Origin of the sequence: Ostreiculturibacter nitratireducens (assembly GCF_032670585.1) — a bacterium.
GTDB classification, from domain to species: Bacteria; Pseudomonadota; Alphaproteobacteria; order Rhodobacterales; family Rhodobacteraceae; genus Ostreiculturibacter; species Ostreiculturibacter nitratireducens.
In genome coordinates this window covers 333,080-388,293 of record NZ_JAVQHL010000002.1, presented here as the reverse complement: position 1 = coordinate 388,293, position 55,214 = coordinate 333,080, and the positions used below count along the sequence as shown (strand labels likewise).

At 65.7% G+C, this 55,214-nt stretch carries 58 protein-coding genes and 1 tRNA gene (2 of these 59 running past the window's edge); 27 read left to right on the top strand and 32 right to left on the bottom strand.

What is annotated here, in order from left to right:
• The 8 genes in view from flgC to ABCN56_RS09150 are tightly spaced (at most 16 nt apart) and all read left to right on the top strand, a layout consistent with a single transcriptional unit that may run on beyond the window.
• On the top strand, positions 1-96 hold the 3' portion of the coding sequence (gene flgC, locus ABCN56_RS09185) for a flagellar basal body rod protein FlgC (RefSeq protein WP_343080507.1). The gene continues 297 nt to the left of window position 1, outside the view; only the last 96 of its 393 coding nucleotides appear in the window; the start codon falls outside the window, past its left edge; its stop codon occupies positions 94-96.
• Between the two features lie 16 nt (positions 97-112).
• A complete protein-coding gene (fliE, locus tag ABCN56_RS09180; RefSeq protein WP_343080506.1) occupies positions 113-406 on the top strand; it encodes a flagellar hook-basal body complex protein FliE in 294 nt (97 codons plus the stop codon).
• A 2-nt stretch (positions 407-408) separates the two neighbouring features.
• On the top strand, positions 409-675 hold the full coding sequence (locus ABCN56_RS09175) for a flagellar biosynthetic protein FliQ (RefSeq protein ID WP_343081461.1): 267 nt from the start codon (positions 409-411) through the stop codon (positions 673-675).
• Positions 676-678: 3 nt separating this feature from the next.
• Positions 679-1,398: a flagellar hook-basal body complex protein gene (locus ABCN56_RS09170; protein WP_343080505.1), complete on the top strand. Its 720-nt coding sequence runs from the start codon at positions 679-681 to the stop codon at positions 1,396-1,398.
• 12 nt (positions 1,399-1,410) lie between these two features.
• Entirely contained in the window at positions 1,411-2,196 is a 786-nt protein-coding gene (flgG, locus tag ABCN56_RS09165) for a flagellar basal-body rod protein FlgG (protein WP_343080504.1), read from the top strand.
• Entirely contained in the window at positions 2,196-2,633 is a 438-nt protein-coding gene (flgA, locus tag ABCN56_RS09160) for a flagellar basal body P-ring formation chaperone FlgA (protein ID WP_343080503.1), read from the top strand. The genes flgG and flgA overlap by 1 nt, the downstream gene beginning before the upstream one ends.
• Positions 2,634-2,646: 13 nt before the next feature.
• Positions 2,647-3,375, top strand: a complete 729-nt coding sequence (gene flgH, locus ABCN56_RS09155) for a flagellar basal body L-ring protein FlgH (RefSeq protein ID WP_343080502.1) — start codon at positions 2,647-2,649, stop codon at positions 3,373-3,375.
• A 9-nt stretch (positions 3,376-3,384) separates the two neighbouring features.
• Complete coding sequence (locus ABCN56_RS09150; protein WP_343080501.1) at positions 3,385-3,879, top strand: flagellar basal body-associated FliL family protein; 495 nt, start codon at positions 3,385-3,387, stop codon at positions 3,877-3,879.
• A 38-nt stretch (positions 3,880-3,917) separates the two neighbouring features.
• On the opposite strand, the gene ABCN56_RS09145 is transcribed toward ABCN56_RS09150, so the two are convergent.
• The 10 genes from ABCN56_RS09145 to ABCN56_RS09100 all read right to left on the bottom strand — a co-directional run bounded on the left by ABCN56_RS09145 (position 3,918) and on the right by ABCN56_RS09100 (position 14,086).
• Positions 3,918-4,319 (bottom strand): hypothetical protein, encoded by a 402-nt coding sequence (locus tag ABCN56_RS09145; RefSeq protein WP_343080500.1) that lies wholly within the window; start codon positions 4,317-4,319, stop codon positions 3,918-3,920.
• Complete coding sequence (gene flhB / locus ABCN56_RS09140) at positions 4,320-5,408, bottom strand: flagellar type III secretion system protein FlhB (RefSeq protein ID WP_343080499.1); 1,089 nt, start codon at positions 5,406-5,408, stop codon at positions 4,320-4,322.
• Positions 5,405-6,184, bottom strand: coding sequence for a flagellar biosynthetic protein FliR (locus ABCN56_RS09135; RefSeq protein WP_343080498.1), 780 nt, complete (start codon positions 6,182-6,184; stop codon positions 5,405-5,407). The genes flhB and ABCN56_RS09135 overlap by 4 nt, the downstream gene beginning before the upstream one ends.
• A complete protein-coding gene (gene flhA / locus ABCN56_RS09130; RefSeq protein ID WP_343080497.1) occupies positions 6,181-8,268 on the bottom strand; it encodes a flagellar biosynthesis protein FlhA in 2,088 nt (695 codons plus the stop codon). Before flhA ends, ABCN56_RS09135 begins: the two co-directional genes overlap by 4 nt.
• Positions 8,268-9,008, bottom strand: coding sequence for a lytic transglycosylase domain-containing protein (locus ABCN56_RS09125; RefSeq protein WP_343080496.1), 741 nt, complete (start codon positions 9,006-9,008; stop codon positions 8,268-8,270). The genes flhA and ABCN56_RS09125 overlap by 1 nt, the downstream gene beginning before the upstream one ends.
• Before the next feature lie 150 nt (positions 9,009-9,158).
• Positions 9,159-11,666, bottom strand: coding sequence for a hypothetical protein (locus tag ABCN56_RS09120; protein ID WP_343080495.1), 2,508 nt, complete (start codon positions 11,664-11,666; stop codon positions 9,159-9,161).
• Entirely contained in the window at positions 11,663-12,532 is an 870-nt protein-coding gene (motA, locus tag ABCN56_RS09115; RefSeq protein WP_343080494.1) for a flagellar motor stator protein MotA, read from the bottom strand. The genes ABCN56_RS09120 and motA overlap by 4 nt, the downstream gene beginning before the upstream one ends.
• A gap of 74 nt (positions 12,533-12,606) precedes the next feature.
• Positions 12,607-13,107, bottom strand: coding sequence for a MotE family protein (locus tag ABCN56_RS09110; RefSeq protein WP_343080493.1), 501 nt, complete (start codon positions 13,105-13,107; stop codon positions 12,607-12,609).
• A 107-nt stretch (positions 13,108-13,214) separates the two neighbouring features.
• Positions 13,215-13,589, bottom strand: coding sequence for a hypothetical protein (locus ABCN56_RS09105; RefSeq protein WP_343080492.1), 375 nt, complete (start codon positions 13,587-13,589; stop codon positions 13,215-13,217).
• 11 nt (positions 13,590-13,600) lie between these two features.
• Positions 13,601-14,086, bottom strand: coding sequence for a flagellar basal body-associated FliL family protein (locus ABCN56_RS09100; RefSeq protein ID WP_343080491.1), 486 nt, complete (start codon positions 14,084-14,086; stop codon positions 13,601-13,603).
• 121 nt (positions 14,087-14,207) lie between these two features.
• Here ABCN56_RS09100 and fliF point away from each other — a divergent pair, with 121 nt between their 5' ends.
• Genes fliF through fliP form a run of 4 tightly spaced genes read left to right on the top strand, consistent with a single transcriptional unit; the run spans position 14,208 to position 17,463 of the window.
• A complete protein-coding gene (gene fliF, locus ABCN56_RS09095; RefSeq protein ID WP_343080490.1) occupies positions 14,208-15,848 on the top strand; it encodes a flagellar basal-body MS-ring/collar protein FliF in 1,641 nt (546 codons plus the stop codon).
• Positions 15,845-16,447, top strand: coding sequence for a FliH/SctL family protein (locus ABCN56_RS09090; protein ID WP_343080489.1), 603 nt, complete (start codon positions 15,845-15,847; stop codon positions 16,445-16,447). Before fliF ends, ABCN56_RS09090 begins: the two co-directional genes overlap by 4 nt.
• Positions 16,440-16,721 (top strand): FliM/FliN family flagellar motor switch protein, encoded by a 282-nt coding sequence (locus tag ABCN56_RS09085; protein WP_343080488.1) that lies wholly within the window; start codon positions 16,440-16,442, stop codon positions 16,719-16,721. The genes ABCN56_RS09090 and ABCN56_RS09085 overlap by 8 nt, the downstream gene beginning before the upstream one ends.
• A 4-nt stretch (positions 16,722-16,725) precedes the next feature.
• Positions 16,726-17,463 carry a flagellar type III secretion system pore protein FliP gene (gene fliP, locus ABCN56_RS09080; RefSeq protein WP_343080487.1) on the top strand — a complete coding sequence of 246 codons (738 nt, stop codon included), beginning with the start codon at positions 16,726-16,728 and terminating at the stop codon, positions 17,461-17,463.
• Positions 17,464-17,631: 168 nt separating this feature from the next.
• Here the strand turns inward: fliP and ABCN56_RS09075 are convergent, their stop codons facing one another.
• From ABCN56_RS09075 to ABCN56_RS09050, 6 genes are all read right to left on the bottom strand, one after another.
• Positions 17,632-18,738: a flagellar basal body P-ring protein FlgI gene (locus tag ABCN56_RS09075; RefSeq protein ID WP_425466089.1), complete on the bottom strand. Its 1,107-nt coding sequence runs from the start codon at positions 18,736-18,738 to the stop codon at positions 17,632-17,634.
• The gene (locus ABCN56_RS09070; RefSeq protein WP_343080486.1) at positions 18,738-19,751 is read right to left on the bottom strand and encodes a hypothetical protein; all 1,014 of its coding nucleotides are present in this window, start codon (positions 19,749-19,751) and stop codon (positions 18,738-18,740) included. Before ABCN56_RS09070 ends, ABCN56_RS09075 begins: the two co-directional genes overlap by 1 nt.
• A gap of 3 nt (positions 19,752-19,754) precedes the next feature.
• Entirely contained in the window at positions 19,755-21,209 is a 1,455-nt protein-coding gene (gene flgK / locus ABCN56_RS09065) for a flagellar hook-associated protein FlgK (protein ID WP_343080485.1), read from the bottom strand.
• A gap of 38 nt (positions 21,210-21,247) precedes the next feature.
• A complete protein-coding gene (locus ABCN56_RS09060; protein WP_343080484.1) occupies positions 21,248-22,555 on the bottom strand; it encodes a flagellar hook protein FlgE in 1,308 nt (435 codons plus the stop codon).
• Positions 22,556-22,651: 96 nt separating this feature from the next.
• The gene (locus tag ABCN56_RS09055) at positions 22,652-23,503 is read right to left on the bottom strand and encodes a flagellar motor protein MotB (RefSeq protein ID WP_343080483.1); all 852 of its coding nucleotides are present in this window, start codon (positions 23,501-23,503) and stop codon (positions 22,652-22,654) included.
• 83 nt (positions 23,504-23,586) lie between these two features.
• Positions 23,587-25,176, bottom strand: coding sequence for a GMC family oxidoreductase (locus ABCN56_RS09050; protein ID WP_343080482.1), 1,590 nt, complete (start codon positions 25,174-25,176; stop codon positions 23,587-23,589).
• Positions 25,177-25,385: 209 nt separating this feature from the next.
• Here ABCN56_RS09050 and ABCN56_RS09045 point away from each other — a divergent pair, with 209 nt between their 5' ends.
• Both ABCN56_RS09045 and ABCN56_RS09040 read left to right on the top strand, forming a co-directional pair.
• Positions 25,386-25,958, top strand: a complete 573-nt coding sequence (locus ABCN56_RS09045) for an Hsp20/alpha crystallin family protein (protein WP_343080481.1) — start codon at positions 25,386-25,388, stop codon at positions 25,956-25,958.
• A gap of 70 nt (positions 25,959-26,028) precedes the next feature.
• Entirely contained in the window at positions 26,029-26,829 is an 801-nt protein-coding gene (locus tag ABCN56_RS09040; RefSeq protein WP_343080480.1) for a bifunctional DNA primase/polymerase, read from the top strand.
• Here ABCN56_RS09040 and ABCN56_RS09035 read toward each other — a convergent pair.
• Positions 26,808-27,629 carry a CheR family methyltransferase gene (locus tag ABCN56_RS09035; protein WP_343080479.1) on the bottom strand — a complete coding sequence of 274 codons (822 nt, stop codon included), beginning with the start codon at positions 27,627-27,629 and terminating at the stop codon, positions 26,808-26,810. The two genes, ABCN56_RS09040 and ABCN56_RS09035, sit on opposite strands and share 22 nt — an antisense overlap.
• A gap of 81 nt (positions 27,630-27,710) precedes the next feature.
• On the opposite strand from ABCN56_RS09035, the gene ABCN56_RS09030 reads away from it, so the two are divergent.
• Positions 27,711-28,730: a ribonuclease Z gene (locus tag ABCN56_RS09030; protein ID WP_343080478.1), complete on the top strand. Its 1,020-nt coding sequence runs from the start codon at positions 27,711-27,713 to the stop codon at positions 28,728-28,730.
• A 27-nt stretch (positions 28,731-28,757) separates the two neighbouring features.
• On the opposite strand, the gene ABCN56_RS09025 is transcribed toward ABCN56_RS09030, so the two are convergent.
• The 6 genes from ABCN56_RS09025 to ABCN56_RS09000 form a co-directional block, all read right to left on the bottom strand.
• On the bottom strand, positions 28,758-29,867 hold the full coding sequence (locus ABCN56_RS09025) for an ABC transporter ATP-binding protein (protein ID WP_343080477.1): 1,110 nt from the start codon (positions 29,865-29,867) through the stop codon (positions 28,758-28,760).
• A 2-nt stretch (positions 29,868-29,869) separates the two neighbouring features.
• Entirely contained in the window at positions 29,870-30,721 is an 852-nt protein-coding gene (locus ABCN56_RS09020; RefSeq protein ID WP_343081459.1) for a carbohydrate ABC transporter permease, read from the bottom strand.
• A gap of 38 nt (positions 30,722-30,759) precedes the next feature.
• Entirely contained in the window at positions 30,760-31,662 is a 903-nt protein-coding gene (locus ABCN56_RS09015; protein WP_343080476.1) for a carbohydrate ABC transporter permease, read from the bottom strand.
• A gap of 45 nt (positions 31,663-31,707) precedes the next feature.
• Positions 31,708-32,961 carry an ABC transporter substrate-binding protein gene (locus tag ABCN56_RS09010; protein WP_343080475.1) on the bottom strand — a complete coding sequence of 418 codons (1,254 nt, stop codon included), beginning with the start codon at positions 32,959-32,961 and terminating at the stop codon, positions 31,708-31,710.
• 246 nt (positions 32,962-33,207) lie between these two features.
• Positions 33,208-36,432, bottom strand: a complete 3,225-nt coding sequence (locus ABCN56_RS09005; protein ID WP_343080474.1) for an efflux RND transporter permease subunit — start codon at positions 36,430-36,432, stop codon at positions 33,208-33,210.
• Entirely contained in the window at positions 36,425-37,411 is a 987-nt protein-coding gene (locus ABCN56_RS09000) for an efflux RND transporter periplasmic adaptor subunit (protein ID WP_343080473.1), read from the bottom strand. The genes ABCN56_RS09005 and ABCN56_RS09000 overlap by 8 nt, the downstream gene beginning before the upstream one ends.
• A gap of 206 nt (positions 37,412-37,617) precedes the next feature.
• On the opposite strand from ABCN56_RS09000, the gene ABCN56_RS08995 reads away from it, so the two are divergent.
• The 5 genes from ABCN56_RS08995 to ABCN56_RS08975 all read left to right on the top strand — a co-directional run bounded on the left by ABCN56_RS08995 (position 37,618) and on the right by ABCN56_RS08975 (position 41,815).
• A complete protein-coding gene (locus ABCN56_RS08995) occupies positions 37,618-40,056 on the top strand; it encodes a Lon protease family protein (RefSeq protein ID WP_343080472.1) in 2,439 nt (812 codons plus the stop codon).
• A complete protein-coding gene (locus ABCN56_RS08990) occupies positions 40,053-40,778 on the top strand; it encodes a hypothetical protein (protein ID WP_343080471.1) in 726 nt (241 codons plus the stop codon). Before ABCN56_RS08995 ends, ABCN56_RS08990 begins: the two co-directional genes overlap by 4 nt.
• 137 nt (positions 40,779-40,915) lie before the next feature.
• Positions 40,916-41,191 carry a hypothetical protein gene (locus ABCN56_RS08985; protein WP_343080470.1) on the top strand — a complete coding sequence of 92 codons (276 nt, stop codon included), beginning with the start codon at positions 40,916-40,918 and terminating at the stop codon, positions 41,189-41,191.
• Between the two features lie 6 nt (positions 41,192-41,197).
• Complete coding sequence (locus ABCN56_RS08980) at positions 41,198-41,368, top strand: hypothetical protein (protein WP_343080469.1); 171 nt, start codon at positions 41,198-41,200, stop codon at positions 41,366-41,368.
• Positions 41,369-41,815 carry a sterol desaturase family protein gene (locus tag ABCN56_RS08975; RefSeq protein WP_343081458.1) on the top strand — a complete coding sequence of 149 codons (447 nt, stop codon included), beginning with the start codon at positions 41,369-41,371 and terminating at the stop codon, positions 41,813-41,815.
• Between the two features lie 232 nt (positions 41,816-42,047).
• Here the strand turns inward: ABCN56_RS08975 and ABCN56_RS08970 are convergent.
• The 4 genes from ABCN56_RS08970 to ABCN56_RS08955 form a co-directional block, all read right to left on the bottom strand.
• Positions 42,048-42,123: transfer RNA gene (locus ABCN56_RS08970), tRNA-Thr, on the bottom strand.
• Positions 42,124-42,167: 44 nt separating this feature from the next.
• Complete coding sequence (locus ABCN56_RS08965) at positions 42,168-43,709, bottom strand: heme biosynthesis protein HemY (protein ID WP_343080468.1); 1,542 nt, start codon at positions 43,707-43,709, stop codon at positions 42,168-42,170.
• Between the two features lie 10 nt (positions 43,710-43,719).
• Positions 43,720-45,144 carry a COG4223 family protein gene (locus tag ABCN56_RS08960; RefSeq protein ID WP_343080467.1) on the bottom strand — a complete coding sequence of 475 codons (1,425 nt, stop codon included), beginning with the start codon at positions 45,142-45,144 and terminating at the stop codon, positions 43,720-43,722.
• Between the two features lie 88 nt (positions 45,145-45,232).
• Positions 45,233-45,952 carry a uroporphyrinogen-III synthase gene (locus ABCN56_RS08955; RefSeq protein ID WP_343080466.1) on the bottom strand — a complete coding sequence of 240 codons (720 nt, stop codon included), beginning with the start codon at positions 45,950-45,952 and terminating at the stop codon, positions 45,233-45,235.
• Between the two features lie 76 nt (positions 45,953-46,028).
• Between ABCN56_RS08955 and tsaD the strand changes: the two genes are divergently transcribed.
• The 5 genes from tsaD to ABCN56_RS08930 all read left to right on the top strand — a co-directional run bounded on the left by tsaD (position 46,029) and on the right by ABCN56_RS08930 (position 49,216).
• On the top strand, positions 46,029-47,108 hold the full coding sequence (gene tsaD, locus ABCN56_RS08950; protein WP_343081457.1) for a tRNA (adenosine(37)-N6)-threonylcarbamoyltransferase complex transferase subunit TsaD: 1,080 nt from the start codon (positions 46,029-46,031) through the stop codon (positions 47,106-47,108).
• Complete coding sequence (locus ABCN56_RS08945) at positions 47,105-48,070, top strand: NAD(P)H-dependent glycerol-3-phosphate dehydrogenase (RefSeq protein WP_343080465.1); 966 nt, start codon at positions 47,105-47,107, stop codon at positions 48,068-48,070. Before tsaD ends, ABCN56_RS08945 begins: the two co-directional genes overlap by 4 nt.
• A 3-nt stretch (positions 48,071-48,073) precedes the next feature.
• Positions 48,074-48,343: a YciI family protein gene (locus ABCN56_RS08940; RefSeq protein WP_343080464.1), complete on the top strand. Its 270-nt coding sequence runs from the start codon at positions 48,074-48,076 to the stop codon at positions 48,341-48,343.
• Positions 48,343-48,756 carry an EVE domain-containing protein gene (locus ABCN56_RS08935; RefSeq protein ID WP_343081456.1) on the top strand — a complete coding sequence of 138 codons (414 nt, stop codon included), beginning with the start codon at positions 48,343-48,345 and terminating at the stop codon, positions 48,754-48,756. Before ABCN56_RS08940 ends, ABCN56_RS08935 begins: the two co-directional genes overlap by 1 nt.
• A 67-nt stretch (positions 48,757-48,823) precedes the next feature.
• On the top strand, positions 48,824-49,216 hold the full coding sequence (locus ABCN56_RS08930) for a DUF1761 domain-containing protein (protein WP_343080463.1): 393 nt from the start codon (positions 48,824-48,826) through the stop codon (positions 49,214-49,216).
• A 248-nt stretch (positions 49,217-49,464) separates the two neighbouring features.
• On the opposite strand, the gene ABCN56_RS08925 is transcribed toward ABCN56_RS08930, so the two are convergent.
• Both ABCN56_RS08925 and ahcY read right to left on the bottom strand, forming a co-directional pair.
• Entirely contained in the window at positions 49,465-49,806 is a 342-nt protein-coding gene (locus tag ABCN56_RS08925) for a DUF2853 family protein (protein ID WP_343080462.1), read from the bottom strand.
• Positions 49,807-50,016: 210 nt separating this feature from the next.
• Entirely contained in the window at positions 50,017-51,411 is a 1,395-nt protein-coding gene (gene ahcY / locus ABCN56_RS08920; RefSeq protein ID WP_343080461.1) for an adenosylhomocysteinase, read from the bottom strand.
• A gap of 113 nt (positions 51,412-51,524) precedes the next feature.
• Here ahcY and ABCN56_RS08915 point away from each other — a divergent pair, with 113 nt between their 5' ends.
• Positions 51,525-52,118, top strand: a complete 594-nt coding sequence (locus ABCN56_RS08915) for an HD domain-containing protein (RefSeq protein WP_343080460.1) — start codon at positions 51,525-51,527, stop codon at positions 52,116-52,118.
• A gap of 90 nt (positions 52,119-52,208) precedes the next feature.
• Here ABCN56_RS08915 and ABCN56_RS08910 read toward each other — a convergent pair whose 3' ends face one another.
• The 3 genes from ABCN56_RS08910 to ABCN56_RS08900 all read right to left on the bottom strand — a co-directional run bounded on the left by ABCN56_RS08910 (position 52,209) and on the right by ABCN56_RS08900 (position 53,867).
• Entirely contained in the window at positions 52,209-52,526 is a 318-nt protein-coding gene (locus tag ABCN56_RS08910) for an H-NS histone family protein (protein WP_343080459.1), read from the bottom strand.
• Positions 52,527-52,616: 90 nt separating this feature from the next.
• Entirely contained in the window at positions 52,617-53,171 is a 555-nt protein-coding gene (locus ABCN56_RS08905) for an ActR/PrrA/RegA family redox response regulator transcription factor (RefSeq protein WP_343080458.1), read from the bottom strand.
• Between the two features lie 51 nt (positions 53,172-53,222).
• Positions 53,223-53,867: an SCO family protein gene (locus tag ABCN56_RS08900; RefSeq protein WP_343080457.1), complete on the bottom strand. Its 645-nt coding sequence runs from the start codon at positions 53,865-53,867 to the stop codon at positions 53,223-53,225.
• Positions 53,868-53,959: 92 nt separating this feature from the next.
• On the opposite strand from ABCN56_RS08900, the gene regB reads away from it, so the two are divergent.
• On the top strand, positions 53,960-55,214 hold the 5' portion of the coding sequence (regB, locus tag ABCN56_RS08895) for a sensor histidine kinase RegB (RefSeq protein ID WP_343080456.1). 134 nt of this gene lie beyond the right edge of the window; 1,255 of the gene's 1,389 nt are visible here — the first part of the coding sequence; its start codon is at positions 53,960-53,962; its stop codon lies beyond the right edge, outside the window.

Genomic DNA, 55,214 nt, shown 5'->3' with positions numbered 1-55,214 from the left:
GCGCGCGAAGCGCAGCGCAGCTACGAGGCGAACCTCAGGATGTTCGACCAGGCACGGCAAATGTCGTCCGCGCTGCTCGACCTCCTGCGCCGATAGATGGAGGAGGTCCAGAATGGACGTGAGAACCTCATTCGCTACGCAAGGCTATGCGCAGGCTCGTCCGGCAACGGCGCCCAGGCCCCAGCCGGACGGGCCTGCCGCAAGCGGCTTCGCGAAACTGGCGGGCTCCTTCGCCGACACGTTGCGATCGGGAGAGGCATCCGCCAAGGCCGCGATGACCGGCGGCGCCGATCCCCATGCCCTGGTCCAGGCGCTGGCCGCCACGGAACTCGCCGTCGAGACGGCCGTGACGGTGCGCGACAAGGTCGTGGAGGCATACCAGGAAATCCTCAGGATGCCGGTGTGACGATGGACCAGCAGGTATTTTTCGACACGCTCCGGCAGGCACTCTGGATATCGGTGACGATGTCCGCACCGCTGCTCGCGGTGGCCCTCGTCACGGGCGTCGCGGTCGGCCTGTTCCAGGCACTCACCTCGGTGCAGGAGATGACGCTCACCTTCGTGCCGAAAGTCGGCGCGATGCTCGCGGTCTTCTGGGTCTCGATGTCCTTCATGTCCGAGACGCTGGTCGCGTTCTTCACCGGCCAGATCGTGCCGCTGATCGCGGGAGGCTGAGCGATGGACAACGCATTCTACACGACGCTCAACCGGCAATCCGGTCTCATGTACGAGATGCGGGCGGTTGCGAACAACATCGCCAACCTGTCCACCACCGGCTTTCGCAAGGAAGGCGTGATCTTCGCCGAACATGTCGCGGAGATGGAGGATGCGGAGCCCTCCCTTTCGATGGCGGCCGCAAGCGGGCGGGTCATCAACCTTCAGCAGGGTCCGCTCACCGAGACGAACGGCGCCTTCGACTTCGCGATCGAGGGCGAGGGTTTTTTCCTGGTCGACACGCCCGAGGGGCACCAGCTGACGCGAGCCGGCGCCTTCACCCCTTCGCCGGAGGGTGAGCTTGTGACGCCGGAGGGTTACCGGCTCCTCGATCTGGGTGGCGCGCCCATCTTCGTGCCGCCGCTTGGCGGCAAGGTCTCCTTGTCCGGCGATGGGACGCTTTCGGCGGACGGCCTACCGATCGCCCAGATCGGGCTCTATGCGCCGATAGACCCAATCGGCCTGACCCATCGCGGCGGCACCCGTTTTGCCGCGGAGGGTGGCGTGGAGCCAGTGGAGGGCGGCACGATCCTCCAGGGCTTTCTCGAAAACTCGAACGTCAACCCGGTCGAGGAGATCGCGCGCATGATCGAGGTGCAGCGCGCCTACGAGCTTGGCCAGAAGTTCCTCGACAGCGAGGACGAACGCATCCGCTCCGTCGTCCAGACGCTCGGCAGCCGGTAAGGAGCCCTGCAAATGCGTGCCCTGCAAATCGCCGCCACCGGTATGAGCGCCCAGCAGATGCGAGTGGAGGTGATCTCGAACAACCTCGCGAACATGTCGACCACCGGCTACAACGCGCGGAGGGCCGAATTCGCCGATCTTCATTATCAGCAGGTCACGAAGCCCGGGACGATCAACGCCAACGACGGGACGATCGTGCCAACCGGGGTCCAAGTGGGCCTCGGCGTCAGGCCCTCCTCGGTCACCGTGCAGGTCGCGCAGGGGTCGCTGTCGCAGTCGGGGGGCGACCTCGACCTCGCGATCGAGGGGAACGGCTACCTGGAAGTGACAATGCCCTCCGGCATTTCCGCCTACACGCGGGACGGAGCGCTGAAACGCTCCGCGGACGGGCAGATCGTGACGTCGGACGGTTATCCCGTCGCCCCGGGGATAACGATCCCATCGGACGCGCGTTCGCTCTCGATCAATGCGGCAGGCGAGGTCTATGCCTACTTCAACGACCGGGTGGAGCCGGAACTCCTCGGCCAGTTCACGCTCGCCGGCTTCACGAATGAGAAGGGCCTCGAGGCGATCGGATCGAACCTCTTCCTCGAATCGGCGGCCTCGGGTCCTTCGCTGGTTTCGAGCCCGGGGGAGAACGGTCTCGGCACGTTGCGGCAGGGATACCTCGAAGACAGTTCGGTAGACCCGGTCCGAGAGGTGACGGAGCTGATCGAGGCGCAGCGCGGCTACGAGATGAATGCCAAGGTCATCACCGCCGCCGACCAGATGCTCGGCGCGACGACACAGGTGCGCTGATGCTGGGGCGGGAGTTCTGGGCATTATCGGCGGTGTTCCTTCTGCTCGCCGGGGCGGGCCGGTCCGAAACCGTCGTCGCCGAACGAACGATCCGGGCGCAGGCAATGATCATGCCGGAGGACGTGGCGCTGAGCGACATGAACGTGCCGGGCATGCTCGGTTCGCTTGACGAGGTGCTGGGCATGGAGGCGCGAGTCGCCATCTACGCCGGTCGCCCGATCCGGCCCGGCGATGTCGGCCCCCCCGCCGTGATCGAACGCAACCAGGTGGTCCCGCTTCTCTACCGAGCGGGCGCGCTCACCATTTCCACCGAAGGCCGTGCCCTTGGGCGTGGCGGGGTGGGCGACACGATCCGCGTAATGAACATCGCTTCTCGCACGACGCTGAACGGCCTGATCGCCGCGGATGGAAGCGTGCATGTGCTCGCAGGAAGCTGATCCAGGAGGAAAGATGCGAGGCAACCCGATACCGGCTCTGGTGATGATCGCCCTCGCCGCCTGCGGGCGGATGGAAGACGTCGGCAAGGCACCCGGCTTCACGCCGATCGAGGGCAGCAACGAATACTTCGCCATGACCAGCGCGGCGATGCCCGCAAGGGCCGATCCGCGCTACGCCTCGGACGGCGCGTCGCTCTGGAGCGGGTCGCGCAGTTCGCTCCTCGGCGACCGGCGGGCGGGCGAACGCGGGGACATCCTGACGGTGGTGATCGAGATCGACGACAAGGCCGAGATCTCCAACACAACCGGGCGTTCCCGGGCGGCGTCCGACCGGATGGGGATTCCCTCGCTCCTTGGCATCCCCCAGCGCGTCAACAGCGGCCTCCCGGATGGCGCATCGATGGGAGAGGCTTTCTCGGCGAACTCCGCCTCGAACTATCAGGGCAACGGTTCGGTGAGCCGGAAGGAGAAGCTCACGCTCCGCATCGCCGCCACGATCATCGAGACGCTTCCGAACAGCGTCCTGAGGATCGAGGGGAGCCAGGAGGTCCGCGTGAACTACGAGATCCGTGAACTGGTCGTCACGGGCTTCGTGCGCCCGGAGGACATCAGCCGTCAGAACGAAATCACCTATGACAAGATCGCCGGGGCGAGGATTTCCTATGGCGGGCGTGGTCAGATCTCCGATGTCCAGCAGCCGAGGTATGGCCAGCAGGTTGCCGACATCCTTCTGCCTTACTGAGACGCTCCGATGCGAAAGATTGCGCCCTTAATTCTCGCGCTGTTCGGCCTCGGGGTCGGGACCGGAGGTGGCCTTCTGCTCCGGCCTGCGCCGGAAGAGGTCGTGCTGAGCCCATGTGGCGATGGCGAGGCCGCCCAGACCTCGCATTCCGCCGAGAAGCCTGGGGAGGACGGCGCGCAGACACATGACTACGTCAAGCTCAACAACCAGTTCGTGGTCCCGGTCGTCGAAAACGGCCAAGTCACGGCGCTGGTCATCCTGTCACTGAGCCTCGAAGTGACAGTCGGCGCGACGCAGGAGATTTACGCGCTGGAGCCGAAGCTGCGGGACGGGTTTCTGCAAATCCTGTTCGACCACGCCAATGCGGGCGGCTTCTCCGGCGCCTTCACCGACGCCAACAACATGACCATCCTGCGCCATTCCCTTCTCGAATCCGCAAGGAAGGTGTCGGGCGAGACCATTTCGGATGTCCTGATCATCGACATAGTCCGCCAGGACGCCTGAAGCGAAGGTTTCGCCCCCATTCGTCCGGGAGCCAGCGGTCAGGTGTCGGGTGGCATCTCCGCCGCACGCTTTCGTTCGGACAGAAGCCGGAGCGACTTTCTCTGTGCAGCCAACAGGCGCCCGAGAACATCGCTTTGACCATGCGCTCGCGCGGCCTCTTCCCGGCATTCCTGCCATTCCGCCATCCGAGCGGCGAGCGCGATATTGAGCATGGCCAGTTTCCGCTCCGCCCAACTCGCGAACCTTGAGGCCCCCAAGGCCTGCAGGATGTCCCCTGACCGCGCGGCATCCAGCCTCGCAGCAGTCACGGCGTCGCGCAGATCGTCGATCTCTACGCGCAGGCGGCTGCATTCGGCCGAAGCCCGGCTCAATTCGGCGAGCGACCTTTCACGCCGAAGCGCTGACAGCCCGGCAAGTTCCTCAAGCCGCTCCCGGGGCATCTACCAATGCCTCCGGCGAGCGAGCTGGCGCATCCGTTCGGCGAACCGGATGGCCGCCGCGACGGCGCGGTAATGCTCGGGCCGGATTTCGCTTCCGACGTCGAGCGCCGCGTGAAGGGCTCGCGCAGTTGGCGGGTCCGAATGGATCGGAACCCCGGCCGCTGCCGCCGCCTCTCGGATCCGCGCGGCGATCTCGTCGACGCCCTTGGCAACGCAGACAGGTGCGCGGCCCGAGGCGCGGTTCCATTTCAGAGCGACGGCGTAATGCGTCGGGTTCACGATCACGACATCGGCCTTGGGAACGTCGGCCAGCATCCGGTTCGTCGCGATGTCATAGGCGCGCTGCCGCCGCTGCTGCTTCACATGCGGGTCGCCCTCGGACTGCTTCATCTCGTCCAGAAGTTCCTGGCGCGACATGCGGTTGCGTCGCAGGAACTGGCCGCGCTGCCAGAGGTAGTCGATCGCTCCGATGCAGAGCGACACGACCAGCATCAGGAAAAGAAACTCCCCGATGAGCCGCAGAAGGAGCCCGGTGGCGACCGAAACCTCCATGTAGACGGACGACAGGATGCGCTCCATGCGCGTGGACAGGAACACGCCCAGGATGATCGAAATGACCGCCAGCTTGGCTGCGCTCTTGGCGAACTCGAACAGGCCCTCGCGGCCGAACCTGTTCCGGGCGTTGGCCAGGGGAGAGATGCGCGAGGACCGCGGGGCGAGTTTTTCCGGAACGAAAACGAGCGCCCGCTGGGCGAAGAGGACGGCGAGGACGAGGGCGGCCGGGATCAGGAACCAGGGCGCGACGCTGGCCAGAACGGCTCCGATCAGTCCCCCGATCGGACCGGTTCCACCTTCCAGGAGGAGGGGGCCGAAGTTCTCCGCCTGATCCAGAAGGACCATCGCGCGGTTCCCGAAGGCTGCGAATGCGCCGGCGCCAAGGCCCAGGCCTGCGAGCCAAAGCCCCGCGTATACCGCTGCCGTGGTCAGATCCGCGGACTTGACGACTTCGCCGCGCTTCCGCGCCTCCTCGAGCTTTCTGGCCGAAGGCTCATGCTCCTTCTCTTCGGCACCATCCTCGGCGCCGCTCATCTGACCGCCTCGAACGGAGCGACCAGAAAGGCGTTCAACTGGTCCACCCAGAGCGCGAGGCCGAGCGGAAGGGCTATCGCCATCAGGGCGAGGCCACCGAGTGTCAGGGCCGGCGCACCCACGAAAGCGACCATGAGCTGGGGCATGGCACGGTTGATCGCGCCCAGAGCGAGGTTGTAGATCAGCGCGGCGATGACGAAGGGGGCGGCCAGCGTGAACGCCAGGGCGAAGACGCGGACCATGTGCCCGAGGCCCCACTGCAGCATGTCTTCGGCCGCCGGCAGCCTCCCCGGCGGAAGCACCTCGTAGCTGAGAAGAAAGAGCGACACGAGCTTCACGTGGAGTCCAGCCGTGACGGCCAGGGCGAGACCGCCCATGGTCAGGAGATGACCGACGGCCGGCATCGGCTCCACCCCGGCGCCACCGAAGATCTGGGCGAGCGAGGTGGACTGGGCGATGATTGCGCCCGCCATCTGCAAGGCAAGCACGAAGAGGCGGAGGACAAGGCCGATCGCAAGGCCGATCACCGGCTCCGTTGCCAGCCAGGGTGTCATGAGGCGTGCGCCTTCCATCAAGGGCGCAACCTCCGATGCGACCGCTGGCGCCGTGATGATCGTAAGCCCCAGGGCAAGGGCCAGTCGGACGCGCTGAGGCACGGAATGCTCACCGAAGGCCGGCAGAACGGCCAAGGCGGCGCCCAGGCGGAGAAAGACGATGAAACCCGCCAGCAGACCCTGCCCGGTATAGTCCAGCGTGGCCTTCAGGATCTCGCTCACGCCGGCACCATCCCGACCAGTGCCGGACGCGCCTCCGTCCCAAGTTCCTCGAATGACAGGACCGGAGCCGTGATCCCCTTGGCTCCGAGCACGGTCTTCAGAAACCTCCGTCGGCGCGCCGAGGTGATGAGCGCCGGGAAGATGCCAGACTCGCCCGCCCGCGCGATCTTTTCGGCCACGGCATTCACGAGGCGGTTGAACTTGTCCGGCGGCAGGGCGACGTCGCCCGCCCCGCGGTCACCGTCGATCTGGTAGGTGCCGAACGTGTCCTCCCATTCCGGCGCAAGCTGGATGAGTGGAACCGTCCCATCCTCGCGGCGCACCTCAGCGACAAGCTGAAAGCCAAGGCGCTGACGGACATGTTCGCAGATCGCCTCTGCATTTCCTGCCCCGCGCGCCTCGGCGATCGCCTCGAGAATGAGGGGCAGGTTGCGGACCGAGACCCTTTCCTCGAGGAGGAGCCGGAGCACTGACAGGAGCAGGTCCACCGGCACCCTCTCGGGTATGAGTTCGTCCAGGAGTTTCCGGTTCGCCTCCGCCCTCGCCGGATCGGAAAGGTTCGAGACCTCCTCGAGCAGTCGCCGCAGCGCCTTGAGCGAGAGAAGCCGCGCGAAGTTCCGCTTGATGACTTCGAGAAGATGCGTCGCCAGGACTTCGGTCGGGCCCACCACGGTCGCGCCTGCGAGTGCGGCATCTTCCTGCGACGATGCCGCGATCCACCGCGCGGAAGCACCGTAGACCGGTTCCCGCACGTCTTCCCCCGGAGGAAGGAGGTCGGCATCGTCGGACATGAGCGCGAGCACGCGTTCGGGTTCCAGCCGGTCGCGAGCCTGTTCGACGCCTTGGATCCGGATCCGGTATTGGCCCGGCAAAAGCGAGCCGTCATCGGTCAGTCGGATCTCCGGCAGGATCAGGCCAAAAGCTGCAGCCACATGGTTGCGCATGTTGGTGATCCTCGCGTCGAGGCCGGTGGCCGGGTCCAGGATCATGGCCACGAGATTCGGCGCGAACTCGACATGAATTTCGTCGACGTCGAGGATATCGCCGAGAGGCTTTCGCCGGGGCTGCGCCTCCTTCGCCGGGATCTTCATCGCCTCGGCCTTGGCCTTGCGCAGCTCGGTCCGCCGCACGCTGAACGCAGCCGCCCCGAGCACGACCGCACCCGCCAGAAAAGGCAGGAAGGGCAGTCCGGGCACCAGCGCGAACAGCGCCATCAGGAAGGCCACCGTCGCGAGCGCGGGGGGATACTTGCCCAGCTGGCGGAACAGCTCGATATCCGCCGCGCCCTTTGAGCCTCCGCGCGACAGCAGGATCGCGGCCGCGATGGAGATGATCACGGCGGGGATCTGGCTCACCAGCCCGTCGCCAACGGTCAGGATCGCGTAGGTCTCCAGCGCCGTTCCGACGGGCATCCCGTGCATCGCCACGCCGATGATGAGTCCCACGACGAGATTGAGGAGCGTGATCAGAAGGCCCGCGACGGCGTCTCCCTTGACGAACTTCGATGCACCGTCGAGCGAGCCGAAGAAGGTCGTCTCCGCCTGTTCGCGTTCCCGCCGCGCCCGGGCCTCCGCGTGATCGATGGCGCCCGCGTTCATGTCGCTGTCGATCGCGAGCTGCTTTCCCGGCATCGCGTCCAGCGCGAAGCGCGCGCCCACCTCAGCCATCCGGCCCGCGCCCTTGGTGATCACGATGAAGTTCACGATCAGCAGGACGCCGAACACGACGAGCCCGATGAGCACGGAGCCCCCCATGATGAACATGGCGAAGCCCTCGATCACGTCGCCGGCCGCCCTCGTCCCGGTATGCCCCTCCCCGATGATGAGCTTCGTCGAGGACACATTCAGCGAAAGCCTCAGCATGAGAGACGCCAGCAGGATCGTCGGGAACGCCGAGAAGTCGAGCGGCCGCTCTATGAACAGCGTGACGGTGAATATGAGGATCGCGAGAGCGAAGGATCCCGCGAGGCCGACGTCGAGGACCCATGCCGGCATGGGAAGGATCATCATCACGATGACCGTCATCAGGGCGAGGGCCAGGAGAACTGTCGGCCGGAATACCGCCGAAAGCGAGAGGGGCAGCATCAGTTCACCTCGCTCCGCGGGCCGAAGAGGGCGGTTCCCCCACCGACCCCGATCGGCACGAGGGATCCCAGGCTGCCTGAATTCCCGGTTTGCAGGAGCGGGTAGGAATTGACGCGGATCTCGGCGAGGCGCGGCTGCCCCGCGCCCGTCCGCGGGGCTTCGATCACCCCGCCATTCGCAACGAGCACGATGTCCGGGATTTCTGGAATTTCGCTTCCGTCTTCGTGCTGGAACCTGCTGCGGAAGGTATCGAAGCGCGCGGCGTATTTTTCGGCATATGAGGGAGTTCGTGAGTGATACGCCCCGGCCGCCTTCGACCAGGAACCGGTTTCGGAATGAAGGTCCTTGAGGAACCTGGCGGCGTAGAGCGCATTCGCGATCGGGTCGAACATCTCCTCGATCGAGGAAAACGCCTCCCCATGCCATCTGTAATTGATCTGGAAGCAGCCGACGTCAAAGCTCCGGGCACCGCGCTTGAAATGCTCGTCGACATAGGCGCGCGCCTCTCCTTCGGTGTCGAACCAGAGGCCTTTCCCCTCCATGTTGACGGTCCAGGGCCAGGGACGGATCTTGCCGCCTAGTTTCCGCCCCGTCTCATTCAGCGAGATTGCCTTGAGGACGGAGACCGGCACTCCCGTGGCGGTCGATGCTCTCCACGCGGCATCCTCGCAAATCAGCGACAGATCCGGCCCGCCGGCATCTCTGGACAGGGACGGGGACGATACCAGGATCAGGGCCACGACGCACAAAAGGACGCGGCGCACCGCTGCACGAAATTGGCCTGTGAATTCCGCTGATTCTGGCATTCTTTCCAAACCGCTGCATTCTTGCCGCTCACCCGATCCAGATTGCGGCCAGCTGGTTTAGATTCGGTTAGCCCCGACCAGGTTTCACTCCACGGCCCCTGGTGAATGCGTGAGAACGCCGGACGTTTCGTCAAGAAGCGCCTCCAGGGCTTTGCGAGCCTCTCGGCTGGAGTCGAGCAAGGCGCGATCCCGCGCGAGGGTCCCCAATGCCGCCGTTTCGGCCCTTGCGGCGCTCGCCGACGTACTGTCTCCCGCAACCGGGAGAAGCCCCAGGTCCTGAACGACCGCGCGCTCCGCGTCCGACCCAAGCGTCGCGACCTGCGTCCAGTCGCCGGCGCGCCAGGCTGCGGACCCTGCCATGGCCTCCTCTCCGGCGGCAAGATAGGCTGCGGACGCCTCTTTGTGACGGCCAAGCCGGCTCAGCCCGTCGCCGCGCATGCGCATGGCGGCGACTCCCGTCATTCCCGCAAGGTGCCGCAGCGCCGCCCCAGGTTCGAAGTCGACCAGAGCTGCCCGCGCGAGGAAAAGGCGTCCCGTTTCCGTCTCCTCGGCGTCCGACCCCAAGACGCGCCGAGCTTCTTCCGTGAAGCCCTGGTCGAGCAGCCGTTCTGATAGCGCCAACCTCAGTTCGACGGGCGCAGCCACCGGATCGAGAAGATCGTGGTTCTCGAAGTACCGAGTGATCAACTCCTCATCGCTCCCAAACCGCGCGAGCCGCAAGAACAGCGCGCTCGCCGTCTCCTCCTGCAGACGCGTGGCGCCGAACTTGCGCCAATGCTTCAATTCCTGGAACGCCTCGGCGAACCGTTCGTCCGCCGCGAGTGCAAGGACATGCGCGCGGGAGAGATCCGGACCAACCGCCGACCCGCGGTGTTCGAAGGCCAGAACCGAGGCAACCTCCACGAGCCGCGGTTCCACCGCCGCGCCACGATCGAGGCGAGAGCCAATGGCAAGAAGGATCGCTTCGGGCGACATCGGTCCGTCCTCGGAAACGATGTCTTCGAGCAGTTCTTCTGCGGCATCCGTCTCTCCGCGCGCAAGTTCAAGTCGTGCATCCATCATCGACACTGTGGCCCCGTGTTCGCCCGGCGCGCGTGCGATCGCGTCTCGGATCCCTCTGGCGACATCCGCTCTACCGATGCCGAGGAAGCGGTTCGACAGTTCTACGCCAAACTGCCGGCGCAGGTGCAACGGAAGGCCGGAAAAGGTCCTGAGTATCGCGCCGTGGTTCAAGGTGTCACCGGGATCGAGCCGGGTCGCCGCCAGAACGGCCCAAAGGGATGCCGCCGTATCGCAGTCCGCCATGCCCGAAAACGGCCCGGTCGGCGATCCATGGCCTTCCTCGAGAATACTGGCGATTTCATTCAGGAGAGGACCGTCCCCCGGTATGTCGCCGAAGGCCCTCTGAACCGCCATCGCTTCCGCCCCGAAGCCGAAATGCAGATAAAGCCTCGCGAGATGATCCCTGGCCTCGGGGACCGGGATGTCGAATTCCCCCACGAGGGCGGCGCGGGCTTCGGCCAACTGTAGCGCGAAGGGTCTCTCATCCGCCCAATCCGATATCGCCAGGGCGTCGTTGCCGAGGCAGGCGCGACCCTCAGCCGTGACCGCCGGCGTGTCGAGGCGCGAAAGGGCTTCGCGGTCAATGCTCGTTTCGACGCGCACACCGCTTCGAAACGCATCGATGGAATCCGAAAGCCGATCGGGCGGTTCGCCGGGTCGGGCCTCCGGGTCTGCGTCTACTCCGCTCCGCGCGGTCTCGGCCATTCCCATCCCGATGCCGACGTCTGCCTGGCGGTCGGCGGACGCGGGAGATGCCGAAGCCCCTTTCGAGGCGGCTGCGGGATCGATCAGGCCCTGGGTCGCCGCGCGGGCGAGCTGCGCCAGCAAGTCCGCCTCGGCATCGGCAACGCGGGGACGGCGTGGTTCAGAAGGTTCAGCCTCCGTGATCTCGGCCGGATTCTCCAGAGGTCCCGGATCTTCGGCTTCCACGACCGCCTCCTCCTGCCCGGCCCGATAGAGTGCCAATCGTGGATCGGGTTCCTGAGTCGTTCGCGGCTTCATATCCGTAAGAAAGGCGATGCCGCCCGCCGTGGCCGGCATCGCCGAAGGCCCTGGTTCCGCTGCGGGTCCCACGTCAGCATGGGCTGCCTCCTCGACGTCTTCGGCAGGCACCTCGTTTCCAACCTCGGTGCTCGCGACAGGTCGTTCGAAAGGGGAATCGTCTCGGGGCTTCCCGGAAACCACGTCGATGACGATCGCACCGGCCGCCGTCTGGAATGCCGTTGCGTGGCTTCCGTCGGCTACCGAAATCCGGATCGCAGATCCCGCCTGCACCGGGCTGACGGCCAGGATCCGCTTGCGCGAAATCTTGTCGAACACGCGGGCGGTATCCATCAGGACACCGGCGCGGCCCAGCCTGAGTTCGTAGCCACCATCGATCCGGCCCATCGTCCATTCCGTCGGTGGATCCGGTTCGAGGACAAGCCGGGTGAAATCGCGATGCTCGCCCGACCGGACGATGATCGTCTCCGCCAGAAGACCACCCGCGAAGCAGAACCAGACAACCAGGGTGGCGGCCAGGAATCTCATGCAGCATCCTGCTTGATGCCCTTGAGCGCCTCTTCCAGGTCCGAGAACTTCGGCCTGATATGATGCGGCGTGTTCTGGCGGCCGACCTCTATGCAGATGTTCGTCGCGTGGTTGTGCAGGTTCGCGACGAGCACTTCCCGGATCAGCTTGTAGAAGTGGCTGTCTTCCTCGACCACGGTCTTCACCTTGCTGGCGAAGGGGCCAACGAGGCCATAGGCCATGAAGACGCCCATGAACGTTCCGACCAGCGCCGAACCGATCATCGCGCCGAGGATTTCGGGAGGCTGATCGATCGAGCCCATCGTCTTGATCACCCCGAGAACTGCGGCGACGATGCCGAGAGCGGGCATGCCATCGGCAATCGACTGCAGCGCGTGGCTCGAATGCAGCGCGTGGTGCAAGTTCGCCTCGAGCTGCTTTTCAAGAACCTCCTCGACCTGGTGCGGATCGTCGTAGTTCATCGAAGCCGCACGCATGGTGTCGCAGATCAGTTCCACGGCCTCGTGGTCATGGACGATTTTCGGGTACTTCCCGAAGATGGAGGAAGTTTCCGGCGCCTCTATGTGCTCTTCGATGGCGACCGGGTTCTGGCGGGCCAGCCGGATCAGTTCGAACAGAAGGCAGAGCAGGTCGCGGTAGTCCTGCGGCTTCCATTTCGGACCCTTGAAGACCTTCCCGATGTCCCGCATCGTCTGCTTGATGGCGGCCACATCGTTGGACAGGACGAAGGCCCCGGCAGCGGCACCGCCGATCATGATGAGCTCCCAGGGCGCCGCCTCGAGGACGATGCCGAGCTTGCCCCCGTGCAGGGTGTAGCCCCCGAAGACCATGACGAAGATGATCACGATCCCGACGATGCCGATCATCTCACCTCTCCATTCAGCGCCCAGACATGCGAACGCAAGCCTTGCAGGTCGGGGTTAAGAATCCTTCCTCGCGGTCAATCCTTCGGCGCGGCGGCATTTCGCCCCGCGAGGACCGCGCTGATCGTGTAGGCGGTCCTGGGTTCGAGCCCGGCCATGATCGCGGCGGCCGCGTCGGGCCGCATCCGCGCGAGGAATCCGGCCGCGAAGTCCGGCGCCATTTCCTCGAACAGAGGCGCGGCCTCCTTCGGTTTCATGCTTTCGTAGACAGCCGTGAGCTTCGCCACGTCCGCCTCCGACGCCTGTTCCGCCATCGCCATCGTCGCCGCGAGTTCTTCCTCCGCGGCTATGAGCACGGCAATCCGTTCTTCGATCTTCGTCTCGGCGAGCGAGAGCGCCTGCGTCCGGTCGGCGAGAGCCGCCTCCCGCTCGACAAGCCGCGCCTCTCGCGCCTTGAGCGCCTCAAGCATCGCAAGCGCGCCTCCCTCTGGCTCGCACGCGGCAGGCTCCGCGGCGGGCGCCGCCGCACCGTCGACATTCGCGAGAGCCGACCCCGCGCTTCCCCCGAGATGGATCAAGCCGGAAGCTGCTAGAAAGGTCGCAATGACCAGAAGGACGCCCCGCCCCCCGCGGCGGGCGCCGCGTCGTCCGGCGGGTGCCGGAACGCCGGACTTCCGCCCGCCACTCATTCCGCCGCCTCCAGGGGCGCCGAGCCCTCATGGCGCGCACGCCGTCGCAGCACCCGCATCCTCCGGCCGTTTTCCCCAGGTTCGGGATCGGGCAGGTCGTGCAGCGAGGCCATGAGTAGCTCCAGCCGCTCGGCGGCGGCCTCGGCGCGCGCGGTAAGCGATTCGAGCGAGTTCGCCGAGGCCGACGCCGTGGCCCGCGCCTGCTCCAGCGCCTTCGTCATGTCGTCGACCTGCGCCGACAGAACGGCGATTGCGCCCCCCATCCCGTTTTCGAGCTGATTGAATTGCTTCAGCCGCCGCGCGAGCACGAAGCAATAGACGGCCGCGCCGAGAGCCCCGGCTCCAAGAAGGACGTCAGCGATGAACTGCATCGGATTCTCCCTCAGTTCAGCACGAATTCGGTAACGAGAAGATCGCGCACACGACCCTCTCCCGTGACGATCTGGACGCGTCTCAGCATCTGCGCGCGAAGCCGCATCAGCGCCGACGGGTCGTCGAACAGCCTGGCGTCGACGGCGCGCAGATAGCCGTTCAGCACGTCGAGGATTCGGGGCAGCAACAGAGCCACGTCGCCCTGGTACTGCTTGGGAACCTCAATCTGTGCGCTGAACCGCAGATGCCGTGTCGAATTGCCCGCCCCGAGAGTGATCACGAGGGGATCGACGGCCACAAAAGCGATGTCGGGCAAGGCTTCGACCTGAGGCGCATGATCATCCGCTCGATCGCCGGCATGCCCGAACAGGATGCCGGAATAGACAGCGAAGAAACTGCCGGCGCCCAGCGCAAGCATGAGCGCCAGCCCAAGCATCAGGGGAAGCTTCGACCGCTTTTTCGAGGCCTCGCCGGCCGTGCCATCCGGAGCCGCCATGGAACCTCCGCCTCCATTCGCCAGGTGTCCCGTATAGCCCCGAGGGAGCTAACCGATTGTTAAGCGCGATCGTCCAAGCATCGGGAACGTGCGGAAGAAATCCGCTCGAAGGAGGTGCGCATTGCAGCAGCTGACTTCTCTCTGGCAAGTGCTCGATCCAAGGAAGCGGGTGATCGTGGCCGTGGCGACAGTGGCGATGTTCGCGGCGGTCATCCTCCTGTCGAACCTGGTCTCCAGACCCTCGATGGCGCTCCTTTACGCCGGGCTCGATTCCGCGCGGGCGGGGGAGGTGGTGACGGCGCTCGACCAGCGCGGCGTGCCATACGAGGTCAGGGGCGATTCGATCCATGTTCCGGCCGCCGACCGCGATCAGCTGCGGATGACGCTGGCGGCGGAAGGCCTGCCGGCAAATGGCGGGGCGGGATACGAGCTTCTCGACACGCTCTCCGGGTTCGGAACGACGTCGCAGATGTTCGACGCCGCGTACTGGCGCGCGAAGGAGGGCGAACTCGCCAGGACGATCGTGTCGAGCCCTCATATCCGCTCCGCGCGCGTGCACATCGCGACGCCGTCTGGCCAGCCTTTCCGGCGCGACGCCCGGACCACGGCCTCCGTCAGCGTCTCGACCAACGGCGAGGGCCTGTCTCCCGCGCATGCGAAAGCGCTGAGATACCTGGTCGCGGCAGCAGTCGCCGGAATGTCGCCCGAAGACGTGTCCGTGATCGACGGCGAGGCAGGGCTGGTGCTGAGCGGGGACGAGTCCTCCGCGCCCAGCGGCGATGACCGGGCGGCGGAACTGAAGCGCAACGTGGAAAGGCTGCTCGAGGCACGCGTCGGATACGGGAATGCGGTGGTCGAGGTTTCCGTCGAAACCGTGACCGAAAGGGAGGCCATCACGGAGCGCACCTTCGACCCGAACAGCCGGGTCGCCATATCGACCGACACCGAAGAACGGACGAACACGGCGAACGATTCGCGCGGCGGTGCGGTCACCGTGGCATCGAACCTGCCACAGGGCGCGGCGCCGGGGTCTGGCGGCTCTTCGCAGAGCGAAGCTTCCGAGACGCGGGAACGCACCAATTTCGAGGTTTCCGAAAGCACGCGCGAGCTTCTCAGGTCGCCGGGCGCCGTCAAACGGCTGACGGTCGCCGTGATGGTCGACGGGATTGAAAAGGTGGATGCCAGCGGCATGCCGACTTGGGAGCCCCGCTCCGAGGAAGAGCTCGCGGCGCTGAAGGACCTCGTGGCTTCGGCGGTCGGCTTCGACGAGGCGCGGGGCGATGTCATCACCCTGAAGTCGATGCCCTTCGAACCCTTCGCCCCAGAGGGATCGGAAGCCGCGTCGGACTTCCTCCAATCGCTCGACGTCGACGCGATGAGCCTCGTTCAATTCGCCGTTCTCGCGATCGTCGCGCTGATACTCGGCCTTTTCGTCCTTCGCCCGATTCTCCTGTCCGGGCGCGTCTCCCGCATTGCCACGCTGCCGCCTCCTGGCGGGCTGGCCCCGGGCTCCGCCGGGGCGCTGACCGGGGAGATCGACGACGGCGCCTTTATCCCGGGGAACATGCCCGTGGTATCCGATTTCGCTGACGTATCGAGCCAAGGCGTACCGATCGCCATGGGCACGGGCGACTTCGGCGGCTTCGGCGCCGGACAGAACGAAGATCCCGTCGCCCGCCTTCGCCGCCTGATCGAAGAGCGGCAGGCCGAAACGGTCCAGATACTTCGGGGCTGGATGGAAGATCAGGAGGAGCGGGCATGACCGGGTCCCGACTGCGACTCGAGGATTTCTCCGCGCCCGAGACGTCCGACGACGGGGACCGGTTGCAGATGACCGTCACCGATCGCGAAGAGTTGCGGCTCGCGGCCTTCGAAAAAGGTTACACAGCCGGCTGGGACGACGCTGTCGCGGCGCAGGAGAATGAGGGCTCAAGGCTCCGCGCCGACCTCGCGCGTAACATGCTCGACCTGTCCTTCAGCTATCATGAAGCTCGCATCCATGTTCTGCGCGCGATGGAGCCGCTGTTGCAGGAAATGGTGGCAAAGGTCCTGCCGGCGGTTGCGCGACAGTCGATCGGGCCGATCGTGCTGGAGGCTTTGGGTCCCCTGGCGGCGGAAATTGCCGACACGCCGATAAGCGTCGTCCTCAACCCGGCAAGCCTTGAGACGGTGTCGTCCTTTCTCGATCCGAACGGGCAAATCCCCCTTCGTTTCGTGGAGGAAGCGAACCTGGGCGAAGGCCAGGTTCATCTGCAGTTCGGCGACACGGAGACACGCATCGACCTTGACGGAGTCATCTCGGCGATCGGTGCGGCGATTTCGGCCTATTTCGAAACCCAGAAGGAGACGGCAGATGGTTGACGAGGCCGGCAGCCCCGTGGGCGTGAGTCCGTTCACCCAGGTTCCGATCGAGATCTCCGTTTCGGTCGGAAAGGCGAGACCGCAGGTGCGCGAGTTGCTCAGGCTGGAACGCGACGCGATTCTGCCGCTCGACCGAAAGGTCGACGACCCGGTCGAACTCTACGTCGGCGACCGGCTGATCGCCCGGGGCGAACTGACCGAGATCGAGGGCGATGGCTCCGGTCGTCTGGGCGTTCGCCTTACGGAAGTCGTCGATCTGCGCAACGGACTGTGACCCCATGCGGATTCCGTTCCCGCGCGCGGTCACGGCCGCGATGATCCTGCTGGCCCTGTCCTCCTCCAACGCCTGGGCACAGGAGATCACGTTTTCGCTCGGTGACGAAGGATCGCTCACTGGCCGGACGATAACGTTCATCGCGTTGATCACGGTTCTGAGCCTCGCGCCCGGTCTCGCGATCATGGTCACCTGCTTCCCGTTCATCGTGACGGTGCTGTCGATTCTTCGCCAGGCGATCGGATTGCAGCAGTCGCCGCCCAACATGCTGATCGTGTCGCTGTCGCTGTTCCTCACCTGGTTCATCATGGAGCCGGTCTTCACCGAGGCATGGACGGCTGGTGTTCAGCCCATGATCGATGGGAGCACGGAGGTGGAAGCAGCATTCGGTGCCGGCATGGCGCCCTTTCGAACGTTCATGGCCAACCGCATCGACGCTGAAACCTTCGCGGCCTTGGCCGAACTTCGCCCGGGGGTCGACTCGGGGGAGCTGGCGGGAGCTCCTCTTTCGCTGCTCGTACCCTCGTTCCTCCTGTCCGAGATCTCACGCGCTTTCCAGATCGGCTTCCTGATCTTCCTTCCGTTCCTGATCATCGACCTTGTCGTTTCGGCGGTCCTGATGTCCATGGGGATGATGATGGTGCCGCCTGCAATCGTATCGTTGCCCTTCAAGCTCGCCTTCTTCGTCATGGCGGATGGCTGGACGCTCATCTCCGGGGCCATGGTTCGCAGCTACTTCTGAACCCGGTTTTTCCTGTCTCCCTGGCAGCGGAGACCCTGGTGATCAGCCCACCGGACCCTGTCCTTACCCATTCGGATCGCAGGCGGACTCGCCGCAACTTCGATCTGCAGAGTGACAGGCACACGAACACATACCGTTCCCGGAGGCCGAACATGGACCTCTGGCGGATCAGTAGACCACGAACTCCGCGTGAAGCGCGCCGGCGGAGTTGATGCTCTTAAGAATGTCGATCATGTCGCGAGGGGAAACGCCAAGCGCATTGAGACCCGCGACCACCTCCGAAAGCGTCGAGCCATCCGGGATCTCCGCCATCCCCACCCCCGGTTCTTCCTGGATACTGGCCTCCGTCCTTGGGACGACAACGGTTTCGCCACGCGCGAACGGGTTCGGCTGAACGGCCAATGGCGCCTCCGAGATCCGGAGCGTGAGGTTTCCCTGGCTCACCGCCACGCGCGAGATCCGCACATCTTCGCCCATGACGATCGTCCCGGAGCGCTGATCGACGACGACGCGTGCGCGCCGCTCTGGCTCGACGGAGAGGTTCTCGACCCGGCCCAGCACATGCGCCGGCGATCCCATGCGGGTCGCGGGGATGTCGAGGTTGACGGTCCCCGCGTCGAGCATCCGGGCCACGGGGCGGCCGAACTCCGCGTTGATCGCCTGCTCGATTCGCCCTGCGGTCGTGAAATCCGGGCTGCGGAGCGCCAGACGGACAGCGCTCAATCCGCCGAAGTCGAACTCGATCTCGCGCTCGACGCGGGCGCCGGCGGGAATGACACCAGAGGTCGGAACGCCCTGCACGACGCTTGCCCCCTGACCCACGGACGAGGCGCCCCCGGCTATGATCGTTCCCTGCGCGACAGCATAGATCTGCCCGTCAGCGGCATTGAGGGGAGTCATCACGAGAGTCCCGCCGAGAAGGCTCTTGGCGTCGCCGATCGCCGACACCGTCACGTCGATCTGGCTTCCCGCGCGCGAGAACGGGGGCAAGGTCGCGGTGACGAACACGGCGGCGACGTTCTTCGGCCGGAACTGCTCGCCAGTGACGTTGACGCCAAGCCTCTCGAGGATGTTCGACATGATGTCTTCGGTGAAGGGCGCGTTTCTTATCCCGTCGCCCGTCCCGTTCAGCCCCACGACAAGGCCATACCCCACCAGATCGTTGCCGCGCACGCCGTCGAACTCCACCAGATCCTTGATCCGGATCGCTTCCGCGTGAGCACATGGAGCGACCGCGGTCATGAACGCGGCGAAGATCAGCGCGAGGCGTGCCATCACAGGTACTCCGCGAAGCTGAGGCGCGAGAGACGCGCGGTAAGCGTGTAGAGCGTTTCCATCTGGGTCGTCACGGCCTCGAGAGCGCTGGCCGTGGCGTAGGGTTCCGCTCCAACCATCTCGTTTCGCGCGATCCCGAGGGCCGACGTCTCGGCCGCGTTCCGCACGGCGGCCTGATCGATATGGCCTTCGACCGCTCCGACGCGCGCCCGCAGGATGGCGAGAGAGCCTTCGGCGCCAAGAACTCGCTCTCCCGCCACACGCGCCACGCGGGCGCGTTCCTCGTTACTGCCGGCAAACGCACCCTCCGATACGAGCGCGGCGAGTGCGAGGCCTTTCAGAAGGTCCCGGATCGCAGGATCGGCGCCGGTGACGCCGAGTTCCGCGCTTTCGTCCGCGCCGAGACGGAACGGGGCGAGCGCCTCGTCTGAGCCCAGATACCCGGTGTCCAGGAAACCGCCGGCACCCGCGGGCACGTCGAACCAGGCGTCCACCGCGGCGACGAGATCGGTCGCGGAAACGGCTCCGGCCGATGCAGTCGCCAGCGCGGCGAGCATCTCCTCGCCGGATGCGAAGGGACGGACATCCGACGTCTTGCCGGCGAAGACATATCGCTCCCCGACCTGAACATTGAGAGTCGAAACGACGCCAAGAAACCTTTCCCGCGCGTCAGCGGTCGCGGTTCTGAGCTGGGCGGGGCTCGTGGTCGTTGCCGCCGACAACAGCGACGCACCCATTTCACCGGTCATGTCCCCCGCGGCACCCAGGGCATTCTGCATGGTCGCGGTGAACAGCGCGGCTTCGGACGTCGCGGTCCCGTAGGACTCAAGCGTCTTCAGGGAGCGGTCGATGCCGGCAAGCGCGACGAAATCACCAGAGAGCGCCTCGGACAGGTTTGCCTTCACGCCCGTCGTCAGTTCCTCGGAAAGTTGCGTCATCCGCTCCTTGAGCTGCACGTTCTGTCTGCGCATCTGGTAGGCCTGCGCCATGTCGCCCACGGACATCAGGTTCATGGCTTACATCCCGATCAGTTGCTGAATGAGTTCGTCGACCGTCTTGATGACGCGGGCGTTGGCGGCATAGGCCTGCTCGATCACCAGGAGCATCTGCATCTCCCGATCCGTGTCGACGCCGTCCTGGAGTTGCAGGACAGTCAGCGCTTCCTGCCGCGCCGAGGCATAGCCCTGCGCGTCCTCCGCCGACTGACGCGCACCCGCTATCTGGGAAAGAATGTCAGCGGCCAGTCCGGAAGCGGAACGCGCCGCGCCGCCGAAGCTTCCCGAAGCGGGAGTGACAGGGTCGGCAAGGGCAGCGCTCAGGGCATTCAGAAGCGTGGCATCGCCGACGGGGCCCGGCATTGCCGCGCCGAGACCGTCCCGTAGCCGCCAGAGCGACCCGCCGCGCGACGGGTCGGCAAGAGCATTGACGGAAAGCCGGGCCGACAGTCCGACCTCGTCCGCAACGTTGAGCGAATTCCCCGAATCTGTGAACAGACCCGGGGAGCCCGGGCCAAGCGTCGGGTCCACGGCGGAAGACTGGAACCGCCCGATCAAGTCACGGGCAAGCGCGTCGATTTGGGTCTGGGCCGTCACGGCAAGGTCATCCCGCACCGCGAACAACGCGCCAAGCCGGCCGCCCCCCATGACACCGGTATCCGACGGGGAGATCGGCATCCCATTCAGAGTGAGCCCGAACAGGGCGCCCCCAGTCATCGTCATGTCGGGGGCAATCACGCCCACCGCCGTGAAACCGATCCGAGCGGGCGTGCCCTCCAGAAGAACCGCGCCGCCCGTGGTGAACAGCGCGACCTGGTCACCTTGGCGAGGAACCTCGCGAACCGGCACGATCTCCGAAACCTTGTCCACCAGCGTCTGTCTCTGGTCCATCAGCGCGGTGGCATCCCGACCCGAGGCACGGGCCGAAGTGATCTCGACATTCAGATCGCGGATCTCGACCAGCATCCCGTTCAGCGAATTCACGGCCGATGCGATCCCACTGTCCGCCTCCATCCGCGACTGCTGGATAGCACCCGAAATCGCCGCCACCGCCTTCGTCACGTTCTTCGCCGCCGTCAGGACGGAGCCAAGTCGCGCCTCGCTGTCCGGACGGCTCGCCGCCTCGATCAGCGCCGATTCCAGTTCCGTGAGGCGGGCGGAAAGCGAGCCGGCATCGTCCGGGGTTCCGATCCTGCCTTCGACCTGCGCAAGAAAAGCAGAACGAACATCGGCATTGGCGAGTTCGGCATCGGCCAGCCGCCTGTCGGCAAGCACTGTCTGGTTCACGGCACGGGTCACCGCGTCGACGCTCACGCCCGCGCCATTTCCACCAAGGCTCTGCGCGGACAGCGACAGTTCTCGCCGCGCGTAGCCTTCGGTAAGCGCGTTCGCGACGTTCGAGGACACGACGTCCGCCGACCGCGAGACCGCCGCGAGGCCCGAAAGGGCGTTGTGCAACGTGCTGGTGATCGTCATCGCCTAGCCTCCGGGTTGCCGGTTCACCCGCCCCCAGGTCACCGCTTGATGTTCGTGGTTTCCTGCAGCATCTCGTCCACCGTCTGGATGACCTTGGCGTTCGAGGAATAGGCCCGCTGGGTCTGGATGAGGGCGGTCAGTTCCGCCGCGACATCGGTCGTGGAGCCCTCGCGAGCATAGCCCACGACCGCGCCGGTGGGGCCATCGCCGGCATCCCAGAGGAAGAACGACCCGGAATTCGGCGAGATCTGGTAGGTCTGGTTGTTGAGCGCGATGAGCCCGTTCGGGTTCGGCACGTCGACGAGCGGGATCTGGTAGATCCGCCGCGTGAAGCCGGTGTCATAGGTCGCGGTGATGTAGCCGTTCTCGTCCACCTCGACGGCGGTCAGGTTCCCGACGGGGGAGCCGTCCTTTGTGATCGATGTCGGCGCGAAACTGTCGGAGAGTTGCGTAAGGCCGTTCGGATCTCCGAGCTTGCCTATCGTCACCGTCAGGGGACCACCCGCCACGGTAAGGTCCAGCGTGCCAGCGACAGCGTCATAGGCCCCGCCGGATATCGTGTTCACGGAGGCGAGCGTGCCGCCCGAACCCCGGCTGTCGTCGAAGACCAGCATGTATTCCCCGATGACCGCCCCGTCCTGCGCTGAATCACGGATCACCATCGTCCATTCGTTCGACGATCCGGCAGCGGGAACCGTCGGCGCGAAGGATATGTCCAGCGTCTCGGACGTTCCGAGGTTGCCGAAATACTCGACCGACAGGGGCAGCGTCGTTCCGTCGGCCCCCGCCGCGGTGTCCGTGGCGGGAAGGTTCACGCCAAGCTTCATCTGCGTCGTCGGATCGCCCGCCGTCTGGTTCGCATTGATGACCACGGGCTGAAGACCGGCGGTCGTGTCGCGCGGCAGGACCGGAATCGAGCCGTCGGCGTTCGCCGGCCAGCCGAGCAGAACGAGGCCCGAATCGGTGCGGAGCACCCCGTTGGCGTCGGTCCGGAACGAACCTGTCGTGGTCATCATCATCGGCCGTTCGCCCGTCGTCGCGTCCAGCGACACCGATGTCGTGACCGGCAGCATCCCCCGCCCGGAAACGGCGAGATCGAGGGCGTTCGAAGTCCCGACGAGGGCTCCGCGCTCTTCGATCAGGCGTGACGTGGATGCGCGCACGCCACCCGAGGAGTAGGTGCCCGCGCCGCGCGCCTGCGATATCACCATGCTTTCGAAATCCGTCGAGGCGCGCTTGTACCCATAGGTACCGGAGTTAGCGATGTTGTCGGAAATCGTGGCGAGCCGCGTGGCATTGGCACTGAGACCGGCCACGCCGGCGTTCAGCGAGGACGAGATGGACATTGGAAAGCGCCTTTCTGCTGCTGCGTCCGTCGATCCCGGTCACAGTGCGGCACGGCGGCTTAATTTCGTCCTAACGGATAAGATTCACGTGATTTCTCAGGTTTTCGATCGCAGCAGGACGAACTCCATCCTGTTGTTCCCGGCCGCCATGGGATTGCGCAGCGCGGGCTTGCGGTCGCCATACCCCGTCACCCGCTCGACCCGGCGCGCCTCGAGGCCTGCGGATTCCAGCATTCCCCGCATCCTCTGCGCACGCCGCGTGGAGAGATCCCAGACCGGGTTTTCCCGCAGCACCTCCGGCGCGGCGGCGAGGTGGCCATTCACGGCAACGCCATTGCTCGCAAGAGAGAAGACCCGAGCGACCATCTCCGAAAGCTCGACGGCGATCCCGGTCGGCTCGTCGGTGCGGGGCTCGAAGAGGGGGTCCCCTTCGAGATCGGACAATTCGACGATCAGCCCCTCGTCCGTGACGCGCGTGACGATGTGCTTGGCCAGCTGCTCGGTGACCATCGATTCGCCGCCGATGCCCATCAGCATCTCTTCGATCTTCCTGACCACGGCGTCGAACTCCGCCTGGTCGGAATCCGTGTTCTCCGGATCCGTTCCGGTTCGCCCCATCGCCTGTTCCTGATCCGAGGGCAGGACGCTCGACGCGCCGGTCCCGTTCTGCGCGATCGAGCTTTCGGAGAACACGCTCTCGCCGCCGAAGGCGCCATCACCGCCGCCGGAAATCCGGTTTATCGGCACCGTCGGATTGAAATAGTCCGCGATCCCCTTGCGTTGCTTTTCCGTCGTCGCGTTCAGAAGCCACATCAGCATGAAGAAGGCCATCATCGCGGTGACGAAATCGGCGTAGGCGACCTTCCACGCCCCGCCGTGGTGCCCGCCGCCGCCGACGACCTTCTTGCGCTTGATGATGACCGGTGCCGCGTTGTCGCGCCCGCCCATTCCACCAACCCCTTGTCTTTCACCCGGGACCGGGAATAGCAGCCGTGGCCTAACGGCGGTTTAACCTGTCGAATTTTCAGCGTTCAGCCGCGGCCCCGGATCATGTCCGCCGCCTTTTCGGCGATCATGATCGTGGGAGAGTTGGTGTTCCCGCTGGTGATCCGTGGCATGACCGAGGCGTCTACCACGCGCAGCCCGTCGATGCCCCGGACCTTCAGTTCCGGGTCCACGACGGCGCCGTCATCGGTGCCCATGCGCGCCGTGCTCACCGGGTGGAAGATGGTGGAAGCGATGCGGCCCGCGGCCTCCGCCAGTTGCTCGTCGCTTTCGCCGCCGGGGCCGGGCTTGAACTCCTCGGGGGAATACCTCGCCATCGGTTCCTGCGACATGATCCGGCGGGTCAGCCGGATGGCACGCGCCGCCACCACCTTGTCGCCGGGCGTGGACAAGTAGTTCGGCGCGATCTCCGGGTGGACCGTGGGATCGGGCGAGGTGATCCTGACATGACCCCGGCTTTCCGGCCGGAGGTGGCAGACGCTCGCCGTGATGGCGGGAAAGTCGTGCAGGGGCTGGCCGAAGGCTTCGAGGCTCAGGGGCTGCACGTGATATTCGAGGTCAGGCGTCGCCACGTCGGGCGATGACCTGGCGAAGGCGCCAAGCTGCGACGGCGCCATCGACATTGGCCCGGTGCGGAACAGCGCGTATTCCAGCCCGATCTTCGCCTTTCCCCAAAGGCTCTGCGCCATCGTGTTGAGGGTCCTGGCGCCTTTCACCTTGTAGGCGCAGCGGATCTGGAGATGGTCCTGAAGGTTCTCGCCCACCGCCGCCTCGTGAACGACCGGGATCCCGAATTCCTGCAGAAGCGCACCGGGCCCGACACCCGAAAGCTGCAGGATCTGCGGCGTGCCGATCGCTCCGGCGGACAGGATCACCTCCCGGGCGGCGCGTGGCTCCTCGACCGCCCCGTCGCGGCGCAGCCGCACGCCCACGGCGCGACGCCCCTCGAACAGCACGCGCTCGACCTGGGCCTGGGTCATGATCGACAGGTTCGGCCGGTTTCGCGCCTTCCCGAGGAAGGCCTTGGCCGTGTTCACGCGCCAGCCCGACCGCTGGTTCACCTTGAAATATCCGACGCCCCCGTTGTCGCCGGTGTTGAAATCGTCCGTCGCCGGGATCCCCGCCGCCTCGGCGGCGCGGGCGAAATCGTCGAGGATGTCCCAGTGAAGGCGCTGCTTCTCGACTCGCCACTCGCCGCCCGCGCCGTGATGCTCGGACGGGCCGTCGAAGTAGTCCTCGGATTTCAGGAAGTAGGGTTTTACGTCGTCCCAGCCCCAGCCGACGTTGCCCATCTGGCGCCACAGGTCGTAGTCCGCAGCCTGCCCCCTGAGGTAGAGCATCCCGTTGATCGACGAGCAGCCACCCAGCACCTTGCCGCGCGGATAGACGAGGCTCCGCCCGCCGAGGCCCGGCTCAGACGCGGTCTTGTAGCCCCAGTCGGTGCGCGGATTTCCGATGCAGTAGAGATACCCGATCGGAATATGGACCCAGTGGTAATTGTCGCGGCCCCCGGCCTCGATCAGCAGGACCCGCGTGCCCGCATCCTCGGACAGGCGGCTTGCCAGGACGCAGCCGGCGCTTCCTGCCCCAACGATGATGTAATCCCAATCGGCCATTCCGTCGCCTCCCCGTCGGCCACAGTAGCGGCGCCGCGGAACGCCGCAACCGGCTTCTTCGTCCGCGGACGCCCCGGGCCTGGCATTGACGGAAGTCAAGGCACATGGCCGCGCATGGCCTATCAATGTCGGTGCGGCGGAAGCTGGCGCCAGGGCGCCAGGTTGTCCGCGCCCGTCTCGCGGTCGAGCAACATGCAAGGAGACCTCTCATGGCCAAGAAAGCAACGAAGTCGTCCACCAAACCGAAAAAGACCGCGTCCGCGCCGAAGAAGGCGCCGACGGCGGCCAAGGCCGTCCCTCTCGACGTGAAATCCGAACCCCAATCCCGCGCGGACATGCTGCGGCGCGAATTCGACCGGTTGCTCGATCTCGTGTCGCCCGGCGACTGGCGCTTGCCGAGCCTCGGCGGCGGGTTCGATCTGCGCATGCCGAAATGGGCCGACTGGCAGGCAGCCCCGGCCGTGGACTTCACGGAGACGGACACGGGCTACATGATCTCCGCCGAACTCCCCGGCATGGAAGAGGACGACATCGAGATCACGCTTTCGAATGGCGTCTTGTCCATCAAGGGCGAGAAGACCGAGGAGAAGGAAGAGAAGGAGAAGGATTACCACCTCTCCGAACGCCGCTACGGCCGCTTCCAGCGTTCCTTCCGGCTGCCCGACGGGGTGGATAACGCCAAGATCGACGCGAAGATGTCGAACGGTGTCCTGAAGATCACCTTGCCGAAGGCAAGGACGGAGAAGGCGAGCGAGAAGAGGATTTCGGTCAAGAAGGCCTGATCCGCCGTTCGCCCACGGCGAGGATTCTGTGCTCTACTGCCATTCGGCAGAGTTGGGGGTCCGTAGCCAAATGGTTCGGCCGGTTCAGAACGAAAGCCTCGACGCAGCGCTCGGATATCTCGCGCTCGGGTGGACGCCCATACCGGCGGCGGCGCGCAGCAAGCGGCCGCTTATCCTCTGGCGCCCGTACCAGGAACGGAGCCCGACCGAGGCGGAGCTGCGGGACTGGTTCCGGAAATGGCCCGGCGCGAATGTCCTGATCGTCACCGGCGCGCGATCCGGCCTCGTCGTGCTCGACATCGATCCCGCCCACGGAGGCGCCGAGTCCCTTTCGGAACTCGAAGCGAGGCACGGCGCCTTGCCCCGGACGATAGAGGCCGAAACTGGGGGCGGCGGGCGGCACATCTACTTCGCGCATCCGGGCGGCGAAGTCAGGAACCGGACTGGAATGGCGCCCGGCCTCGACCTGCGGGCCGACGGCGGCGTGATCGTCGCGCCGCCGTCGATTCATCCCAGCGGCAGGCCCTACCTCTGGCGAAAGGGCCATTCCCCGGAAGAGACCGGCCTCGCGCCGCTGCCGGACTGGCTGCTCGTCCCGAGATTCGGTGGCGACGAGCGGAGCGGGCATCCGTTGAGCCACTGGCGCGAGCTTGTCCGCGAGGGCGTCGAGGCGGGGCGGCGCAACGCGACGCTCGCCTCCTTCACGGGCCATCTCCTGTGGCACGGGGTCGATACGGACGTGATCATGGAACTCATGCTGGCCTGGAACCGCACGCGCTGCCGGCCGCCGCTGTCAGACGACGAGGTGATCCGCACCGTCCGCTCGATAGAGCAGACCCACAGACGGCATCAGGACGACGACAGCCGGTGAATGGCCCGAGGTCCACCCCAGCGCACGAGGGAATGGCCGGTATCCGGCAGGGTTTCGCGCCGACCAATCACGAGGGCGCCGCCCGGCCGTAGGCGTCGGCAGATCCGTCTGAGCAGATCGGCCTGCGTGACCTCGTCGAAATACGTGAAGACGAGGTTCCGGCAGAGGATCAGGTCGAACAGTTCCTCCGGCATCTCCCGCCGGATGTCCTGGCGGAGAAAGGTGACGTCGCGGCGAAACTCCTCGCGGATCTCGTAGAGGTCGTCAGACCGGCGGAAGGCGCGCCCGACGAGGTCAGGGGGCACTTCGCGGATGGAGCCGCGCCCGTAGATCCCGGCAGCCGCGCGCGACAGCATCATTTCGTCGATATCCGTCGCCAGGATCCTGACGCTGAGCGACGGAAAGGCCGCTTCCGCCCGATCGCTCCAGGCAAGGCGCAGGCTGTAGGGTTCCTCCCCCGAGGCGCTGCCCGCGCTCCAGAGGCGGACATGCGTGTCGCCCCTTTCCATCGCGGCCTCGGCGAGGGCGGGCAGGACGACGCTGGCGATGTGACCGAAAACCTCCCCGTCGCGCCAGAACCGGGAAATCGGGATCCGGCACATCGCGTCGAGCCTCGGCCACTCCTCCTCGTGGGCTTCGAGATAGCGGCGATAGGCATCCACATCCGCAAGGCCGAGACTGCGCAACCGGCCCGCCACGCGCTTGCACACGGTCTTGCGCACCTTCCGGAACCCCGGCCAGGACATCCCGAGCCGTGGCAGACACCATTTCAGGAAGGAAACGCAGTCCTCTTGCTTCATCCCGCGCCGTCGCCCGTCAGCTTCCCAAGGTAGTTTGATCGAGAACATGGAACCCCGCCACACCGAGTCTAGTCTTTCGTCATGCGGCCCAGATTCTTCCCCTCCCTTGTCAACGACCGCTTCGGCGACGCTGCGGTTTATGTCGATTTCCTGATGGAACGCCGGGCGATCATGTTCGACCTCGGCGACATCTCCGGCCTGCCGCCGCGAGAGGCGCTGCGGCTCAGCGACGTCTTCGTCTCGCACACCCACATCGATCATTTCATCGGCTTCGATCAGCTCCTTCGGCTCTATGTCGGCCGGGAAAAACGCATTCGGCTCTACGGCCCGCCTGGCTTCATCGACCGGGTCGAGGCGAAGCTGAACGGCTACACCTGGAACCTGACCGAGCGCTTCCGCGTCGATCTCGTGTTCACCGTAACGGAGGTGGCGGGCTCCGGCGAGGGGCGGCGCGCCCGGTTCGGCCTGCGGAACAGCTTCTGCCGACAGGACGAGCAGGACATTCAGGTCAGGAACGGGGTGCTCCTCGACGAGACCTCTCTCCGCGTTCGCTTCGCCGAACTGGAACACCGGACGCCGTGTCTCGGTTTCGCGCTGCAGGAAACCGAACATGTCAACGTCTGGAAGAACCGCCTTGCGGAGCTTGGCCTGACAATCGGCCCCTGGCTCAACACGATGAAGGCCGCGATCTACGATGACCTCGACGACGACACGCCGATCCAGGTGGAGAGGACGAACTCCGACACAGACACGCTTCCGCTCGGCTTCCTGCGCGAGAACATCGTCTCGATCACGCCCGGGCAGAAGGTCGCCTATGTGACGGACGCCGCGTACAACCCCGCGAACGCAGCGTCGATCGTCAAGCTCGTCAAGAATGCCGACACGCTGTTCATCGAGGCGACCTTCGCCAGGAGAGACACCGAGTTCGCGTCCGATCGCGCGCATCTCACGACGAAGCAGGCGGGCGAACTTGCGCGGGCGGCCGGCGTCAAGCGGGTCGAGCCGTTCCATTTCTCGTCCCGCTACACTGGCGAGGACGAAACGCTCCTGCGAGAGGTGGATGACGCGTTCCACGGCACGTCGGGCGACGAGGCGGAATGAACCCGGCAACGGGCCAGCGCGCCCGCGTCAGAGGCGCAATCCCGTCTTCGCGTCGAAAAGCTTCGCGCGGTCCATCTCCACCTCGAAGCGGAACGGGGTGCCCTGGGGCTTCCCGTCCTGCGGCCTGACCCGCGCGATGAGGTCGAGCCCCGCGATCTCGAAGACGATCATGGTGTCCGGGCCGGTCGGCTCCTCGACGACGACGGGGCGCTCGAAGATGTAGCGGTTCGGGCCGGGCAGTTCCGTCCCCGCAGCGAAGATCGTCTCGGGACGGAGGCCGAGGACGACATCCATGCCCTCTTGGTCGGCCACGCGCCTCGCGATCGCGTCCGGCAGAGGAAACCGCATCGGCGTCCCGCCATTCCCGCCGCAATCGACATGCATCCCGTCCTCCCGCACGAGCTTGCCCGGGATCATGTTCATGGGTGGCGACCCCATGAAGCCCGCGACGAACAGATCGGCCGGGTCCTCGTAGACCGTCGCCGGGTCCGCGAACTGGCGGATATGGCCGAGGTCCATCACCGCGATCCGCGTGGCCAGCGTCATCGCCTCGATCTGGTCATGCGTCACGTAGACCGAGGTCTTCCCGAGCCGCTGGTGCAGCTTCTTGATCTCCGTCCGCATCTCAATCCGGAGCTTCGCGTCGAGGTTCGACAGAGGTTCGTCGAACAGGAACACGTCCGGCTTCCTGACCAGCGCGCGCCCCATCGCCACGCGCTGCCGCTGCCCGCCCGAAAGCTGGCCCGGCTTGCGCGCCAGAAGCTTGTCGATCTGCAGGAGCGTGGCGAATTCCTTCACCGCGGCATCCTGCACGTCCCGAGGGATGCGCCGCGTTTCCATGCCGAAGGTGATGTTCTCGCGCACGGTCTTGGTCGGGTAGAGCGCGTAGGACTGGAACACCATCGCGATGTCACGGTCGCGCGGCGGCACCTCGTTCACCTTGCGGTCGCCGATGAAGATGTTGCCGGAGGTAAGCGTCTCGAGCCCGGCGATCAGGTTCAGAAGCGTGGACTTGCCGCAGCCCGACGGGCCGACGAGAACCACGAACTCCCCCGGCTCGATCTCGAGGTCGATGCCCTTGATCACCTCGGTGGCGCCGAAGTTCTTGCAGACCTTATCAAGACGGATTCCCGACATCGCTATCCCTTCACGGCTCCGGCGGCGAGGCCGCGCACGAAATAGGCCCCGGCCACCACGTAGACCAGAAGCGTCGGCAGCGCCGCGATGATCGCTGCGGCCATGTCGACATTGTATTCCTTCACTCCGGTCGAGGTCATCACCACGTTGTTCAGGGCCACCGTCACCGGGTTGCTCTCGCCCACGGTGAAGGCGATGCCGAACAGGAAGTCGTTCCATATCTGGGTGAACTGCCAGATCACGGTGACGACGATCGCGGGGATCGACATCGGCAGGATGATCCGGAAGAAGATGCCGAAGAAGCCCGCCCCGTCCACCTTGGCGGCCTGCACGATGCCGTCCGAGACGCCGATGAAGAAGTTGCGGAAGAAGAGCGTCGTGAAGGCGAGGCCGTAGACCGTGTGAACGAGGATGAGGCCCGGGATCGTCCCCGCCAGCCCCATGAGGCCGAGCGTCCGGGCCATCGGCAGAAGGATCACCTGGAACGGGATGAAGGCGCCGAAGAGGATCAGCGCGAAGATGATGTCCGCCCCGCGGAAGCGCCACTTCGTCAGCGCATAGCCGTTTATCGCCCCGAGGAAGGTCGAGACGAAGACGGCCGGCACGACCATCATGACCGAGTTCCAGACATATGGCTCCAGCCCGTTGCAGCGCACGCCGACGCAGGCCTCGTTCCAGGCTTTGCCCCAGGCCGCGAAGGTAATCTCCTGCGGGAGGCTCACGAGGGATCCGCCGCGGATCTCGTCGAGCGATTTCAGGGAGGTCGAGATCATCACGACGAGGGGCGCGAGGTAATAGAGGCAGAAGAGCCCCAGAAGCGCGAACAGCGTCGCGCGCTGGAGCCGCTGGCCGATTCCGCCCCGCCGGACGATGCCGCTCTGGTCGCGCGCGCTCACCGCTGATCCCTCCGAAGTTCGGAATAGAGGTAGGGCACGATGATCGCGATGATCGTGACGAGCATCATGACCGCGCTCGCGGCCGCGACGCCCAGTTCGCTGCGCTGGAAGGCGAAGGAATACATGAACGTTGCCGGCATGTCGGTGGCATAGCCGGGGCCGCCGCCCGTGAGGGCCACGACGAGGTCGAAGCTCTTGATCGCAAGGTGGGCGAGAATGATGACCGTCGACATGAAGACCGGCCGCATCATCGGAAGGACGATGCTGAAGTAGGTCCGGAAGGCACCCGCCCCGTCGATCGCGGCGGCTTTGAGGACCTCGTCGTCAACCGATCTGAGCCCCGCGAGGAACAGCGCCATCGCGTAGCCCGAGGACTGCCAGACCCCGGCGATGACGATCGTGTAGATCGCGAAATTGGGGTTCACGAGCCAGTCGAAGGTGAAGTTCTCGAACCCCGCCTGGCGCATCAGGCGCTCGATCCCGAGGCCGGGGTTCAGGATCCATTTCCAGACGGTCCCGGTCACGATGAACGAAAGCGCCATCGGGTACAGGTAGATCGTCCGGATCACGCCCTCGATGCGGATCCTCTGGTCGAGGAGGATCGCCAGCAGCATGCCGATCACGAGGCAGAGGCCGATGAAGAGGACGGAGAACACGACGAGGTTCGACAGCGCGACGTGCCAGCGCGGCGTCGACCAGAGCCTTTCGTACTGCACGATGCCTTCGAAGGTGTAGTTCGGCAGGACGCCGGACCTCGTGAAAGAGATGTAGACCGTCCACAGGATGAACCCGTAGACGAAGAAAAGACTGAGCGCGAAAAGCGGAGAAACGACGATCTGAGGAAGCCAGCGCTCGAGCCGCTGGCCGATCCCACCCGATGTGCTTGCTTCACCTGCCATGTCGGTGATCGGTCCGGGGCCTCGTCGGCCCCGGACCTTTCCTTGTCACTGCACGCGTTCGATGGCAGCGGCAAGCTGCTCGACCGCGTCCTGCGAGCTCATGTCGGAGTTGAAGAACGCCGTCACGAGGTCGAGGAACTCACCCCGGATCGACCGCGGGATGGCCATCTCGTGCGCCATCGAGGGCACGAGGGTGTCGTTCTCGATCGCGGCGACGAGGTCGGCGTGAGACCGCTTGGCGCATTCGTCGAATTCGTCCAGAGGCACATCCGTCCGCGCCGGGATCGAGCCTTTGGCGAGGTTGAAGATCTTCTGGAAGTCCGGCGACATGATGAGGCTCGCCAGAACCTGCTGACCCTGGATGTTCTCCTCGCCCTGCACCTTGAAGAAGGTGAAGCTGTCAGAGTTCAGGACGTAGCCGTTCCCCGGCGTCGGGGCGCAGAGAAAGTCCTTGCCCGGTTCGAGCCCCGCGGCGAGGAATTCGCCCTTGGCCCAGTCACCCATGATCTGGAAGCCGGCCTCGCCACGGATCACCATGGCCGTCGCAAGGTTCCAGTCACGGCCCGAGAAGTTCGGATCGACATAGCCCCGAAGCTTCCGGAGCTGATCGAAGGCCGCGACCATCGTGTCGCTCTTCAGGGCTTCCTGATCGAGTTCGACGAGAGCCTTGCGATAGAACTCCGCGCCGCCCACGCCGAGGACGACGTCCTCGAAGACGGTCGCGTCCTGCCAGGGCTGGCCGCCATGCGCGAGCGGGATGATGCCCGCCGCCTGAAGCTTGTCGGCCGCCGCGTTGAATTCATCCCAGGTCGTCGGCATTTCGGTGATGCCGGCCTTTTCGAGTGCCGATGGGCTCGCCCAGAGCCAGTCGACGCGGTGGATGTTCACCGGAGCGGCGACATACTTGCCCTCGTATTTCATGATCCCGGCAAGCACCGGAGGCAGCACGCCGTCCCAGTTCTCTTCCTGGGCCACGGCGTCGACGTCGTTCAGCGCACCCTCGCGCGCCCACTCCTGGATGCCCGGGCCTTTCAGCTGGACGGCTGTCGGCGGGTTGCCTGCGACGACGCGCGCACGCAGCGCGGTCATCGCGGCATCGCCGCCACCGCCTGCGATCGGCGAATCGATCCAGGTACCGCCGCGCCCTTCAAAGGCGCTTTTCAGTTCGCCGACGGCCTTGGCTTCGCCACCGGACGTCCACCAATGCAGCACCTCGACGGTGCCTTGCGCGTGGGCGCCGCTGGCAGTGATGCCGCCGGCAACGGCCAGGGCGGCAAATACGTGTCTGTATGCGGTCATTGGCTTTCCTCTCCTCCATCTGCGAGCCTTCTCACAACGGGCGGATTCCTACGCCATGGATGCCCTTCGCCGGGATGTCCCCGCGCAGGGCACGCTTGACGGTCCGCCGCCAATGCTCGCTCGATCATGGTGGAGGCTGAAAATCGGCGCCGCCTTGACCTAGGTTAAATTTCTGTAGTGACCGAATGAAAGAAACGTGGCCCGGCAGGGGGTGCCGGGCCACGAAGCCGTTTCATGGAAATTGCCTCAGGTCTTGAAGAGCCTGTAGATCGCCGGGATCACCAGCACCGTGAGAGCGGTGGAGGACAGTAGCCCGAACAGAAGCGAGATCGCGAGGCCCTGGAAGATCGGGTCGAACAGGATCACGACCGCGCCGATCATCGCGGCGATCGCCGTCAGGAGGATCGGCTTGAACCGGGTCGCGCCCGCTTCGATCAGGATGTCCACCGTCACCCGCTTGTCGGGATCGGCGTGGCGGATGAAGTCGACGAGAAGGATCGAGTTCCGCACGATGATACCCGCCAGCGCGATGAACCCGATCATCGACGTGGCCGAGAACGGCGCGTTGAAGACCCAGTGCCCGCCCATGATCCCGAGGAAGGTCAGCGGAACCGGGGTCAGGATCACCAGCGGCAGGCGGAACGAGCCGAACTGCGCGACGACGAGGATGTAGATCCCGAGAAGGGCCACCGCGAAGGCCGCGCCCATGTCCCGGAAGGTCACCCAGGTCACCTCCCATTCGCCGTCCCAGAGAAGGACGGGATGGTCGGTTTCCTCGGGCTGGCCGTGAAGCCGGATCTCGGGTTTCTCCAGCCCCTCCCAGTCCATCGCGTCGATCCGCTCTGCGACCGCGAGCATGCCATAAAGCGGCGCCTCGAAGTCTCCGGCAAGCTCGCCCGTGACCATGATCGCGTCGTAGCCGTTATGGCGGAACACGGGGTAGGAGCCCTCCTCCTCCGTCACGCGCACGATGTCGCCAAGCTCCACGACGCCGCGCGCGCCGGGCAGCGCGTTCGCGGGCACCGGGGTCGACAGCGCGGTTTCATCCATCACGCGGTCTTCGCGGGCACGCGACACGACGATCGGGATCGGCCTGCGGCCTTCGCCGCGGTGCGAGTAGCCGACCGTGGTCGTGGAGTTCAGGAGGCGAAGCGTGTCGAGCGCGTCTCGTTCCTGCACCTGGAAGTAATCCATGTCGCTCGGCGACAGTTCGACCCTGAGCCGCCGGGGCTGCTCGCCGAAGCTGTCGTCGGCGTCGACGATGAAATCGACTTCCTCGAAGGCCTGGCGCACCTTCCGCGCGACCTCGCGCCGGGTTTCGGCGTCGGGGCCGTAGATCTCGGCCAGAAGGGTCGAGATCACCGGCGGACCCGGCGGGGGCTCGACCACCTTCAGGACGGCGCCTTCCGGCAGCTGGAGCTCCTCGGCAAGCCGTTCGCGCAGTTCGAGCGCGATCTCGTGGCTCGTCCGGTCACGCTCGGCCTTGCCTTCGAGGTTGATCGCGACTTCTCCCATCTCCGGGTTCTGGCGGAGGTAGTAGTGCCGCACCAGCCCGTTGAAGTTGAAGGGCGAGGCCGTTCCCGCATGGGTCTGGGCCGAGATAACCTCTTCGAGGCCGAGCGCGATGCGCGCGGCTTCCTGCGCGACGCCGTCCGTCGCCTCGACCGAGGTCCCTTCGGGCATGTCGACGATGACCGAAAGCTCCGACTTGTTGTCGAACGGAAGGAGCTTCACCGTCACGTCGCGCGTGTAGAGCAGCGCGAGCGACCCGAACGACAGGACCGCGACGAGGATCAGGAAGATCAGGCTCCGCCCCTTGCCGCGCAAGAGCGGCCGGGCGATGGCGGCATAGAACCGGCCGAGACCGCCGCCCGGATGGCCGTCGTGTTCGCCATGGGCCGAATGATCGACGCGCCCCGCGATCTTCACCATGAGCCAGGGCGTGATCATCACGGCCACGAAGAACGAGAAGATCATCGCCGCCGAAGCGTTCGCCGGGATCGGGCTCATGTAGGGCCCCATCAGCCCCGACACGAAGAGCATCGGCAGAAGCGCCACGACGACCGTCAGCGTCGCGACGATCGTGGGGTTGCCGACCTCCGCCACTGCGGCGATCGCCGCGCCGATCGGGCTCTTGCTCTGCCGCTTCATGCCCCAGTGTCGGGCGATGTTCTCGATCACGACGATGGCGTCGTCCACGAGGATACCGATCGAGAAGATCAGCGCGAAGAGTGACACCCGGTTCAGCGTGTAGCCCATGATCCAGGCCGCGAAGAGCGTGAGGAGGATCGTGACCGGGATCACGACCGCCACGACGACAGCCTCGCGCCAGCCGATGGCGATGAATACCAGCGCGACGATGGACACGGTCGCGAGCCCAAGGTGGAAGAGGAGCTCGTTCGCCTTCTCGTTCGCGGTCTCGCCGTAGTCGCGCGTGACCTCGATCGTGACGCTTTCGGGGATGAGTTTGCCTTCCATCGCATGGGTGCGATGCAGGATCTCCTCCGCCACGGTCACGGCGTTCGCACCCGCGCGCTTGGCCAGCGCCAGCGTCACGGCGGGCCGCCGGACGACGGCGCCATCCTCGCCGTGCGCAAGGGTGGCGACATGCGCCTCGTCGAGGTCGGAGACGAACTCCACTTCGGCGACGTCACGCACGTAGACGGTCCGCCCGTCCCGCGTCGTCAGTTCGAGGTTGCCGATTTCTTCGGTCGTCGCCAGCGTCTTGCCGATGACGAGGCCGATCTGTTCGCCTTCGTCACGGATGAGGCCCGCGGCAGCGGCGCTGTTCGCACCCTGAACCTTGTCGGCGAGCTGCTGTAGCGTCACCCCGTAGAGAGCGAGCTTCTCCGGGTCAGGCGCGACGCGAAGCGCTTCCTCGGTCGCGCCGACGAGATAGGTCAGGCCGACGTCCTCGATCCGCGTCAGTTCGATCTCGACCTCGCGGGCGATGCGGGTCAGGTCCGCCGCCGTCATGGTCTCGTGGCCCGGCGCGGGCGCGAATGTCAGCGAGACGATCGCGACGTCATTGATGCCGCGGCCCACGACGAGCGGCTCGGGGATACCCACCGGGATGCGGTCGAGGTTCGACAGGATCTTGTCCCGCACCCGGAGGATGGCCGTGTCGGAAGACACGCCGACCTGGAACCGGGCCGTCACCATGGCCCGGTCGTCACGAGTATCGGAATAGACGTGCTCGACCTGGTCGATCCCCTTGACGATGGTCTCAAGCGGTTCGGTGATAAGCTTCACCGCGTCCTCGGCCCTGAGGCCATCGGCGCGCACGTGAATGTCGACGAGCGGAACCGAGATCTGGGGCTCCTCCTCGCGCGGAAGGCTCACGAGCGCGATGAGGCCCATCGCGAGCGAGGCCATCAGCAGCAGCGGCGTGAGCGGCGAGACGATGAAGGCCCGCGTCAGCCGGCCGGCGAGTCCAAGTGCGCCGTCCGGCGCGTTTCCACCTTCACTCATTTTCGGTAACCACCCGGTCGCCGGCTTCGAGGCCGGTCAGGATTTCCCGCCAGGTTTCGCCGTCGCGGCTGATCGTTTCCCCCGGCACCACGGCCCGCGCGATTGCCTCGCCTCCGGCCGTTTCGACATTGACGAAGTCCAGCCCGCCATGGCGGGTCAGCGCCGTCTCCGGCACGAGGATCGCCATGCGTTCCCCAACCGGCAGGCGCACCGGGACGCGAAGACCCACGTAGCGACCGTCGAGCCCCTCGACCTCCACATCCGCCTCGACACGGCCGCCCGCGATCTGCGGGTAAAGCTTCACGAGCCGCCCGGTCCGCCGTTCCGCGGCGTCATCCGAGCCGGAGCCGATTTCGATTTCGTCGCCCTCGGCCAGGTCGCGGGCATGGCGCTCCGGCACGGCAAGGCGCAGGAACACGCCGCCGCCCGCGATCACCGCGACCGGCTCACCCGGCGCGATGACGGACCCGCGCGAGATCGGCACGGAAAGAACGACGCCGGCATCGGGCGACAGGACTTCACCCTCGGCGACTTGCTGTTCGATGACGAGCCGTTCGGATTCGAGGCTGCGGATATCGCCTTCGATCACGTCCACGGCTGTCTGCAACTGGTCGAGCCGCTGGGTGCTGATGACGCCCCGTTCCAGAAGCTGCCGACCGCGTTCCAGGTCGGCGCTGGCCGTTTCCAGGCGTGCCCGCAGGGCCTCGAGCCGCGCGTCGATCGAGTCGAGCTGGAAGGCCAGCTTGTCGTCCTCGACCAGCGCGATCCGCTGGCCGGCCTCCACGCGATCGCCCTCGGCCACTTCGAGCGAAACGATGGTTCCGCCGATGCGCGCACGCGCCGGCACTCTGTCTCGTGTCTCGACCTGTCCGTAGACCGCCTTCCACTCGACGATCGCCTCTTCCGAGACCGTCACGACGTCGGCCGACGCGGTCTGCGCGGCGAGTATCGCGGATAGAAGGATGATTCTGGCGCGCATGTTCCCGTTCCTTTCAAGCTGTTCGCTTGATATTCCGTTTCTTGAATGTATTGGCGATCACATGGTGAATTCCTTGAGCCATGTCAACCGGCAAGGTTGCACAATGGCGCGGCAGAGTGCCGCGATTTGACGAATATCATTCTCGGGCGCACCCTGTCGCTGTCAACCTCCGAACGTTGACCCAAACAGCAGGCAGGAAAGACGAGATGACCAAAATCGTGACGGCGGAACCACTTGGCGCCGAAGCCCTCGGGGGCGATTTCGACCCGGACACACTTGGTTTCGCCACCACGAAAGAGCTCGAGCCTCTTGACGCTTGGCCCGGTCAGGACCGCGCCCTGGGCGCGATCCGGATGGCGGCCAAGGTGCCCCATTCCACCTTCAACCTCTTCGTTCTCGGGAATGCCGGCAGCGGCCGGCACGAAGCCACGCGCGCCGAACTCGCCCGCGCCGCGGCGGAACGCGACAACCCGAACGACTGGGTCTATGTGAACAACTTCGACGATCCCCGCCGCCCCAAGGCTATTCGGCTCTCCTCGGGCAAGGCCGAAGAGCTTCGGAAGGTCGTCGAGAAATTGATCGACGATCTGGCGAACGACCTTCCTGCGCTCTTCGAATCCGAGGACTACCAGACCCGCAGGCGCTCCGTTGAGGAGGAGTTCTCCAAGGAGCAGGAAGCGGCGATGACGGAGCTGGCCGAAAAGGCCCGTGCTAGGTCGGTCGCGATCCTCCGGACGCCGATGGGCTTCGCGGTTGCGGCCCTGCGGGACGGGGAGGTTCTGACCCCCGAGGCCTACCGCGAGCTTCCGCCCGAGGAACGCGAGAAGATCGACGAGGCCGTCGGCAAGACCGAGGACGAACTCGAGGCCATCCTCAAGCACGTGCCGAAACGCGTCAAGGATCAGCGTCGCAAGGTCGAGGAACTGAACGTCGCGATGGCCGAGGGCGGCGTCGACGCCGCGATCAGCGACGCGATGGCGCAGTTCGAAGGCCAGGACGAAGTGATCGCCTTCTTCAAGGCGATGCGGAAGGACATGATCGAGAATGCGGAGCTCTTCCTGATCCAGGAAGAGGGCGCGCGCGCCGGGGGGTTCCCGGTGGCGACCACGAAGCATTACACGAAGCCGCAGTTCCAGCGCTACCTCGTGAACGTCGTCGTATCGCAGGCCGACGGGCAGGACGGCGCTCCCGTCGTGGTGGAGACCCTGCCGACGCTTTCGAACCTCATCGGGCGGATCGAATACATCTCGCATCAGGGCACGCTCGTCACCAACTTCACCATGATCCGCCCCGGCGCGCTGCATCGGGCCAACGGCGGCTACCTCGTGCTGGACGCGCGCCAGCTGCTGACCGAGCCTTTCGCCTGGGACGCGCTCAAGCGCTGCATCCGGACGGGAGAGATCAAGATCTTCTCCGCCGGGGAAAGGCTGAGCCTCATCTCCACGGTGTCGCTGGAGCCCGACCCGGTCCCGCTCTCGGTGCGCGTGGTGCTCGTCGGAGAGCGGATCCTCTATTATCTCCTGACCGCGCTCGATCCGGAATTCCCCCGGCTCTTCAAGCTGGAAGCCGATTTCGACGACATCGTCCCGCGCTCGCCGGAGACGCGGGAACTCTTTGCCCGCCTGTCGGCAAGCATCGTACGCCGCGAGGGCCTCAGCCCGATCCGCGCGGACGGCGTTGGCCGGCTTCTTCTGGAAAGCGCGCGCGTCGCGGACGATGCCGAACGGTTCACGCTGAACATCGGCAAGCTCTCGGACCTCCTCTGCGAAGCCGATCACTGGGCACGGGAAGCCGGCGCGGAGGCGATCCGCGAGGAGGACATCGAAACCGCGATCGCCGCGGCCGATCGCCGGGCAGGGCGGATCAGGGAACTTTCCGAGGACGCCGTCGCGCGCGGCACGCTCCTGATCGACATGGACGGCGCCCGCGTGGGCCAGATCAACGCGCTGTCCGTGATCGACCTCGGCGGCACGCGCTTCGGCAGACCGTCCCGCGTCACGGCGCGGGTCCGCGTCGGCTCGGGCAAGGTCGTGGACATCGAACGCGAAACCGAGCTTGGCGGGCCGATCCATTCGAAGGGTGTCATGATCCTGTCGGGCTACCTCGCCGGGCATTACGCCACCGAACTTCCCATGTCGCTCTGGGCAAGCCTCGTCTTCGAGCAGAGCTATGGCGGGGTCGAGGGCGACAGTGCGTCGGCGGCGGAGCTATTCGCGCTCCTGTCCGCGCTCGCGAACCTGCCGATCGACCAGTCCTTCGCCGTGACGGGCTCGGTCAACCAGTTCGGCGACGTGCAGGCCATCGGCGGAGTGAACGAAAAGATCGAGGGGTTCTTCGACACCTGCGCCCGGGCGGGCCTCACCGGGCGGCAGGGCGTGCTGATCCCGGTGTCGAACGTCAAGCACCTCGTCCTGCGCGACCGGGTCGTGAATGCCGTGCGCGAGGGCAAGTTCCGCATCATCCCGATCGGCACGATCGACGAGGGCATCTCGCTGCTGACAGGCCGGCCCGCTGGCGACCGCGACTCCAAAGGGGCCTTCCCCGAAGACAGCGTGAACGGTCTAGTCGAGGCCCGGCTGACCGAGTTCGCGGAGGTCAGGCGGCGCTTCGGCCAGAAACGCGGCAAGGAAGGAGAGGACGAATGACAGAGGCGCGCGCGCGCATCGTTCTTGGGGCGACCTGCTACGCCGAGGCGCACTCGGCGCTCAGGATCGGGCTTCGGGTCGCGGCCCGCTTCTCGGGCGAACTCAATGCCGTTCTCATCGAGGAAGAGGCGGTCCTCGCCATAGCCCGCCGACCGGGGGCGCGGATAATCACTCCGGCCGGCCAGAGAGTCTCCGGGATCGGCGCGGAGAGCATGGCCGCGGCCTTCCTGCGCGATGCGGAACGGTTCGAAAGGGAACTTGCCGCCGCCGCGAGTTCCCTTCCGGCGCGCTGGTCCTTCGCCCGCCGGACCGGTCGGATGGCCGCGTTACTGACCGAGGCCGCTTTGGCGGGCGACGTCCTTGTGCTTGGCGGCGCGCCGCTCGCCAGGACGTCCGGCGACGTGGTCTACCTCGCGGGATCGCATGCCGACCCCGAACTCGAAGCGATAGCGCAAGACCTCGCGGCGGACCTTCACAGGCCGCTCAAGGTCATTCTTGCCGACGAAACCGCCGCTGCCCCCGAGACCGTCGTCCCGCGCGAAGTCATCCGGCCGCGAGATGCCGAGGCATTGCGCAGGGAACTCGCCCGGCTGGCTTCGGACACCATCCTGATCGCGAACCTCGCGAACGTCCCCCCCGACATGCCCGAGGTATCGGGCCCGGCGCGATTCACCCGGATCCTCCGGTCGAACGCTCCACGGGAGGATGCGGCAGGCGATTAGGCGGCTGGCCGCGCTGGCGTGGCCGGGATGAACCCATGCCTCGCGTCCCAACGCGCCGACTGGTGCAAAGGCCTCCGACATGGATGTCGACCGGTGCATCGGTTCAGGTATGATTTGCCCGTGGACGGGAGGCCTTCATGGAGGACCTGCAATACGGGACCCGGAACAAGCGCGGCGACTGGAAGCCGAACCGGCCGAACATGATCGCGCCGATCTGGCGGTTTCCCTGGGAGGCGAATGAAATCCTCGGGTTCCTCAAGGGCTACTTCCTGCCCTGGAACGTCTCGTGGATGGCTCTGTCCGCCATCTACTGGTTCCTCCTCACGCCGAGCGTCGGAACGCTGAAGACCTTCGCCCCCGGATGGATCGCGCTGATCTACCTTCGCAACTCCGCCGCTGTCCTGATCTTCTAAGGCGCGATGGAGTGGCGGCTCTACAGAAAGCGCCGGCAGGGCACCGCGTTCAAATACAACGGCCAGTTCCCGGGGAACAGGAAAGCCGAGGTCTTCTGGTCCCGAAGCCAAGCGCTCGACGGTGCCATCCGCACCTACGTGACCGGCGTGCCGATCTGGCACGAGGCGCACTGGTAGATCGGCCACCGGCTGATCCACACGCCGTTCCTCCACAAGCACGTCCATTCGGTCCACCACAACTCGGTCAATCCCAGTCCCTGGTCGTCGCTGTCGATGCACCCGGTCGAACAGGCGATGTTCTTCTCGGCCTCGCTCGTGCATCTGGTCCTGCCGTCGCACCCGATGATCGCGCTCTGTTCGCTGAACTGGTCGGGAACGGGGGCGATCGTGGGCCACATCGGCTTCGACAGGATCGTTTCGGCCGACGAGGAGCGCGCCATGAAGACGCATGCCTACACGCACTACCTTCACCACAAGTACTTCGAGGTGACCTACGGCGACGCGCTGGTCCCGTTGGACAAGCTGTTCGGCACCTGGCACGACGGAACCGAAGCCGGGGACGAGGCGATGCAGAAGCGGATGCGCCGCAAGCGCGAACGTCTCGCCCCGAGGGGTGCGGCGTGAGCCGGCAAAAGGACTCGTGAGGCTTCGCCAGAGGCCTCGGATCTCGAATCGACGGGCGAAGCCCGGCGTCCCTGGAGTTTCGCCCCTCGCAGCGCTTGGCAGCACCCGGACCGCCACCCCGAAATCGGGCTATCGCATCGCGCGATTCCAGGCGCCGGTGGAGGAAGGATCGTCAGAAAATCCTGTTGCCACGGGGTTTTCCCGTTCTCTCTACACTTCTTTGGAGGGGAAGTGGTGCCGGTGAAGGGACTCGAACCCCCGACCCCATCATTACGAATGACGTGCTCTACCAGCTGAGCTACACCGGCCTGGTGGCGCGCCCAATAGCACCATCGGAAGCGGGTGTGTAGCCCTAATTTTCCGGCCGGAGCCCTCGGGCGAGCGCGACGGCTTCCGGCTCCTCGACGGGCGCGTCTTCGATTTCCTCCTCCGAGGCATCCGGCGGTCGCGGCGATTCGGCTTCCTCCGCGCCCTCGGCATAGGCGGCGGCCTCTTCTTCCGCCTCTGCTCTGCGTGCCGGGCTGCCGACGATCAGCGGCAGCATCTCCGCGCCATGGGGCAAGGGCACCCCGCCATGCGGCGGTTCGCGCCAGGACAGCGTGTCGAAGCCGCCGCAATTGTCGCAGATCGGAGCCCAGTCGGCCTGGATGTTGTGGCACTTGTCACAGCACCACTGCGGGCCCCGGCTCGCGGTCAGGGCGCGCGCCAGCCAGCCGCGAACGGCCGCATCGTCGGCTCCCTCGCCGCGTTCGATAGCCGCCATGATCGTCAGCGAACGCGCGGTCGGATCCGTCTCTGGCAGGTCGCCAAGCGCCCTGCGCGCGGCCGGGAAATCCTCGGCGGCGATGTTGAGTTCTGCTCGCAGGAGCTTCGTCTCCGCGTGGTCGGGACGCAGGCGCAGGAGAGATTCGAAACGCTTCAGGCGCTCGCTCGGGTTTTCCTCCGGCGCGATTTCGGCGAAGGCCGCGGCGAGGTCCGGATGAGGCTGGGCCTCCCAGGCCTTGAGAATGACGCGCGACGCGTATTTCGGCCGACCCTCGGCGATGTAGCTGCGCGCAGCCATGACAGCCGCCGGGATCAGGTCGGGCGACAGCCGATTCGCCCCGATCGCCGCCTCGCGCGCCTCGATCGGCGTGCCTTCGGCGAAGATGCCTTTCGCTTCCTGCAACGCCAGGACGGCGTCGCGCCTCCGGTGCACGTCCCGCGGCAGGAGCCCCTGGCGGAGCTTCTGGCCAAGCGTCACCCGCGCGCCCTTCCAGTCGCCCTTCTCGGCCTGAAGCTTCAGGAGGACGTCCTGCACCTCCTCGTGCTTCGGCTTCAGCGCATAGGCCTTTTCCGCAAGCTTCAGCGCCGTTTCCGTGTCGCCCTCGGAAAGCTTCTGCTTCATCAGGCCGCGAATGCCGACGAATCGCGTGCGGTCGTCGGAAAGCAGACGCTTGTAGACCTCCGTCGCCTTCTTCGTGTCGCCGATCATCTCTGCCGCCTGCGCGGTCAGAAGGTTCGTCAGATCCGGCCGGTTCAGATATCTCTCGGCCTTCGCGGCCTTGGAAATCGCAAGCCGCCCTTCGCCCGAGGCCACCGCCATCATGCCGTCGGCCAGCGCCTGATAGCCCTTCCGCTCGCGGTTGCGGTCGAAATAGCGGCTGAACGCGGTTTCGTCCCCGGTCAGGAATTTCAGGATCGCGACGGCAAGCCCCGCGAGCCGGATGGAAAGCCAGACCAGGATCAGGAGAACGAGCGCGGCAATGACCGTCTGAAGCGGGTCGAGCGTGTATTCCCAGCCCGCCACGGCGATTCGGATACCCTCACCCGATTCCGAGAGGTAACCCGCGCCGAGGGTCAGCAGGGCGATCGCGGCGACGAAGAGAACGATCTTCACCAAGGACCAGACCATCGCGACCCCCTCAATCCAGAGCTGCGGGAAGGGCGGCGATCGCCTCGGCAGCCGCAAGACGCGCCCTTGCGCCGGCGGTCCAGGGCTCCATCGCGGCCTTGCCCTCTTCGGGCAGCCCGTCGAGTTCGGCTATCGCCGCGGCGAGGTCACCCCCGCGCAGGGCCGCTTCGGCCCGCGAAAGCACGGCGTCCGGATCGTCGCCCTCACGCGGTTCGAGCGATCGCGCACCGGTCTGGCTGCGCAGGAATGCCCCGATACGATCCATCGTGCCCGCGTCCTCCGTCGTCACCTTGAGGGATTCGGTCAGCGCGGCACGCGCGGCGTCCGGAAAGGAGCCCTGAAGTGCCTGCAGGCTCGGCATGCCGTCCGCTGTCGCCCGAAGCGCTTCCGGGATTTCGACACCGGCCGCGGCGAGTTCGTCCAGCGCTCCGGCCATCGGCGTTCCGGTTTCGAAAGCGGCCTGCACATGGCTCAGCGCGGCGCGGGCGGCGACGCGTTGCATCGCCGCTTCCGTTTCCTGCTTCAGACGGGTGGCCTCGGCTTCGGCCTCCGCGATCTTCGCTTCGGCCTCGGCCGCCGCCGCAGCGATATCGGCTGCCGCTGCCCCGCCCTCGGCAAGTTCCGCCCTGATCGCCGCGATTTCGCTTTCGAGCGAATCGATCCGGGCCGACAGTTCGCCGACGCTGTTGGTCACGAATTCTGCGGATGCCGCGCGTGACCTGAGTTCCGCCACATCGGCCGCAAGCGCGGCGATACCTTCGGCCGAACCCGCCTCACCAGGCGCGGCACCGATGGCGCGCAGGCTGTCCTGAAGGGCATCGATGCGCCGCGACATCTCGTCGAGGCCCGTTGTGACGAAGTCGACGGAAGCCGCGTTCGCCTTCAAATCCGCCAGTTCCGCAGCCAATGCCGCCGTATCTCCCGAAGGCGCCAGGACCTCGCCCGGGCCCGCGTTCTGGAACTGCGCCGCGATCTCGTCGATCCGGGCGGAGATCTCCCCGAACCGGGACTCCACGAAAGCGATCGTGGCTCTTTCCGACTTCAGCTGCGCGAGCTCCGCTTCGACAGTCGAGATCCGCTCCGTGATCGCGGCATCGTCCTTTACCGGCTCCGGCGCGCGCCAACCTTCCGGGAAGACGAAGAGCGCTGCTCCGGCGCCGATCCCTGCGGCCACGACCCCGCCGAGCGCGGTCGGCCAGAAGCCGCCCCGCCGCCGGACCGGCGGTTCGGTCTTCACGGGCTCGGGCTCTGCCGGAGCTTCCTGCGGGACTTCGTCGACTTGCGGGGGCTCCGGCGCGGGCTCCTCGACCGCAACCACGTCGTCCGGCGTCGGCACCGTCTCCTCTGCCTGGGCTTCCGTGCCCTCAGTCGACTTCACCTCTGCGGCTTCGACCTCGGCATCGGCCTTGGGATCGGGTTCTTGCGCTTTCGCCACGGGCAATTTCCTTCCGATTCTCATTAGGGTTTCGGGCACTAACCCGCGCCAGGATTCCAGATCACTCTAGCCAGCACCCGTCCGCCCCTCAAGGCGCGTCGGCTGCGTCAATAAGCGCCCCAATCGCATCCAGCATCGCCTCGGCATCCGGCCGCTCAGCGACGACGAGGTTCCCGGCCGCGAGCGGTTCGGAGGCCCTGGCGACGGCCTCGCTCATGGCCGCGACGCTGAACGGCGCGGTGCTGCCGCGCGCCCAATCGACCACCAGCCGCGCGCTGCGGGCCGAGAACAGCGGCAGGAGAACCGGAACACTTCCCGAAAGCAGCGCCTGCGCCTCGGCCGTCGGCGGCAGGGCTTCCTGTTCGTAGACCACCGCCGAAACAGTCTCTACTCCGGCCGAATTCAGCCTCTCGGCGATGTCGAAGGCCATGTCGGCACCATGCGGCCAGAGAACCGGGCCGGGCACGGCGGCCGCGATCATTGCCTCGGCGAGCGCCGCCCCGTCGCCCGGACCTCTCGTCACGGCGAAACCCTCCTTTCGCGCAGCGCCGGCCGTGCGTTCACCCACGCACCAGGCATGGATGTCGCGGCGGGGGGAAAGCCGGCAGAAGCCGGTGACGGCGTTCTCGGACGTGAAGACGAGGCCGGCGAAATCACGGTCGGGGAGATCCGGCGCGCGAAAGGCGGTCCGGGTCACCGGCGATATCACGACCCTGAGTTCGCCCAGCCGCGATCTCAGCGCTTCGGCGAAACGGCGCGAAGCGGGTTCTGGCCGCGTCAGAAGGACCGTCGGTCGTGCACCTGCCACGATTGTCTCCGCCGGGATTGTCTGAAACCCTGCCCGGTGTTACCTGCCGGTGGACGCGCAGGCAATGGCCGGGGCGATGGCAGAGACGATCACGATCCTTGGGCTTGAAAGCAGCTGCGACGATACCGCCGCGGCCGTCGTCCGGCTGTCCGATGGGCGCGCGGACATCCTTTCGTCCGTCGTCGCGGGCCAGACCGAGCTGCACGCGGCCTACGGCGGCGTCGTGCCGGAGCTTGCGGCGCGGGCGCATGCGGAGAAGCTCGATCTCTGCGTCGAGGAGGCGCTGAGCGGCGCAGGTGTGGCGCTGTCCGATCTGGACGCGGTTGCCGTCACCGCCGGACCCGGTCTCATCGGCGGGGTTCTTTCGGGCGTGATGTGCGCCAAGGGGATCGCGGCGGGCGCGGGACTGCCGCTTGTCGCAGTCAACCACCTCGCTGGTCATGCCTTGACGCCGCGGCTGACCGACGGGCTCGCGTTTCCCTACCTGATGCTTCTCGTTTCGGGCGGGCACTGCCAGTTCCTCCTGGTAAACGGGCCTGAAAGCTTCAAGCGTCTTGGCGGGACGATCGACGACGCGCCGGGCGAGGCATTCGACAAGGTGGCGAAACTCCTCGGCCTGCCGCAGCCCGGTGGGCCTTCGGTCGAGTCCGAGGCGCTGCGGGGCGATCCGCGGCGCTTCGCCTTCCCGCGCCCGCTTCTCGATCGCGAGGGATGCGACTTCTCCTTCTCCGGTCTCAAGACGGCGCTCCTCAGGGCGCGCGATGCACTTATCGCGGAAAAGGGTGGTCTGACGGTGCAGGACCGGGCGGACCTCTGCGCGGGCTTCCAGGCGGCGGTCCGCGACGTGCTGGCCGAGAAGTCGCGCCGCGCGCTCGCGGCCTGCAACGCGCCGTCCTTCGCCGTCGCGGGCGGTGTCGCCGCGAACCGGTCGATCCGCGCAGCTCTGAAAGACGTCGCCGCCGAGACGGGGGCGGAATTCCTGGCGCCACCGCTTGCGCTTTGCACCGATAACGCCGCTATGATCGCCTGGGCGGGGATCGAGCGCTACAGGCTTGGCGCACGCAACGGCATGGAGCTTTCCGCTCGCCCGCGCTGGCCGCTCGACACAAGTGGCCCGGCGCTCATCGGATCGGGGAAGAAGGGGGCGAAGGCATGAGCATCGTGGTCCTCGGCGCGGGAGCCTTCGGCACCGCACTCGCCATCACGCTGGCGCGCGACGGCATCCCCGTTGGTCTTTGGGCACGCGATCCCGAACAGGTCGAGGCGATGCGGAAGTCGCGGCGGAACGAGCGCCGGCTTCCGGACGCCGTGATCCCCGAAAACGTCTCTATTTCGGCGGATCTTGCGGATTTCGCTGCGGCGCGAACCGTTCTGGTCGCGGTTCCGATGCAGCAGCTCGCCGGGTTTCTGGCCGAGCACGCGAACACGCTCGACGGCAAGTCGCTGGTCGCCTGCGCCAAGGGCATCGACCTCGCCACGGGGCGCGGCTCGGCCGAGATCATCGCGGAGACCTGCCCCCGCGCGATCGCCGCGATCCTGACCGGACCGAGCTTTGCCGTGGACATCGCGCGCGGCCTGCCGACCGCCCTGACGCTCGCCTGCGAGGACGACGGGACCGGTGCCGCGCTGCAGGAGCAGCTTTCGACATCCACCGTCCGCCTTTACCGCACCTCGGACATGATCGGCGCAGAACTTGGCGGCGCGTTGAAGAACGTGATCGCGATCGCGTCCGGCGTCGTCATCGGCGCCGGCCTCGGGCACAGCGCGCGCGCGGCCCTCCTGACGCGGGGCTTCGCCGAGATGAGCCGCCTCGCCCTCGCCCTCGGCGCCGCACAGGATACGCTCACGGGCCTTTCGGGGCTTGGGGACCTCGTCCTCACCTGCACCTCGTCGAAGTCCCGCAATTACAGCTATGGCCACGCGCTTGGCGCGGGCGAGACACCGGCCGCCGGCGTGACCGTGGAGGGTGTCGCCACCGCGCGCGCCGCCACCGCGCTTGGCGCGCGCCACGGGGTCGAGATGCCGATTGCCGAGATGGTCGCCGCGATCGTCGAAGGCAGAACCACAGTCCCCGCCGCAGTCGAAACGCTGATGGCGCGGCCGCTGAAGAAGGAGTGATACATGCGCTTTGCCGTCGTCTGCCGGGACAAGCCCGGTCATCTGCAAGTCAGGCTCGACACCCGGTCCGAGCACCTCGCCTACATCAAGGAAACGGGGATCGTGGAAATGGCCGGGCCGCTGATCGAGGGCGGCGAGATGTGCGGCTCGCTGATCGTCCTTGAAACCGACAGCATCGAAGCGGCCCGGGCCTGGGCGGCGGGCGATCCCTATGCCAAGGCGGGCCTCTTCGAGAATGTGGACATCACCGAATGGAAGAAGGTGATCGGCTGATGGCCTACTGGCTCTTCAAATCCGAGCCGGACGTCTGGAGCTGGGACGACCAGGTCGCAAAGGGCGCCGAGGGCGAGGAGTGGAACGGCGTCCGCAACTATCAGGCGCGCAACAACATGCGGGCGATGAAGGTCGGAGACCTCGGGTTCTTCTATCACTCCAACATCGGCAAGGAGGTCGTCGGCATCGTCGAGGTCTGCGCCGAGAGCCATCCCGACAGCACGACTGACGATCCGCGCTGGGACTGCGTGGACATCCGCGCGGTGAAGCCCCTGAAGCGCCCCGTGACGCTCGAGGAGGCCAAGGCCGATCCGCGCCTCGCGGACATGGCGCTGGTGAAGAACACGCGACTTTCGGTCCAGCCGGTGACCGAGGAGGAATGGCGCGTCATCTGCGGGTTGGGCGGGCTCTGAGCCTGTCTCTGGACGGCTCGTGAGAAGGCGCGCATCATCCCCGTGCAGGAACAAGCGCGGGGAAAAAATGGAAATCGTGAGCGTCATCGTAGCCGCTGCTGCGGCCTATGCCTTCGGGGCATTCTGGTACATGAAACTGTCGCGGCAGTGGGTCGCCGCAGCCGGCATCGCCGTGGACGCGGATGGCCGGCCGATGAACCGGAGCATCACGCCCTTCGTGATCGCCGCCATAGCGATGCTCGTCGTGGCAGGGATGATCCGGCACATCTTTTCCATGAGCGGGGTCGACGGGGTGATCCCGGGCCTCGTCGCGGGTCTTGGCCTCGGTGCCTTCATCGCCTTGCCCTGGATCGTGATCAACTATGCCTATGCCGATCGCCCGAAGGCGTTGACCTTCATCGACGGCGGCTATGCCGTCCTCGGCTGCGCCATCATCGGCGCGGTGATCGGGTTGATCTGAAATTGAGGGAGGGCCCCGGAACACGTTCCGGGACCCTCCACCACCCCACGTGCTCCCCTAGCACCACACGTGATCTGAAAGGTCCCGGCCGTCCTGGCCTTGTTGATCCAACGCTACGCTCACCACCGATTCCCGGCAAGCGTTCTGTTTGGACAAATCTGCGCAAATTCAATGTATTAAGGATGGCTGGCCCCGAAGCGAAATCGGCGCCTCTCGTTCGGGGGCGCCGATCTCAGCGATGGGCCGCGTCAGGCGTAAACGCCTTCCTTCCCGAAATGCTTCACAAGCATGTAGTAAACGACAGCACGATATTTGTTGCGCTCGGAACGGCCGTAGGTCTCGATCACGGCATTGACCGCCGCCATCAGTTCGGGGCCGTCCCTGAGGCCGAGTTTCTTGACCAGGAAATTGTTCTTGACCGTCTCGAGTTCGGATTCCTGGCTGGCCGCCACGGTCTCGGCATCGGGGTTGTAGATTGCCGGACCGCAGCCGATCGTCACCTTGGTCAGAAGATCCATGTCCGGGGTCATCCCGCACTTGTTCCTCAGATCGTCGGCATATTTGGCGATCAGCTCGTCTCTCTTACTCATCTCTTGCTCCCACCTGTCCCGAAGGTTCCATCGAGGTCGCTGGGTAATATCCTTACCCGCACGCCAAGCTTAGGGGCCAATTGAGCCATAAGGCAAAACAAAATGCGCCCGTTTGTTGGGGAAATGGCGACGGTGGAGGCGGAGACGAAGGAGCCTCCGCGCATGTCCGCGCGGAGGCTCGCAATCTTGACCAAGATGTAAGGGTGGCGCTCAGTACCGGTAATGATCCGACTTGAACGGCCCATCCACCTTGACGCCGATGTACTCGGCCTGGTCGGGGCGCAGCTCGGTGAGCTTCACGCCGATCCGGCTCAGGTGCAGCCGCGCGACCTTCTCGTCGAGATGCTTGGGCAGGATATAGACGCCGGGCTTGTAGTCCTTGCCCTTGGTCCAGAGTTCGATCTGCGCGAGGACCTGGTTCGTGAAGGACGCCGACATGACGAAACTCGGGTGGCCCGTGGCGTTACCGAGGTTCAGAAGCCGGCCTTCGGACAGAAGGATGATCCGGTGCCCCGAGGGCATCTCGATCATGTCCACCTGGTCCTTGATGTTGGTCCATTTGTGATTGCGCAGCGCGGCGACCTGGATCTCGTTATCGAAATGGCCGATGTTGCCGACGATCGCCATGTCCTTCATCTCGCGCATGTGCTCGATGCGGATGACGTCCTTGTTGCCGGTCGCCGTGATGAAGATGTCCGCGGATTGCAGGGTTTCTTCCAGCGTCACGACCTCGTAACCATCCATCGCCGCCTGAAGCGCGCAGATCGGATCGACCTCTGTTACCTTCACACGCGCGCCGGCGCCCCGCAGCGACGCGGCGGAGCCCTTACCCACGTCGCCATAGCCGCAGACGACCGCGACCTTGCCGGCCATCATCGTATCCGTCGCACGCCGGATCCCATCGACGAGGCTTTCCTTGCAGCCGTACTTGTTGTCGAACTTCGACTTCGTGACGGAGTCGTTCACGTTGATCGCCGGGAAGGGCAGAAGGCCGCGCTTGTGCAGGTCATAAAGACGGTGAACGCCCGTCGTCGTCTCTTCGCTGACGCCCTGGATCGCGTCACGCTGCTTCGTGAACCAGCCGGGGCTTTCCTTCAGCCGCTTCCGGATCTGGTTGAAAAGGCAGACCTCCTCGTCCGACTGCGGCACGGCGATCAGGTCCTCCTCGCCGTTTTCGACGCGCGCACCCATGAGGATGTAGAGCGTCGCATCCCCGCCGTCGTCGAGGATCATGTTGGCCGTGCCCTCCTCGAACTGGAAGATCCGGTCCGTGTAGGCCCAGTAATCCTCCAGCGTCTCGCCCTTGATGGCGAAGACCGGAACGCCGGCGGCGGCGATCGCCGCCGCCGCGTGATCCTGCGTCGAGAAGATGTTGCACGAGGCCCAGCGCACGTCCGCGCCCAGCGCCTTCAGCGTTTCGATCAGCACGGCCGTCTGGACCGTCATGTGGAGCGACCCGGCGATCCGCGCGCCCGTGAGCGGCTTCGTCGCGCCGAATTCCTCGCGAAGCGCCATCAGACCCGGCATTTCGGTCTCGGCGATGTCCAGTTCCTTGCGACCGAACTCGGCCAGCGCAATATCCCTGACGATATAATCCTTCGGCATGGCGCCGCACCTCTCTTGGAAATCCGTTTGGCGGGTGAGATAGCACTGGGGGGGCCGCTCGACAATGACGGCCCGGCATGCTTAGGCTCGCCGCCTCACTGCAAGGGGTCACGATGAAACAGCCGCGTGCATGGCAAAGGATGCTTTCGGGCCGTCGGCTCGACCTTCTCGACCCGACACCGGTCGACGTGGAGATCGAGGATATCGCCCATGGTCTTGCCTTCGTCGCGCGCTGGAACGGACAGACGCGCGGCGACTGGCCCTATTCGGTGGCCGAGCATTCGCTGCTGGTCGAAGATATCTTTTCCCGCCTCAATCCGGGGACGTCGGCGCGCTGGCGCTTGGCGGCGCTGCTTCACGACGCGCCGGAATACGTGATCGGCGACATGATTTCGCCCGTGAAGGCGGCGGTGGGGCCCGAATACGGCGCGCTCGACGAAAGGCTCCAGGTGGCTGTGCATGTGCGTTTCGGTCTGCCGGCCACGCTGCCCGCTTCGATCAAGAAAGAGATCAAGCGCGCCGACAGGATCTCTGCGTGGATCGAGGCGGTCCAGATCGCTGGCTTTTCGGAAGCCGAGGCGGACCGCTTCTTCGGGCGGCCTGCGGCGGACCTCTCGCGCAGCCTGAAGATCCGCCTGCGCCCGCCTGCCGAAGTCAGGGCGGATTTCACGGAAAGGCATCGGGAATTGATGTCGCAAATTCCCTGATACCCAAGCCATGCGAACGGGAACCGGCTCAGCGCCAATATGGGTGCCGATCTTCCCAGGTCCTGTTAACCCGACGCGCCAGTCCGGCGATCAGATCTTCAGATCATCGAGCGTTTTTCCGGATTGAAGCGCCTCTTCGACCCAGCGCGGCCGGCGGCCACGACCGGTCCAGGTATTGCTCGGGTCTTTCGGATTGGCGTACTTCGGCGCAACGGCCGCGCGTTTGCGCCGGGGCTTCACATCGCCGGTCAATTCGGAAAGCGTGAAGCCGAGTTGACGAGCCTTTTCCTCGATCTGGGCAAGCGCTTCTTTCTTCTTCCGCTCTTCAAAAGAAACGATTGCCTTTTGTACTTTTGCCGAAAGCTCCTTGAGTTCTTTCAGCGACATTCCGTCGAGATCGATTTTCATGATTGCTCCAGGGGTCTTTAACAGTGAGCAATATGTCGGATTTGCCGAATCGCGGCAACCTAACTCAATGGATAGGTTTTTTCGTCCCGCCTATTTCGGGCTGCGCTTGGCCAATATCCGCTGAAGGGTCCGTCGGTGCATATTCAGGCGCCGCGCGGTTTCGGAAACATTGCGATCGCAGAGTTCATAAACACGCTGGATATGTTCCCAGCGAACTCGGTCCGCGGACATCGGGTTTTCCGGCGGCGGAGGAAGCATCTCGCCCTTCGAGAGGAGCGCGTTGGTAATGTCGTTGGCGTCCGCGGGCTTGGCCAGATAATCCGTCGCGCCGATCTTCACGGCGGCCACCGCGGTCGCGATCGCCCCGTACCCGGTCAGCACGACGACCCGGCAATCCGGGCGGACCTCCCGGAGCGTTTCCACGACATCAAGGCCGTTCCCGTCCTCGAGCCGCAGATCCACGACCGCAAAGGCCGGCGGCCGCGCCATTGCCGCGGCCTTTCCCTGCGCGACGCTTTCGGCGGTTTCGGGAACGAAACCCCGCTTTTCCATGGCCCGGGCCAGACGCTTCAGGAATGGCTCATCGTCATCCACCAGGAGAAGCGACCGGTCAGGTCCGATATCCTCGAGTTCTTCCTCGGTCATCTTGTTTCCTGGGTTTCGTTAAAATGGTTCTAGGTGCTGCAATTCGGCTTTTCAACCACCGTGGGCCTGTTCTGCCGCCTCGATGAAGCAAGCGGTCCGTTTCGCCATGTCCTCTGGAGGCACTTCGCGGCCGAAGAACTCGACGAAGCCGTAGTCCGGAAGCATCAGGTAGGTGTGGGTCATGTGGTCGACGAGGTAATACTCGTCCTCCGGGTTCTTGGGCACGTTGTAGAATGTCTTGTAGACTTGGGCCACGGACTTGATCTCCTCCGGCGTGCCGGTGAGACCGATCATCCTGGGGTGTATGTAATCCGTCCATTCCTTCAGGACCTCGGGCGTGTCCCGGCCCGGATCTACCGAGATGAAGACGGGCGTGACCTCGTGGCCCATCTCCTCCAGCGCGTCGACGGCCTCGGCGTTCCGCGCGGTGTCGAGCGGGCAGATGTCGGGGCAGAAGGTATAGCCGAAGTAGACGAAGGTCGGCTTCGTGATGACGTCGCGTTCCGTCACCCTCGCGCCGTTCTCGTCGGTCAGGGTGAACGGTCCGCCGATCGCGCCGCCGCCGCCCGCGACCTGGCTTGCACGGCACTCCGCGAATATGTCGTCGCCGTTCCGTGTAACGGCGAGCATGGCGACGAGGCCGATGGCGACCGCCGAAGTGGCGGCGACGGCATATGTGCGTGTGCTTGCAGGCATGGCATCCCCAATTCCAAGATCGGCGCATTGATCGCCCATCGGGGCCGGACTATCAATCGCGGAACGCGCGAATGTGAAGTCAGGACTGTGCCATGCCGCCCTTGGGCACGAACCACACCTCCCGCGAGATGCACAGCGACTGGGTCAGGCTTCGCACGCTGATCCTTCTGCGTTGGGCCGCGATATTCGGTCAGCTGGCGGCGATCGCGGTCGCCTATCGCTACTACGACATCGACCTGCCGCTGGGCCCCAGCCTTCTGGTCGTCGGCGCCGCCATCGCCATCAATCTCGTTGCCGCCTTCGTCTTTCCTGGCGCGAAGCGCCTGACGGAGACCGAGGCGACGCTGACTCTTCTTTTCGACGTCTCGCAATTGACCGCACTCCTGTTTCTGACCGGGGGCCTGTCAAATCCCTTCGCGCTCCTGATCCTCGCGCCGGCCACGATCGCGGCCACCGCGCTGCGGACCCGCTCCACGATATTTCTCGGCCTCGTTACGATCACGCTCGTCACTCTCCTCAACTTCTATCACCTGCCCCTGCGGATGAGTTCGGGCGAGGAGCTGCTTGTGCCGCGGCTCTTTTCCTTCGGCTTCTGGCTCGCCATCGTCATCGGCGTCCTGTTCCTCGGCCTCTACGCCCGCCGGGTGGCGAGCGAGACGCATTCGATGGGCCAGGCGCTTCTGGCCGCGCAGCTCGCCCTCGCGCGGGAACAGAAACTGACCGACCTGGGCGGAGTCGTCGCGGCGGCGGCGCATGAGCTCGGCACGCCGCTCGCGACGATAAAGCTCACCAGCGCGGAGCTCGCGGACGAACTGTCGGACCGTCCCGATCTGCAGGCCGACGCGGAGCTGATCCGCCAGCAGGCCGACCGGTGCCGCGATATTCTCAGGTCGATGGGCCGAGCCGGAAAGGACGATCTGCACCTGCGGTCAGCGCCCCTTTCCGAGGTCATCCGCGAGGCCGCTGAGCCCCATGCCGACCGCGGCAAGGAACTGCACGTCGACGTCGTTCCCGGACCGGGCGGCGAGAACAGGCAGCCCGCGGTCCTGCGTCGGCCGGAGATCATTCACGGCCTTCGCAACCTCGTCCAGAACGCCGTCGACTTCGCCAAGGCGAATGTCTGGGTGGATGCCGAATGGACGGACACGCGCCTGATGGTGAGGATAGTGGACGACGGCCCGGGCTATCCGACGCAGCTTCTTGGCCGGATCGGGGACCCGTTCATAGGCCACCGTCCCGCCGAGGACGACCGCGTGGCCCGTTCGGGCTACGAAGGAATGGGCCTTGGCCTTTTCATCGCCAAGACACTTCTCGAGCGCACGGGCGCGCGGCTCACCTTCGCGAATG

Coding starts and splice junctions, on each gene's coding strand:
- fliE (WP_343080506.1), top strand. CDS start 113: ATGGACGTGAGAACCTCATTCGCTACGCAAGGCTATGCGCAGGCTCGT.
- ABCN56_RS09175 (WP_343081461.1), top strand. CDS start 409: ATGGACCAGCAGGTATTTTTCGACACGCTCCGGCAGGCACTCTGGATA.
- ABCN56_RS09170 (WP_343080505.1), top strand. CDS start 679: ATGGACAACGCATTCTACACGACGCTCAACCGGCAATCCGGTCTCATG.
- flgG (WP_343080504.1), top strand. CDS start 1,411: ATGCGTGCCCTGCAAATCGCCGCCACCGGTATGAGCGCCCAGCAGATG.
- flgA (WP_343080503.1), top strand. CDS start 2,196: ATGCTGGGGCGGGAGTTCTGGGCATTATCGGCGGTGTTCCTTCTGCTC.
- flgH (WP_343080502.1), top strand. CDS start 2,647: ATGCGAGGCAACCCGATACCGGCTCTGGTGATGATCGCCCTCGCCGCC.
- ABCN56_RS09150 (WP_343080501.1), top strand. CDS start 3,385: ATGCGAAAGATTGCGCCCTTAATTCTCGCGCTGTTCGGCCTCGGGGTC.
- ABCN56_RS09145 (WP_343080500.1), bottom strand. CDS start 4,319: ATGCCCCGGGAGCGGCTTGAGGAACTTGCCGGGCTGTCAGCGCTTCGG.
- flhB (WP_343080499.1), bottom strand. CDS start 5,408: ATGAGCGGCGCCGAGGATGGTGCCGAAGAGAAGGAGCATGAGCCTTCG.
- flhA (WP_343080497.1), bottom strand. CDS start 8,268: ATGCTGCCCCTCTCGCTTTCGGCGGTATTCCGGCCGACAGTTCTCCTG.
- ABCN56_RS09120 (WP_343080495.1), bottom strand. CDS start 11,666: ATGAGATTCCTGGCCGCCACCCTGGTTGTCTGGTTCTGCTTCGCGGGT.
- motA (WP_343080494.1), bottom strand. CDS start 12,532: ATGATCGGCATCGTCGGGATCGTGATCATCTTCGTCATGGTCTTCGGG.
- ABCN56_RS09105 (WP_343080492.1), bottom strand. CDS start 13,589: ATGCAGTTCATCGCTGACGTCCTTCTTGGAGCCGGGGCTCTCGGCGCG.
- ABCN56_RS09100 (WP_343080491.1), bottom strand. CDS start 14,086: ATGGCGGCTCCGGATGGCACGGCCGGCGAGGCCTCGAAAAAGCGGTCG.
- ABCN56_RS09090 (WP_343080489.1), top strand. CDS start 15,845: ATGACCGGGTCCCGACTGCGACTCGAGGATTTCTCCGCGCCCGAGACG.
- ABCN56_RS09085 (WP_343080488.1), top strand. CDS start 16,440: ATGGTTGACGAGGCCGGCAGCCCCGTGGGCGTGAGTCCGTTCACCCAG.
- fliP (WP_343080487.1), top strand. CDS start 16,726: ATGCGGATTCCGTTCCCGCGCGCGGTCACGGCCGCGATGATCCTGCTG.
- ABCN56_RS09075 (WP_425466089.1), bottom strand. CDS start 18,738: ATGGCACGCCTCGCGCTGATCTTCGCCGCGTTCATGACCGCGGTCGCT.
- ABCN56_RS09070 (WP_343080486.1), bottom strand. CDS start 19,751: ATGAACCTGATGTCCGTGGGCGACATGGCGCAGGCCTACCAGATGCGC.
- flgK (WP_343080485.1), bottom strand. CDS start 21,209: ATGACGATCACCAGCACGTTGCACAACGCCCTTTCGGGCCTCGCGGCG.
- ABCN56_RS09060 (WP_343080484.1), bottom strand. CDS start 22,555: ATGTCCATCTCGTCCTCGCTGAACGCCGGCGTGGCCGGTCTCAGTGCC.
- ABCN56_RS09055 (WP_343080483.1), bottom strand. CDS start 23,503: ATGGGCGGGCGCGACAACGCGGCACCGGTCATCATCAAGCGCAAGAAG.
- ABCN56_RS09050 (WP_343080482.1), bottom strand. CDS start 25,176: ATGGCCGATTGGGATTACATCATCGTTGGGGCAGGAAGCGCCGGCTGC.
- ABCN56_RS09045 (WP_343080481.1), top strand. CDS start 25,386: ATGGCCAAGAAAGCAACGAAGTCGTCCACCAAACCGAAAAAGACCGCG.
- ABCN56_RS09040 (WP_343080480.1), top strand. CDS start 26,029: ATGGTTCGGCCGGTTCAGAACGAAAGCCTCGACGCAGCGCTCGGATAT.
- ABCN56_RS09035 (WP_343080479.1), bottom strand. CDS start 27,629: ATGAAGCAAGAGGACTGCGTTTCCTTCCTGAAATGGTGTCTGCCACGG.
- ABCN56_RS09030 (WP_343080478.1), top strand. CDS start 27,711: ATGCGGCCCAGATTCTTCCCCTCCCTTGTCAACGACCGCTTCGGCGAC.
- ABCN56_RS09025 (WP_343080477.1), bottom strand. CDS start 29,867: ATGTCGGGAATCCGTCTTGATAAGGTCTGCAAGAACTTCGGCGCCACC.
- ABCN56_RS09015 (WP_343080476.1), bottom strand. CDS start 31,662: ATGGCAGGTGAAGCAAGCACATCGGGTGGGATCGGCCAGCGGCTCGAG.
- ABCN56_RS09010 (WP_343080475.1), bottom strand. CDS start 32,961: ATGACCGCATACAGACACGTATTTGCCGCCCTGGCCGTTGCCGGCGGC.
- ABCN56_RS09005 (WP_343080474.1), bottom strand. CDS start 36,432: ATGAGTGAAGGTGGAAACGCGCCGGACGGCGCACTTGGACTCGCCGGC.
- ABCN56_RS09000 (WP_343080473.1), bottom strand. CDS start 37,411: ATGCGCGCCAGAATCATCCTTCTATCCGCGATACTCGCCGCGCAGACC.
- ABCN56_RS08995 (WP_343080472.1), top strand. CDS start 37,618: ATGACCAAAATCGTGACGGCGGAACCACTTGGCGCCGAAGCCCTCGGG.
- ABCN56_RS08990 (WP_343080471.1), top strand. CDS start 40,053: ATGACAGAGGCGCGCGCGCGCATCGTTCTTGGGGCGACCTGCTACGCC.
- ABCN56_RS08985 (WP_343080470.1), top strand. CDS start 40,916: ATGGAGGACCTGCAATACGGGACCCGGAACAAGCGCGGCGACTGGAAG.
- ABCN56_RS08980 (WP_343080469.1), top strand. CDS start 41,198: ATGGAGTGGCGGCTCTACAGAAAGCGCCGGCAGGGCACCGCGTTCAAA.
- ABCN56_RS08965 (WP_343080468.1), bottom strand. CDS start 43,709: ATGGTCTGGTCCTTGGTGAAGATCGTTCTCTTCGTCGCCGCGATCGCC.
- tsaD (WP_343081457.1), top strand. CDS start 46,029: ATGGCAGAGACGATCACGATCCTTGGGCTTGAAAGCAGCTGCGACGAT.
- ABCN56_RS08945 (WP_343080465.1), top strand. CDS start 47,105: ATGAGCATCGTGGTCCTCGGCGCGGGAGCCTTCGGCACCGCACTCGCC.
- ABCN56_RS08940 (WP_343080464.1), top strand. CDS start 48,074: ATGCGCTTTGCCGTCGTCTGCCGGGACAAGCCCGGTCATCTGCAAGTC.
- ABCN56_RS08935 (WP_343081456.1), top strand. CDS start 48,343: ATGGCCTACTGGCTCTTCAAATCCGAGCCGGACGTCTGGAGCTGGGAC.
- ABCN56_RS08930 (WP_343080463.1), top strand. CDS start 48,824: ATGGAAATCGTGAGCGTCATCGTAGCCGCTGCTGCGGCCTATGCCTTC.
- ABCN56_RS08925 (WP_343080462.1), bottom strand. CDS start 49,806: ATGAGTAAGAGAGACGAGCTGATCGCCAAATATGCCGACGATCTGAGG.
- ahcY (WP_343080461.1), bottom strand. CDS start 51,411: ATGCCGAAGGATTATATCGTCAGGGATATTGCGCTGGCCGAGTTCGGT.
- ABCN56_RS08915 (WP_343080460.1), top strand. CDS start 51,525: ATGAAACAGCCGCGTGCATGGCAAAGGATGCTTTCGGGCCGTCGGCTC.
- ABCN56_RS08910 (WP_343080459.1), bottom strand. CDS start 52,526: ATGAAAATCGATCTCGACGGAATGTCGCTGAAAGAACTCAAGGAGCTT.
- ABCN56_RS08905 (WP_343080458.1), bottom strand. CDS start 53,171: ATGACCGAGGAAGAACTCGAGGATATCGGACCTGACCGGTCGCTTCTC.
- ABCN56_RS08900 (WP_343080457.1), bottom strand. CDS start 53,867: ATGCCTGCAAGCACACGCACATATGCCGTCGCCGCCACTTCGGCGGTC.